Here is a 47,609-nt window from a genome sequence, read left to right on the forward strand (position 1 = left end):
CGTGCTGAGAGTGCGGAACCTCAGTCGAGGTAGTCGCGCAGCACCTGCGAGCGCGACGGGTGGCGCAGCTTGCTCATGGTCTTGGACTCGATCTGACGGATCCGCTCACGCGTGACGCCGTAGACCTTGCCGATCTCGTCGAGGGTCTTCGGCTGCCCGTCGGTCAGGCCGAAGCGCATCGAGACGACGCCGGACTCGCGCTCGCTGAGCGTGTCGAGCACCGCGTGCAACTGCTCCTGCAGCAGCGTGAACGAGACCGCGTCGGCCGGGACGATGGCTTCGGAGTCCTCGATCAGGTCGCCGAACTCGCTGTCGCCGTCCTCGCCCAGCGGCGTGTGGAGGCTGATGGGCTCGCGGCCGTACTTCTGGACCTCGACGACCTTCTCGGGCGTCATGTCGAGCTCCTTGGCCAGCTCCTCCGGCGTGGGCTCGCGGCCCAGGTCCTGGAGCATCTGGCGCTGGACGCGCGCGAGCTTGTTGATGACCTCGACCATGTGCACCGGGATGCGGATGGTGCGGGCCTGGTCGGCCATAGCGCGCGTGATGGCCTGACGGATCCACCAGGTCGCGTACGTGGAGAACTTGAAGCCCTTGGTGTAGTCGAACTTCTCGACCGCGCGGATCAGACCGAGGTTGCCCTCCTGGATCAGGTCCAGGAACAGCATGCCGCGGCCGGTGTAGCGCTTGGCGAGCGAGACGACGAGGCGCAGGTTGGCCTCGAGCAGGTGGTTCTTGGCGCGACGACCGTCCAGGACGATCCAGTCGAGCTCCTCACGGACCTTCTCGGAGATGCGGCCGCCTGCGGCGAGCTTCTCCTCGGAGAACAGGCCGGCCTCGATGCGCTTGGCGAGCTCGACCTCCTCGCCGGCGGTCAGCAGCGAGACCTTGCCGATCTGCTTCAGGTAGTCCTTGACCGGGTCGGCCGTGGCGCCGGCGACCATGACCTGCTGGACGGGCTCGTCGGACTCGTCGGCCGCGCTCAGCGTGAAGGCGGACTGCTCGTCCTCCTTGATCGTCGGGTCGTTCTTGACGTCCTTGACGAACTGGTCGTCCGAGATGTCCGGCAGGATCTTCTTGCCGTTCTCGTCGACCGCGACCGGCTGGCCGACCTCGACCACAACCTCGTCAGCGGTGATCTCGACCGAGATCTCCTGCTTCGTGGTGCTCTTCTTCGCCGGCGCCGCCTTCTTCGCAGCAGGTGCCTTCTTGGCGGGAGCCTTCTTGGCCGCGGTCTTCTTGGCGGGAGCCTTCGCCGAGGTGGAGGAATTCGTCACAGTGTCTTCCGGGGTCGAACGGGACGGGTCAGGTGCAGTGCTGACTTCTGGGCTGACTTCTGGGCTGGCAGCGGAGTCGTCCGCGGCCGACGTGGCCGCACCCGCCGCATCCTTGAGCGTCTTGGGGATGAGCCTGCCCACCGTCTTCATGGCTGAAGCAGCTGGATTCACCGGCATGTTTCCACCTCTCGAACGGTTCAAGGGCGCGACAAGGAGACCTCTGGTCAACCTCTGGACCTAGTCTGCCACGACCGCACAAGGTCCGTGACGCCGACTCGCGCTATCCGGTCGGCAGGGACCAGCTGTGCACCGGCTCGCCCTCGTGCATCCGCTCCCGGTACGCCCGCACGAGACGGCGCATCGCGGCCTGCGGGTCGCTGGCGCGGTCGAAGGCGTCGGCGGCGTCGATCTGCCAGGTCGCACCGTTCACGCCCAGCGCGCAGCGACGTTCGATGACCTCGAGCGAGCGGTCACGCACCGCGCCGTCCACCCCGAGCCGGTCCAGGCCCTCGGCCGCGAGCGGGAGCAGGTGGTGCAGCACGAGGTCGCGCACCCGCACCGTGCCGAGACCCGGCCAACGCTGCTCGGCCTCGATCCCCCGGCGCGCCGCCGCGTAGAAGTTGTCCGAGGCCACCGCGAACGGCATCCGCGACCACACGGGCCGGTCGGCCGACGCCATGGCCGAGACGAGGCCGTAGAACAGCGCGGCGTTGGCGACGGTGTCGACGACGGTCGGGCCGGCTGGCAGCAGGCGGTTCTCGACCCGCAGGTGCGGTCGGCCGTCGACGACGTCGTAGATCGGGCGGTTCCAGCGGTAGATCGTGCCGTTGTGGAGCCGCAGCTCGCCCAGCTGGGGCACACCGCCCGCCGCCATGACCTCGATCGGGTCCTCGTCGTCGACGATCGGCAGCAGCGCCGGGTAGTAGCGGACGTTCTCCTCGAACAGGTCGAAGACCGAGGTCACCCAGCGCTCGCCGAAGAAGACCCGCGGGCGCACCCCCTGCGCCTTGAGCTCCTCGCTGCGGGTGTCGGTGGACTGCTCGAACAGCGGGATGCGGGTCTCGTGCCAGAGCTGGCGCCCCAGCAGGAACGGCGAGTTGGCGGCCGTCGCAGCCTGCACCCCGGCGATGGCCTGCGCCGCGTTCCACACCGCGGCGAACCTCTCGGGCGCCACTTGCAGGTGCAGCTGCGTGCTGGTGCAGGCCGCCTCGGGCATGATCGTGTCGGTGCGCATGTCGAGCCGGTCGACGCCGTCGATCAGGATCTCGATGTCCTCGCCCCGTGCGGCCAGGATCTGCTCGCTCAGCAGGGTGTACCGCGGGTCCGGCGCGATGGCCTCGCGGGAGAAGTGCTCCTCCCCCACGGTCGGCAGGATCCCGACCATCACGAGGCCCGAGCCCGTGGCGGCCGCCTTGCGCTCGGCCTCGTTCAGGTCGTCGCGCAGCGTCTTCTCCAGGTCGGCGAACCCGCGGCCCGCGATGGGCCTAGGTGGCACGTTGATCTCGAGGTTGTAGCGCCCCAGCTCGGTCTGGAAGTCCTCGTCCGCGATCGCGGCGAGCGTCTCGCCGCTCGTCATCGCGGCATCGCCGTTCTCGTCGGCGAGGTTGAACTCGATCTCGATCCCGACCAGCGGTTCACCCACCGAGAAGTCGCGCTCGGTCAGCATGCGCGCGAGCACGTCGAGACACCGGCGCACCTTCGCCCGGTAGCGGCGGCGGTCCTCGCCCGAGAACTCCTGGTGGTCGACGTCCTGACCCATGCCGACAGCGTAGGGCCGGGTCAGGCAGAACGCTCCCGCTCGCGCTCGGGCGCCCTGGCCTCCGTCACCGCGAGCTGGTCGAACGCCGCGTACTCGTCGGGCGAGACGCCTGCCTGGATGATCTCCATCATCAGCAGCGACATCCGGTGCGCGGGGTCGGCCCCGAGCGCCCGCTCGAGCGCGATGACGGCCTGGGCGCCGTCGCCGACCATGTAGGCCGCGAAGCCCGTGAGGCCCAACACCGAGGGGACGAACGGGCGCGCGACCCGGCCCGAGACGTCGGTCAGCACCCGGAGCCAGTCACGGGCGTTCTCGAGGCCGATCCGCGACCACACCTCGTCGCGCACCGCGATCGACGAGCACCACAGCGACACCAGGGCGACGTCGTCGTCGGAGAGACGTTCCTGCTCGCGCAGGGCCCGGTCGAGGATCGGGTCGAGCTCGGCCGTGGCGGCGTTCACGAGACCCTCGGGGCTCGGGTTCTGACCGAACACACGCAGCACGCGGTCGAGGTGGAGCCCCGTGGCGTGGGCCATGCGTTCGGCCGTGGCGCCCGCGCACGGGGCGAACCGGGCCACGAGCTCCGCCCGGTCGGCGAGGATCTCCTGACCCGCGGCCACGGCCTGCACGACGGCGAGGTCGTGGGGCGAGGTCGTGTAGCGCACGCCGTGGTCGGGGAAGCGCGGCAGCGGCTGCCAGTACCGCTCGCCGTCGGCCCAGGCGACGACGATCGGCTCGATGTCGTCGTCGAGCCGCGCCAGAGCGGCTCGGACCATCTCCTCGGCCCGCTCGTGGTCGTCGGACAGGGCGAGGAGGATCGCCCCCTCGGCCCCCTGCCGGCGCAGGTGGCCCACGGCGACGTCGGCGGCGGCGTCGATGTGGTCGAGCTGGGGCAGGTCGATCCTGAGCCGGAACCCGAAGCGGTTGCGGGGGCGCGAGGTCGCGACGGCGATGAACGACTCCTGCGGGCTGAAGCCGAACAGGGTCGGCACCGCGGCCAGGAGGTCGCCGACGCTGCGGGCCCGGTAGACCGGGGTGGAGTCGGTGGGGGTGTGTCTGCTCATGCCTTCCACGGTGGGCCGCGCGGGCAGGCGGTGTCCGCACCGATCTCGGCCCTGTGGACGACCAGAGCCTGTGGACGAGGAGGACAATGGAGCCATGCGGTCCACGGCCTCGATCCTGCACCTGGATCTCGACGCCTTCTTCGCCTCGGTCGAGCAGCGCGACAAGCCGTCGCTGCGCGGCAAGCCCGTCGTCGTCGGCGGTGTCGGGGCCCGCGGCGTCGTGTCGACCGCCTCCTACGAGGCCCGGAAGTTCGGGGTGCGCTCGGCGATGAGCTCGGCCGAGGCCCGGGCCCGCTGTCCCCACGCCGCGTTCCTGGGCGGCCGGTTCGACGCGTACCGGGAGGCCAGCGGCATCGTCATGGCGCGCCTGCGCGAGCTCTCGCCCGTCGTGCAACCCCTGTCGCTCGACGAGGCGTTCGTCGACCTGGCGGCGGGCGACGACTTCGACCCGGAACGCGTGGAGGAGCTCGTCGAGGAGCTGCGCGCCGACGTGACGCGCCGGACGCACGGCCTCACCGCGTCGGTCGGCGTGGCCTCGAGCAAGCTCATGGCCAAGATCGCCAGCGAGATCAACAAGCCCGACGGGGCGTTCATCGTGCAGCCGGGCACCGAGGCCGACGTGCTCGGCCCCATGCAGGTCACGGCGATCCCCGGGGTCGGACCAGCCACGACCGAGCGCCTGCGCCGCCTGGGCGTCGCGACCGTCGAGGACCTGCGGCGGTTCACGGCCGACGACCTGGGCGCCCACGTCGGCCCCACGACCGCGACGTCGCTCTACCGGCTCGCGCGCGCCGACGACGACCGCCCGGTGGAGGCGTCCCGCGAGACCAAGTCGATCAGCGTCGAGGACACCTTCGAGACCAACCTCGTCGACCGCGTCCAGCTCACCGCGATCGCCGAGCAGATGGCGCGCCGCGTGGCCCAGCGCCTGCGCGCCAACGGTCTGTCGGGACGCACCGTCACGCTCAAGGTCCGCTACCACGACTTCGAGACGCACACCCGGTCCACGACGCTGACTGGCCCCACCGACCACGGCGGCGTGCTGGCCGCGACCGCCCGTCGGCTGCTCGACGCGGAGGACCTCGGGGGCGGCCTGCGGCTCCTGGGCGTCGGCGTGAGCGGGCTCGCCGACTGGGTCCAGGACGACCTGTTCAGCGAGCCGGAGCCGGAGGAGGACCTCGTGCCGCTCCCCTCGCGCGACGAGCGCGCCCGGCGGCGTGGCTGGTCGCCTGGCCAGGACGTCACGCACACCGAGCACGGGGACGGCTGGGTGTGGGGCTCCGGTCTCGGGCTCGTCACGGTCCGATTCGAGACGCGGGAGTCGCCCTCGGGTCCCGTCAAGACCTTCCCGGCCGACGACCCGGCCCTGTCGGCTCGGGCGTCCGTCAGTAGCGTCGAGCCATGACCGGTACTCCCGACGCACCCGTCGCCGACGTGCGCCCCGTCGTCCGCCGCCACCACGGTGACGAGTTCATCGACGACTACGAGTGGCTCCGCGACGTCGAGGACCCGGACGTGCTGGCCCTGCTGGAGGCCGAGAACGGCTACACCGAGGCACGCACGGCCCATCTCGCCGACCTGCGCGAGACGATCTTCGGCGAGATCAAGGCCCGCACCCGTGAGACCGACCTGTCGGTGCCGGTGCGCCACGGCGACTGGTGGTACTTCAGCCGCACGGTCGAGGGCCTGTCGTACGCGATTCGGAGCCGCTGCCCCGCCACCCCGGGCGACTGGACCCCGCCCGCGGTCGAGGCCGGGATCGAGGCCCCGGGCGAGCACGTGCTGCTCGACTCCAACGTGCTGGCCGAGGGTCACGAGTTCTTCGCGCTCGGCGCCTTCAGCCTGACCGACGACGACACCCTCCTGGCCTACTCGACCGACCTCACGGGCGACGAGCGCTACACGATCCGCTTCAAGGACCTGCGCACCGGCGAGGAGCTCGCCGACGAGATCCCCGGCACGAGCGGCGGCGCCACGTGGTCGGCCGGCGGCACCCACGTCTTCTACTCGACCGTCGACGACGCCTGGCGTCCGCATCGGGTGTGGCGCCACCGCCTCGGCACCCCCGTCGCCGACGACGTGCTGGTGCACGAGGAGACCGACGAGCGCTTCTTCACCGGCATCGGCCGCACCCAGTCCGAGAAGTTCCTCGTGATCGGCGCGTCGTCGAAGATCACCAGCGAGTCACGGCTCCTGCCGGCCGACGACCCCGAGGGCGAGTTCCGCGTCGTCCTGCCCCGCAGCACCGGCGTCGAGTACTCGGTGGAGCACGCGGTCGTCGGGGGCGACGACGTGCTCCTGCTGCTGCACAACGACGGCGCTCCCGACTTCGAGCTCGTGGCGGTCGACCTCGAGCCCGTCCTCACCTCTCCCCTGGCATCGGCGCGCGACGGCCGGGTCGTCGTCGCGGCCGACCCCGGCATGCGTCTCGAGGACGTCGACGTCTTCGCCCGGCACCTGTTCGTCTCGTACCGACGCGCCGCGCTCACGCGGCTCGGCGTCCTGGACATCGAGGCGACCGGCTTCGGTCCGATGCGCGAGGTCCCCTTCGAGGAGGAGCTGTTCTCCTGCGGGCTCGGCGCCAACGCCGAGTGGGACCAGCCCCTGATCCGCATCGGCGTCGGCTCGTTCGTCACGCCGTCCTCCGTGCTGGACCTCGATCCCGACACGTTCGAGACGCACCTGCGCAAGCAGGCCGAGGTCCTGGGCGGGTACGACCCGGCCGACTACGTGCAGCACCGCACCTGGGCCACCGCCGAGGACGGCACGCTCGTCCCGGTCTCGGTCGTCGCGCGGGCCGACACGCCGCAGGACGGCACCGCGCCCGCCCTGCTCTACGGGTACGGCGCGTACGAGATCAGCATCGACCCCGGCATGTCGGTGGCCCGCCTCTCGCTGCTCGACCGCGGCTTCGTCTTCGCCGTGGCGCACGTCCGGGGCGGGGGCGAGATGGGCCGCGCCTGGTACGACGACGGCAAGATGGCGCAGAAGCGCAACTCGTTCACCGACTTCGTCGCGGCCGCGCACCACCTGGTGGCCGAGGGCTGGACCAGCCACGAGCGCCTCGTCGCCGAGGGCGGCAGCGCCGGAGGCCTGCTGATGGGCGCCGTCGCGAACCTGGCGCCCGATGCGTTCCGCGGGGTCCTGGCCGCCGTGCCGTTCGTCGACGCCCTGACGACGATCCTGGACCCGTCGATGCCGCTGACGGTCATCGAGTGGGACGAGTGGGGCGATCCGCTGCACGACGCCGACGTCTACGCGTACATGAAGTCCTACTCCCCGTACGAGAACGTGCAGGAACGGCCCTATCCGGCGATCCTGGCGGTCACGAGCCTGCAGGACACCCGCGTGAGCGTCGTCGAGCCCGCCAAGTGGGTCGCCCGCATTCGCGCCACGACCACCGGCGACGCCCCGATCCTGCTCAAGACCGAGATGCACGCCGGCCACGGCGGCGTCAGCGGCCGGTACGACTCCTGGCGTGAGCGCGCCTTCGAGCTCGCCTGGATCATCGACACGGCCGCCGGCGCCCCCGCGAGCACGTCGTGAGCCGCGACACGCCTCGAATTCCGGCCTAAGAACCGCCTGAGAGGGGAATCCTCCAGGCGCCCCGTGCGTTGACCCCCCGTAGAGACACCACCGGGAGGCGAAGATGAGCACGAAGACCGACACCCGAGTCCGCGAGTCCGAGGGCAAGGACAGCGTCGGCATGTACCTGGCCGAGATCGCCAGGACGCCGCTGCTGGACGCCCAGCGCGAGGTCGAGCTGAGCCGCACGATCGAGGCCGGCCTGTTCGCGCGCCACCTGCTGGAGAGCGGCCGCATCGGCCGCGCCAAGGGCGGCGCCCCCAAGCGCGCCGACCGCGAGGAGCTGGAGTGGATCGCCGCCGAGGGCGACCGGGCCATGCAGGAGTTCGTCCAGGCGAACCTGCGGCTCGTCGTCTCGATCGCCCGCAAGTACGGGCGCTCGGCGATGCCGATGCTGGACCTGGTCCAGGAGGGCAACACCGGCCTGATCCGCGCGGTCGAGAAGTTCGACTACAGCAAGGGCTTCAAGTTCTCGACGTACGCCACGTGGTGGGTGCGTCAGGCCATCACGCGCGGCATCGCGCAGCAGGCGCGCGTCGTCCGGCTGCCCGTGCACGTCGTCGAGGAGCTCAACCAGGTCACGGCCGCGCGCCGCAACCTCGAGCGCGAGCTCGGGTACGACCCCGACCCCACCGAGGTCGCGATGGTCCTCGACATGGACGTCGACCGGGTCATCGACCTGATCTCCTGGGGACGCGACCACGTCAGCCTCGACACCCCCGTCGACGAGGACGGCGACACCTCGCTGGGCGACCTCATCGCCCGCGAGCAGGCCCCGGGCCCGGACGAGAGCGTCATGTCCGACGCGACCCGTCAGCTGCTCGGTGGTCTGATCGAGAACCTGGGCGACCGCGAGGCCGACATCGTGCGGTCGCGGTTCGGCCTGGTCGACGGACGTCAGCAGAAGCTGGCCGACATCGGCAAGCGCCACGGGATCAGCGCGGAGCGCGTGCGCCAGCTCGAGCGCGAGGCTCTCGCGACGCTGCGCCGCATCGCCGATCCGGACCTGGCGGCCTAACGGGCCGCGAGCTCCCGCCAGACGTCCCCCACCCTGGCAGTGAGCTCGTCCACGGAGCCACTGTTGTCGACGACCACGTCGGCGACAGCGGCTCTGTCGTCCCGGGAGGCCTGCGTCGCGATGCGCGCGTGGGCCTCCTGCTCCGTCATGCCGCGATCGCGCACCAGGCGCTCGACCTGGACCTCGACCGGCACGTCGACCACGACGACGACGTCGCACGCGGTGTGACCACCCATCTCGATCAGCAGCGGGTTGTCGTGCACCACGACGCGGTCCCCCGCCTCGGCCTCGCGGCGCACCGCGAGGTCGCGGATCGCCGGGTGGGTGATGGCCTCGAGGTCGCGGCGCGCCGACTCCTCGGAGAACACGACGGCCCCGAGCGCGGGACGGTCGAGCGTGCCGTCGGCGGCGATGACGCCGGCACCGAAGCGCTCGGCGATCTGCGCCAGCGCCGGAGCACCGGGCTCGACGACCTCACGGGCCAGGAGGTCGTAGTCGATCACCACGGCCCCGTGCTCGGTGAGCAGGCGACTGACGGTGCTCTTGCCCGAGCCGATGCCGCCGGTCAGGCCGACGCGCAGTGCGGGACGCGCCACGATCAGCTGGTGGCGGCGTCGCCGGAGGTCGTGACGTGGACGTGGTCCATGTGGTTCGCCGTGGCGCCGCCGCGGTTCTCCATGCCACGCCAGCCCGAACCCGGCTCCCAGATGCGCTGACGCCAGATGACCTGGGTCGCGCCGAGCTTGGTGTGGTTGTCGATCACGAACTGCGCGATCTGGTCGCCGAGGGCCTTGTCGGACGTCATGATGTCGAGCGCGCGACCCGTCGGGTGACCCGAGCTGTTCGAGCGCGCGGCGCGACCGCCGTAGGTCGAGATCTCGGGGAACTTCTCGCAGACCGCGCGGTAGACCTTGATCGTGTCCGGCTGCAGGCCGCGCTCGACGCCGGGCGTGCGGGGGCACGCGGCCGTGCCGAGGGGCTCCTCGGCGGTCAGGACGCCGGACGTGACCCAGCGGGGCACGTCGTTGTACAGGACCTGGGTCCAGTCGCCCTCGACGACACCCGTGACGAGCACCTGGGTGCCACGCTCGGCCTGGCCGAGGACCGCCGCGTCGGGCGCCGCGTCCGAGCGGATGTCGGTCGTGTCGACGACCCACAGGGCACCGGCGGCCTGCTGGGCCGTGGCGGCAGGTGCTGCGAGGACCGGACGCTCACCGCCGCGGCTGACCTCGCTGGCCGCGACCGTCACGCGGTCGGGCCCCACGGGCAGGTCGGCGCTGGGGCTGGTCGCGACGGCAGCGGTCGCGACCGCGAGGGCACCGACGCCGAGCGTCGGCAGCACCACGCGACGGATCTGCTGCTGCCAGAAGGTCGAGCCCCGACGATCCGGGGTCGCTCGCACGTCCGCCCGTCGCTTGCCGGGAGAACCCACTGTCGAACCACCTTCATACATCTGGGACATGGAACGAGGCGCGAGCCGATGTCTCAGCCGCCCCTCGACTGAACCATACTGCCATGGGTGTGGTGAGGGCTGGGCCCGTTTCAGGTGAAAGCCTGTGATGCACCTCACGCGAATCGAGCACCCAGGAGGGCCGTGAGCGACCAGATGCAGATCCACCACGCCGCCGAGAGCACCGATCGACAGCGACGGATGGCCGGCGCGCTGCACGGATCCGGCCTCACCCACGGCGACCGCGTGGTCCTGCTGACGCCCGGCACGACCGCGACGGTCGACCTCGTCCTCGCGGCGTCGCGCAGCGGGCTGGTGCCCGTCCCCCTGGACCCGCGCCTGACGCCCCGTGAGCGCGCCGTGGTGCTCGACCAGGTCGAGCCGGCGCTCGTGGTCGACGATCCCGGCGTCCTCGACCAGCTCGACGCGGGCCCCGAGCACGACCTCGATCCCTTCCCGCGCTGCCGCCCGATGCACTTCACGTCCGGCACGACCGGGCGCCCCAAGGGCGTGTGGTCGGGCTGGCTGTCCCCGGAGCACGCCGAGGCGGCCGCACTGGAGGAGCGCGCCCTGTGGGGCTTCCACGACAGCGACCTCAACCTCGCCGTGTCACCGCTGTACCACTCGGCACCGCTGCGATTCGCGATCGGGACCCTGCTGGCCGGCGGGGCCGTCGCCGTCGTGCCGTTCGAGCCCACAGCCGTGGCGGCGGCGTTCCGTGAGCTGAGACCCACCACGATGTTCTGCGTGCCGGCCCACCTCCAGCGGCTCTTCGCGCTCGAGGACGAGACCGGCGTGCCACTCGCGACGGACTCGTTCCGCCTGGTCGCCCACGCGGGCGCACCGTGCCCCACCCCGATCAGGGTGCGGACCCACGAGCGCTTCGGCACCGACGTCGTCTGGGAGTTCTACGGCTCGACCGAGGGACAGTTCACCGCGTGCTCCGCCGCGGAGTGGCAGGAGCGCCCGGGGACGCTCGGGCACGCGCGACCCGGTCGCGTCGTGTGGACCGACGACGAGGACCAGATCTGGTGCGCCGTCCCGCCCTGGTCCCGGTTCGAGTACTGGCGCGACCCGGAGAAGACCGCGTCCGCGTGGACCGACTCGCCGCACGGGCCGTCGTTCTCGGTCGGTGACCTCGGCCGGGTCGAGGACGGGCACGTGTTCCTCGACGCCCGCCGCACCGACCTCGTGATCACCGGTGGCGTCAACGTCTACCCCGCCGAGGTCGAGGACGTGCTCGGAGCCGTCCCCGGCGTGCGCGACGTCGCGGTGTTCGGCCGACCCGACGAGCAGTGGGGCCAGCGGGTGTGCGCCGCGTGGGTCGGTGACGCGTCCGAGGACGACCTGCGCCGCGTCGCGACCGAGCAGCTGTCGCCCGCCAAGCGGCCCAAGCAGTACGAGCTGCGCACCGAGCTCCCCCGCACCGCGACGGGCAAGGTCAGGCGCACCGAGCTGGCCTGAGCCCGGTCGCCGGGACCTAGGCGGTCTCGAGACAGCTGAACTGCTTGCGGTAGGCCAGCGGGGCCACACCGCGGGCCTGGGTGAAGTGGTGGCGCAGCGTCGCTGCGTTGCCGAAGCCCACGCGCGAGGCGATCTGCTCGACGCTCAGCGCGGTGTTCTCAAGCAGCTCCTCGGCGAGGGCGACCCGCTGGGTGGTGACCCACTGCAGCGGGGTCGTGCCGGTCTCGTCGCGGAAGCGGCGGGCGAACGTGCGGGCGGACATGTGACTGCGCCGCGCCAGCCGGTCGACGGTCCAGGACTCGTCGAGGTGCGCCACGACCCAGGCCAGGAGCGGCGAGAGGGTCTCGGCCTGCTCCGGACGCACGGGGGCTCGCACGAACTGCGCCTGTCCCCCGTCGCGGTGCGGCGGGACGACGATGCGGCGGGCGGCCGTCGCGGCGACGTGCGCCCCGTAGTGCCGGCGCAGCAGGTGCAGCGCCGCGTCGATGCCAGCGGCCGAGCCGGCGCCGGTCACGATGCGGTCGTCCTCGACGTACAGGACGTCGGGGTCGACCTTGGCCGCCGGGAACGCCTGCTGCAGCTTCTCGCCGTAGCGCCAGTGCGTCGTGCACCGACGCCCGTCCAGCAGGCCGGCCATGCCCAGCAGGAACGAGCTCGAGCAGTGCGCGAAGATCCAGGCCCCGCGAGCGTGCGCCCGGGCGATGGCCTCGGCGACGACCGGCGAGTGGTCGAGGTAGTCGTGCTTGGGGGCGATGCAGACCAGGTCGGCGTCCTCGAGCTCCTCCAGGCCGTGGTGGACCACGAGGTCGAAGCCGGCGCGACCCTTGACGACACCCGGCGTCTCGGCGCACACGACGAAGTCGAAGACCGGGTTGTCGTCGTCCGGGTGGTACGGCTCGGCCCACACCTCGCAGATCGATCCCAGGCCGAAGGGCTCGGCGCCGTCCTGCACGACGACGGCCACCTTGCGCAGCGGGCCGGACGGCGCGGGCACGCGCGACGGGTCTCCGTAGGGCTCGATCTCCATGTCCCTACAGTGCCACACTCATGGCAGGTTTTCGATGGACCCTGTCATTCCTGCCACTGGTGGCAGGAATGCGATGAGCGAAGAATTACTGCCATGATCCTTCTCGTCACGCTCCTGTTCCTGTCCTTCCTCGTCCTGCTGGAGGTCGTGCTGCTGCTCGTCCGCGGCGACGGCCTCGGCCACCGCACGCCGCCGCGCAGCCATGCCCCGGACGCGTTCGAGCCCGGCCACCGCGTGCGGTGACCGGGCTCGACCGGGGTGCTTCTCAGCCGTGAGTGACGATCACTCGCCGCCCGTGAGCTTCTCGCGCAGCGCCTGCAGCGCCTCGTCGGAGGCGAGCGAGCCGCCGTCCGCGGCCTCGGGGACCTCGGACGAGTAGTTGCTCGCCTCGCTGGCCTCGAGGTTCGCCTTCTCGGCGTCCGAGATCTGCTTCTTGTGGGCCTCCCAGCGCTCGTGCGCCTCGGCGTACTGCTTCTCCCACGTGGCGCGGGCCTCGTCGAAGCCCTCCTGCCACTCGCCGGTCTCCGGATCGAAGCCGTCGGGGTAGATGTAGTTGCCCTCCTCGTCGTACGAGGAGGTCATGCCGTAGAGGGTCGGGTCGAAGTCGTCCGCGACCGCAGCCTCGGTCTCGTTCGCCTGCTTGAGCGACAGCGAGATGCGGCGACGCTCGAGGTCGATGTCGATGATCTTGACCATGACCGAGTCGTTGATCTGCACGACCTGCTCGGGGATCTCGACGTGACGCTCGGCGAGCTCGGAGATGTGCACCAGGCCCTCGATGCCCTCCTCGACGCGCACGAACGCACCGAACGGGACGAGCTTGGTGACCTTGCCGGGCACGATCTGACCGATCTGGTGGACCCGGGCGAAGTGCTGCCAGGGATCCTCCTGCGTCGCCTTGAGCGACAGCGAGACGCGCTCGCGGTCCATGTCGACGTCGAGCACCTCGACCGTGACCTCGTCGCCCACGGCGACGACCTCGTTGGGGTGGTCGATGTGCTTCCAGGACAGCTCCGAGACGTGCACCAGGCCGTCGACGCCACCGAGGTCCACGAAGGCACCGAAGTTGACGATCGAGCTGATGACGCCCTTGCGGACCTGGCCCTTCTTGAGCTCGGTCAGGAAGTTCTGGCGGACCGCGGACTGCGTCTGCTCGAGCCAGGCACGGCGCGACAGGACCACGTTGTTGCGGTTCTTGTCGAGCTCGATGATCTTGGCCTCGAGCTTCTGGCCGATGTACGGGTCCAGGTCGCGGACGCGGCGCATCTCGACCAGCGACGCGGGCAGGAAGCCGCGCAGGCCGATGTCCATGATGAGGCCGCCCTTGACGACCTCGATGACGGTGCCCTCGACGACGCCGTCCTCTTCCTTGATCTTCTCGATGTCGCCCCAGGCGCGCTCGTACTGCGCGCGCTTCTTGGACAGAATCAGACGGCCTTCCTTGTCCTCCTTCTGGAGGACGAGGGCCTCGACCGCGTCGCCGACGGAGACGACCTCGTGGGGGTCGACGTCGTGCTTGATGCTCAGCTCGCGGGAGGGGATGACACCTTCGGTCTTGTAACCGATGTCGAGGAGGACCTCGTCACGGTCGACCTTGACGATGGTGCCGTCGACGATGTCGCCGTCGTTGAAGTACTTGATGGTCTTGTCGATCGCAGCGAGGAAGTCAGCCTCGTTGCCGATGTCGTTGACCGCAACCTGCGGTGCGGCAGCAGGTGTTGCGATACCAGAAGTCATAGCCGGTGGGCTCCGATGGATGGATGAATTGGGTGGACACGCCGAAAGCCCTGGATCATGGTGACCGCGAGGTCCCCAGAATCACGAGCGCACGTCTGCTCAGGTCCGAGACACACGCAGGCGATCAGCGCGTCTCCAGGGTACGCGACGCCCCGGCTTCCTGTGAATGCGGGGGGAGGCTCAGGTTTCCCGGAGTTCCGGGCGAGTTCAGGCCGGCGCGAGGAACGCGGTCAGCGCGGCGACGTACGGCGTCACGTCGGCGGCCGCCATCTGCTCGCGCGCCGAGTGCATCGCGAGCTGCGGGGCCCCCACGTCGACCGTCGTGATGCCGGTCCGGGCCGCGCTCATCGGGCCGATCGTCGACCCGCAGGGCAGGTCGGCGCGGTGCACGTAGCGCTGCAGCGGGACACCGGCCTGCTCGCACGCGAGGGCGAACGCCACGGTGCCCCGGGTGTCGGTCGCGTACCGCAGGTTCTGGTTGACCTTGAGGACCGGACCACCGCCCGCGACGATGCGATGCAGCGGCTCGTGCCGGTCGGCGTGGTTCGGGTGCGTCGCGTGCGCCATGTCGCCCGAGGCGCAGATCGAGGCGGCGACGGCGCGGTGCACGTCGTCGCGGGTGCCACCGGCTGCGAGCACCGTGCGCTCGACGACCGTCGCGAGCAGGTCCGACTGAGCGCCCCGCTCCGAGGTGCTGCCGACCTCCTCGTGGTCGAACATCACCAGGACCGGACGGACGCCCTCGGCGGCGGGAGCGGTGATCAGCGCCTGAACCCCCGCGAAGCACGTGGCCTGGTTGTCCAGGCGTGGTGCCGCGACGAACGAGCCGTCCGCGCCGACGCGGGCGCTCGGGAGGGTGTCGGTCGTCATGAGCTCGAAGCCGAGGACCTCGTCGGGCTCGAAACCCTCGCGCCGACCGAGCCACGTCAGGAACGGCTCGTCGCCGGTTCCCCAGACGGCGTCGAGGTGGCGCTGGCGGTCCGGCGCGTTCGCGGCGTCGCGGTCCAGGTGGATCGCGAGGTTGGGCACGCGCACGACCGGGTCGACGACGTGCACGAGCCGCTCGGAGCCGTCGCGCAGCCCGATGCGGCCTGCGATCCCGAGGTCGCGGTCGAGCCACGTCGTCAGGAGCGGGCCGCCGTACGGCTCCAGGGCCAGGACGGCGAGGTTCGCGAAGAGGCGGTCGTGGTGCTGCTTGAGCCGCAGGTTGGGACTGTCGGTGTGGGCGCCGACCACCCGGAACGCGTCGGCGGGGCCGGTCGCGGCGACCGTCGACCACGCGGCCAGCGAGCCGCCGCGTCGCACGAGGTAGCGGCCCGGTTCGGTCGGCCACGGATCGCGCTCGTCGACCTCGACCCAGCCGGCCTCCGTGAGCCACGCGGCCGCGGTGGCGACGACGTGGAACGGCGACGGCGAGGCGTCGATGAACTGCAGCATGCGGCCGACGGCGTCATCGCTCATGGCAGCCGAGCCTAGCGCCGCGAGACGCCCGGGGTGCTCCAGCGGTGTGCGACGATCTCCGCACCATGACGGAACAGTGGACCGGCGCGGCGCGCACCGTGCTGCGCGACCTCGACCTCGCCGACCGGGTCCGCCTCGCGAGCTGGCTCGCGATCGCGGCCCACGCGGCGATCACGGGGTGGGCCCTGGCCGGGAGCTGGTTCTACAGCGACGACTTCATCTTCCTGGCCGATGCCCACGACACGCCCCTGAGCCTGGACTTCCTGTTCACCCCGCACGACAGCCAGCTCATGCCGGTCGGCGTCCTGGTCTCGTGGGTCGTGGCCCAGGTCGGCCCGTTCTCGTGGACCGCCGCCGTCGTGTCCAGCGTGCTGCTGGCCGCCCTCGCCGCCTGGGCGTGCGCCCGGATGCTGCGGGTCCTGTTCGGCGAAGGTCCGCTGATCCTCGTCCCGCTCGTGTTCTACGCGATCTCCCCCATGGCCATCGAGGGCTGGGTGTGGTGGGCCGCGGCGCTGAACACGCTGCCGCTGCACCTCGCCTTCTTCCTCGCGATCACGGCCGTCGTGCAGTGGTGGCGCGACCGCCGGCTCGTGCACCTCCTCACGACGCTGGCAGCCGTGGCGCTCGGGGCCCTCAGCGGGCCACGGGGACTCGTCATGGTCGTGCCGCTCGGCCTGCTGGTCCTGCTCGTGCTCGTCCCGCCGCAGCGGTGGCGCACCCCCGGACGTCTCCTGCGCGACCTGTGGCCGCTCGTCGTGCCGGGCGCCGCGGTCGCCGTGGCGTACCTCGTGGTCTACCGGGCGACGACGCCGTCGCCCGTCAGCGCCGACGGCTCGGCACCGGCTGCGGGCATCACCCGGAACCTCCTCGTCGAGTCGTGGCTCCCCGCCCTCATCGGCGGTCCGCTGCGGTGGAACACCAACAACCCGCCGATGAACCAACCGCAGGCGCACCTCGTGGTGATCGCGCTCAGCGCGCTCGTCGTCGTGGCCTTCCTGGTCTGGAGCTGGCGCCGGCACCGGCGCGTCACGGTCGCGGGCACCGTCATCCTGCTCGCGCAGCTCACCGCGACGACCGTCGCGCTGGTCTACGGACGGGGCCTGCAGCTCGGCACCGACGCGGGCCTCATGACGCGTTACCTGACCGACACGCTCCCGGTCACCGCCCTGGTGATCGGCCTGCTGCTGATCCCGCTGGCGACCTCCGACGGTGCCGTGGCCGAGACTCCCGCCGTGCGCTGGCCCCGGTGGGCGACCGCCGCGACGGCCGTCGCCTTCACGGCGATGTGCCTGACCACGACGGTCACCTACATGAACAGCTGGCACGCCGACTACCCCGCTCGCGCATGGGTCGAGAACGCCCGCGACAGCCTCACCGCGGACCCCGGGCCGGTCGCCGACCTCACGGTCCCCGCCCTCGTGCAGTCGCCGCTGAGCTACCCGAACAACCTGCCGTCACACCTGCTCGCACCCCTGGGCGACACGGTCGAGGCGGTCACGATGGGCACCAACCTGCGCGTCCTGGACGACCAGGGGGAGCCCCGCACCGCGACCGTGTTCGCCTCGACCGCGGCCGAGCCCGGGCCCGAGCCGGGCTGCGGCTACGCCGTCACCGACCGCTGGACGCGTGTGACACTGGATCCGGAACGGACCAACTTCTTCTGGTGGGTGTCGGTGGGTTATCTGGCGTCGGGTGACGGCGAGGTCGAGGTGCGCGTCGACGACCGCGACCCGTTCACGATGCCGATCCTGCAGGGACTCAACACGGCCTTCTTCTCCGGCGAGGACCCGGTCACGACCGTCATGATGCGGTCCGCGACCCCGGACCTGACGGTCTGCGTCGACACCGTCTCCCTCGGCGACCTGGTGCCGCTGCCGTGACGACGCGTCCGACCTTCCCCGGTCTCGACACGATGCGCGCGATCGCGGCGATCGTCGTGGTCGCAACCCACACGTGCTTCTGGTCCGGCTTCTACTCCCGTGGCACGCTCGGCGTCGCGGCGCACCGGCTCGAGGTCGGTGTGCCGATCTTCTTCGTGCTGAGCGGCTTCCTCCTGGCCTACCCGTACCTGGCGCGGCTGCGGTCCGGGTCTTCGCACGACGGGATCGGCCAGTACGCGGTCAAGCGGGTCGCGCGCATCGTGCCGGTGTACCTCGTCACCGTCGTCCTGGCCCTGGCCCTCGTGCGCCAGGACCCGGGAGCCGTGCTCCCCCGCTGGTTCGCCAACCTGCTGATGTACGACTACTACCTCGACGAGAACCTGCCGCGTGGGCTCGCGCAGATGTGGAGCCTCTACATCGAGGTGGCCTTCTACGTCGCGCTGCCCGCGCTGATGTGGCTGGCGGTCGTCGTGTGCGGGCGACGCTGGCGGCCGCGGCGACTACTGCTCCTGCTGGGCGCGCTGACGCTGCTGAACCTCGGATGGCTCCTGGCCGACCTGTCGCTGCGCGCGCTGCCGGCCTACCTGCTGTGGTTCGGCGTGGGCATCACGATGGCCGTCGCCCACCTGGAGCTCTCCGGAGGCTCCGGACGCGGTCGGGCGCTGCGCGTGCTCACGACCTTGGCCGCCGCGCCCGGCATCTGCTGGCTCATGGCGGTCGCCGCGTTCGCGCTCGCCAGCACCCCGCTCACCGGGCCCGCGTCGCTCGCGCCCCGCTCGACCGGCGAGCTCGTCATGCGGCTCGTGCTGTACGCCGTGGTGGCGGGTCTCGTCGTGCTGCCGAGCGTCCTCGGCCCGACGGACTCCCGCTACGCGCGGGCCATGGCGACGCCGTGGGCCCGCCATCTCGGGCACATCTCGTACAGCCTGTTCTGCATCCACATCGTGGTGCTCGAGCTCGTGGCGCCGGCGCTGGGCTTCCAGCTGTTCAACAGCAATCCCCTGCTGCTGTTCGTCGTGGTGCTCGCGATCAGCCTGGCCGCCGCCGAGCTGCTCTACCGGCTGGTCGAGAAGCCGGTCATGGAGCTCGTCCACCGACGTCGTCGGCACCAGGGCGCGAGCAGGGCTCCGATCAGCACCAGCACGCACGCCTGAGGGAAGGCCTCCACACCGGCCCAGCCGGCGGGATCGCCCCACGGTCGGAGCAGGTACGCGAGTCCGCCGGCCACGACCGCGGCAGCGGCGACGGCCGGTCCGGCCGGAGTGCCCCGCCAGGACACGAACCCGGCCACGGCACCCGCGACGGCCAGGGCCACGCCGACGACTCCGCCGAGGAGGCCCGCGACCGCGACCAGCACGACCCAGCCGGCGAGTCCGGCCCGCTCCTGGGACTCGTCGCCGTCGGGGACCTCGACGGGCCTCTCCCGTCGGCGCCACACGGCAGCCAGCCCGACCAGGGCCAGCAGGGTCGCGGCACCGCCCATGAGCCCCGCCCGGAACGGCACCTGGGGTGCGAACGACGTCGCCACGGCGGTGTCGTCGTCGAGGACCCATCCCTGCTGCCAGCCGTTCAGCACGACCGGCGTCAGTGCCCGCCCGTCCTGGCTGCCGTCCCAGCCCGCGTTCGTGTTGTGGGTCGTCACGAGCGCCTGGGGCGAGGCTCCCGCCGACCCGGCCGCGGGGTCTCCGCCCGTGGCGTCGAGCAGCAGCGCGGTCGCCTCGACCGCCCCGGCGCCGGTGACCTGGACGCGGTTCTCGCCCTCGGACAGCTCGATCGGCTCGGTGTCGCACAGCTCGGTCGCCACGGGGTTGCCGGAGAGCAGGTCGGCCGGTGAGGTCACGAGCCGGCTCTGGACCAGCCGCTCGCCCGCGATGATCGTGGGTCCGGACCCGCACTCGTACGCACGCACCTCGGCCGACGGGCTGATCCCGGCGCCGGTGACCCCGGGGACCCCGACCTCGACGAGGCCGATCGGCAACGCCTCGATCGAGCCGTCGTGGTTCACCGAGGAGACCTGCGTGCCCGACCCGAGGGTGATGCGCATCCCGGTCGCGAGGGTCGCGGGGAAGGAGCCACGGCCGTCCTCCAGGTCGACGTCGTGCACCGACCCGTCGGACAGCTCGACGCGGGCAGTCTGCGGGGTCGAGGCCGCCAGCTCGCCGGTGTCGAGCACGACCGAGGACACGACCTGCGCCTCGGCCCACCGCAGCGTGACGGTCGGCGCCGGGTCGTCCGGGTCGGCGCTCCAGCCCGTGCCGTCGTCACCGTCGATCAGGGTCGGGGCGCCGGCCTGGGGCGCGTCGCTGGCCCGTGAGGACACCGACACCTCGATCGGGAGCCCGTCCTGCACCAGCTGGTCGAGGGCCGGACCGCCGACGGCGGCGACCTGCAGCTGCGCGTCGACCTGCTGGTCAGCGCGCAGGGTCACGACGCGGTCGAGCAGCGATCCCTCGTCACCTCGCACCAGCGAGGCTGCCCGGCACTGGGTCACGTCGGCGAACGTCAGGCACCCGGTGCTCGGCGGGACGTCACGGCTCAGCAGGATCGCTGCCGGGTCACCCAGGTCCTCCGGCACCGTCGGCAGCACGAGCGGTCGGCTGACGTCGAGCCCCGACGCGGTCACGTCGACCAAGTGCAGCGGACTCTCGGCGCTCGAGGGTCCCGACACGCGGATCCGGGCGACCGTGCCGACCTCGACCTGCACGGGCTGCCGTCCCTGCGCCGTGACCGTGCGGTCGCCGTCCTCCGTGGTCACGACCAGGTCGAGCCGCTCGTCCGGGGCGAGGTCGGCCGTGATGCTGACCGTGCCGACGTCCCGGCGCTGCCCGACCTCCAGCTCGACCCAGGCCGTGGTGTCGCGCGACCCCGGGTCGGCGCTCCACAGCGTCGTCGGGTCGCCGTCGAACGCGGCCCACGTCCCGCGATCCGATCGCGGAAACGGGAACGCGTCGACGTCCGACTGCGAGGACGACGACGAGATCCGGTCGGCACCCTCGAGGCGTGCGACGGTCTGGAAGGGCGAGCCCTCGTGGTAGCCGTGGATGCGGCGGTCCGCCTGGAACGGCTCGCCGTCGGTCAGCGTCGCGGACCGCTGGTGGAGGACCGCACCGATCTTGGTCTCCTGGCTGCGCTGGCCGTCGGTCAGGATCAGCGGCCCGGACAGGTCGGCCGTGGCGTCGTCGGGATCGGCCATGACGACGTCCAGGCCTCCGGGCAGCCCCAACGCCTCGAAGCCGAAGCGGTCGAGCGTCGCGAGCGTGCCGGCGTCACCGACGACCGTGGGGGTCGCGTCGAGGGCGATCCGGCGTTCCGCCGGCACGCTCGCGTCGAGCTGGAACACCTCGACGGCCGGTCGAGGTGCCTGCCAGCCCTGCTCGACGAAGACCTTCTCCCCTGCCGCGTCCTCCAAGGTCGGCGGCCCGCCGACGAGCGGACCGAACTCGGCGACCCGATCGATTCCCGGTGTCGTGGTCAGTGCGGCCCGCGCCAGCTCCGGGTTCGGCACGTCGGACGTCAGGGCGAGGTCGTTGCGCACCACGATCGTGCCGATGCCCGCGCGACGCAGGGAGTCGGCCAGCGCCGGGCTGCCCTGCCCGGTCAGGAACTGGTTCGAGAAGGCGTCGAGCTGCTCGATCGTGCCGGTCGGGGTCAGCGGCACGAGGTTGCGCACGATCCACGGCGCCTCGGCCAGGGGCTGCAGCGGCTCGTCGCCGGTCCTGCCCCAGAGGTAGTCACCGAACGGCGAGGCCGGGGCCAGCAGGGTCGAGCCGTGCGGGTGGTCGGCCAGCCAGTCCGTCGTCTCCTGCCAGTACGGCGGGATCTCGACGAACGACCGCTCGGGCGCCAGGGAGGCCGACCAGGCGGGGACCGTCGCGCCCCACACGGCGGCGATCGCCAGGACCGTGACCCCCACCAGACGGGCGGCGGCACCGGAGTCGGCGTTGTCGCGCTCACGGGCGTCCAGGAGGTGCTGCAGCAGCAGGCCCGCGCCGAGCACCAGCGGGAGCCGCAGGACCAGGTCGAACTTGTGGGTGTTGCGCAGGGGCGCCAGGACCCCGTCGAGGAGGTCGCCGATCGTGGCGGAACCCCAGCCGGTCAGCTCGCTGGCGTGGCCGGCCGTGACCGCGAGCAGTCCGATCAGCACGCCGCCCACGAGGAACCGCCGGTGCGGCGTGCCGCGACGGGCCAGGGCGACGACACCCAGCGCGAGCACGGCGACGCCGTTCGCGATCAGGACCGGCTCGGTGACCAGGCGGCGTCCGGCATCGGCGTTGGCGTCCACGTACGAGACCCAGTTCGACGTCCCCCGCAGGGCGTCGTAGGCGGTCGCGGCGAGGGAGGCGTTCGACGCGCTCTCGATGAGGTCGAGGAACGGTGGGCTGTACGCCCCGAGGAGCACGAGCGGCACGATCCACCACAGGGTCGCCATGAGCACGCAGACGGGCCACCACAGCATCAGCCCGCGCCGCACGCGTCCGGCAGGACGCGTCAGGATCCACCACGCCGCGAGCGGCACGACGGCGAACGTCGCGGCGGCGTTGACGCCGCCGACGCACGCGACCGCGAGAGCCGAGAGCGCAGCACCCGTGCGGACGCGCCCCGAGGTCGAGGCGACCACCAGTGGGATCAGCACCCACGGCGCGACGGCACTCGGCCACACCTCGATGGAGGACGCCCCGATGACGCTCATGATGCGGGGCGAGAGGGCGTACATCAGGCCGACCACGATGCGCACCCACGGCGCACGGACGCCGAGGAGCCCGGCCAGCTTCACGGCACCGAGGAACGCCACGACCATCACGAGGCTCCACCACAGGCGCTGCACGACCCACGGATCGAGCCCCAGCGAGTGCCCGACGCCGAAGAACGGTCCCATCGGGAAGAGATAGCCGTAGGCCTGGTTCTGGAGCTGGCCGAGCGCGCCGTTGGGGTCCCAGGCGCTCGTGGCGCGCCCGAGGAAGCCCCACGGGTCGACCACGAGGTCGAGCTTGGTGTCGGTCACGACCCGGCCGGGCGCCTGGACGAACGCCAGGGCCGTCAGCGCCACGCTCCACGCGACGAGGCGCAGGCGCCACGTCAACGTCGGATCGCGGTCGGTCGCGTCGCTCACCGCTTGCGCAGCACGATCGCGAGGTTCCATGTCACCGCCTCGCGCAGCAGCGGGATCCGCAGGACCCAGTGGGTCCACCGCGGGAGGTAGCGAGGCGCGATCGACACCACGTCGACGTCGGTGCGGCTCCGGGCCCAGCGGATGCCGGGGGCCGCCTTGGCCGCGAACATCGACTCGCCGTAGACGTTCTTCGGCGGGTGGCCGTGCTTGCGCTCGTAGCGCCGCCGGGCGCGGTGACCACCGAGGACCAGGTGCCACGGGGACGTCTCGTGGCCGCCCCACGGGCCGAACCACAGGGTGTAGGAGCAGAACACGAGCCCTCCGGGCTTCGCGACGCGCACCATCTCGTCGGCCATGACCCACGGCTCGGGCACGTGCTCGAGCACGTTGGAGGAGTACACGACGTCGAACGAGCCGTCGGCGAACGGCAGCTGCATCCCGCTGCCGATCACGGTGCCGGGCTGCAGGTCGCCGAGGCCGGAGAGCTCGCCGACGTCGGAGTCCAGCGGCGTGTAGCGCGCGCCGGCGCCCTCGAAGGCGTCCGCGAAGTAGCCCGGGCCCCCGCCGACGTCCAGCACCCACTGGCCGCGCAGGCCCTCACCGGGCAGGTGCGACGCGACGTGGCGGGCGGAGTCGCGCGCCAGCAGACCGTAGAACCGGGCCGGGTCGGACTGCTCGACACCGAACGCCCGCCACAGGCGCCAGGCCCGTGCCGTCGTGTGGCGGAACGGCGGGACGGTCCCCTCCCGAGGTCCGAGCACAGCGTCAGGTTCGGGCACCGCGACAGGTTAACGCGAGGTGGACCAGGCGGGTGTTAGGGTCGGTGACAGATCGTGACCTGCGTCACGATCGGAGCCGGGTTGAGGGACTCGGAGCTTCACAGTTCTTGAGGGAGAACGATCCGACATGCACGTGCTGTTCTGCAACTGGCGCGACACCGCCCACCCCGAGGGTGGCGGTTCCGAGTTCTACGTCGAGCAGATGGCTCGCGGCCTGGTCGAGCGCGGCCACCGCGTCACGATCGCCGCAGCCGCCTTCGAGGGCGCGGCCGCCGACGAGACCGTCGAGGGTGTGCGCTTCGTCCGCAGCGGCGCCAAGTTCGGCGTCTACCTCCACATCTTCGCCCGCCTGCTGACGGGGCGGTACGGCCGTGTCGACGTCGTCGTCGACGTGCAGAACGGACTCCCCTTCTTCACCCGCTGGGCCACGCGCAAGCCGGTCGTCGTGCTCCTGCACCACGTGCACCGCGAGCAGTGGCCCGTCGTGTACCCCGGCCTCGTCGGTCGGGTCGGCTGGTGGATCGAGAGTCGGCTCGCGCCGCGCCTGTACCGCCGGTCGCGCTACGTCACGGTCTCCCAGGCGACCCGCCTCGAGCTCGTCGACCTCGGCATCGACCGCGACCGCATCGCGATCGTCCACAACGGCTCCACCCCGGCCCCGCGCCTCGGCGGCCCCCGCAGCACGACCCCGCGCCTGTGCGTCCTGGGTCGTCTCGTGCCGCACAAGCAGGTCGAGCACGCGATCGACGCGCTCGCCGACCTCGTCGACCAGTACCCGGAGCTGACGCTCGACGTCGCCGGCGACGGCTGGTGGGACGCCGAGCTGCGCGAGCACGCCGCCGCCCGTGGGGTCGCCGACCGCGTCACGTTCCACGGTTTCGTCGACAACGCCACCAAGCACCGGCTGCTCGCCGAGGCCTGGGTCATGGCGATGCCGTCGCTCAAGGAGGGCTGGGGCCTGGTAGTGGCCGAGGCCGGCCAGCACGGCACGCCCACCGTGGCCTACGCGTCCGCCGGCGGCACGCAGGAGTCGATCGACCACAAGGACTCCGGCATCCTCGTCGACACGCCCGCCCAGCTCACGAAGGCGATCGACGAGATCCTCGCCGACCCCAGCTGGCGCCGCTTCCTCGGCGACGGCGCCCGCACCAAGGCCGCTTCCCTGTCCTGGGAGGCCTCGCAGTCCCGCTTCGCCGAGGAGATCGCCCGCGCGGCAGGTCGCTGAGGTCCACACCTGACCGCTCCCGTCGGATCCGACAAGCGGCACGGACCAGGAGCCGTGGCTCCGGCTCCCGATCAGCCGACCGTCCGGCCCGGCGGGACCGGAGATGATGCATCGCGGTAGCGATCGCAACCCCGAAGCATCACCGCTCCTCGGTCAGTGACCGGGCATGATGCTTTGAGGTAGCGGGAGCGACCGCAACGCATCATCGCCGGTCCACGACAGTGGTCAGGTGACCGCGGGCGGCACCCACCGGCGGACTACAGCGCGCGTCGGACCAGCCGTCGCGCGTCCCCCACGGTCTGGCGTACCTTCCGCCGACCCGCCGCCGGCGCCCGGCGCCACAGCGGCGCGCGGCGCGCAGGCACCGGAGCGCCGACGGCGTCGCGCGCCGCCCACACGCCGCGCACGTACGTGCTGGCCCACACGTCCCGCGAGGGCCGCTCCCCCGTGGCGAGCAGCTTCTCGACCCGGTCGGCGAGGACCTGGGCCGGCGGGAGGTCGCGGCCGCCGAAGTAACTCGTCCGGAAGCTGTCGGACATCTGGCCGACCTCGTCGGCCGTGACCTGCTCGAACGTGCGCAGGAGGCCGCTGTCCAGGAAGACCTGGTTGCCGTACCGCTCGTGGATCCCGAGGTCGGCCACGAGGGCGACGTCGAGCCCACGGTCGAGCGCCTCCAGGCACGCCGTCGAGGAGACGGTCAGCAGCAGGTCGGTGTCCTCGAGCAGCTGCGTGATCGGGTCGTAGACGATCGCGAAGTTCTCCGGCGTCTCCACCCCGTCGAGGACGTCCTCGGGGTGGTGCTTCATGCGGTGGAACGTGTCCTCGCCCGGGCGGTGGCGCGGCTTCAGCAGCACGGTCCGGTCGGGATGAGCCTCGGCGTACGCGATCAGCCGGTCGTAGACGTGGCGACGTTCGCGAGGCGCCGCCGGGACGGTCGGCTGGTCGGCCCACAGGACCGTGCGCGGCGGACGGTGCGCCCGCGGCGCGGCCGGCTGGCTCGACAGGAACGGCAGCCCCGTCAGGACGAGGTTCGCGCTGCCGATGCCCAGGGCCTCGCCCACCTCGGCGAAGTGACGCAGGTCCGCACCGGAGTTCACCGCGACGACGTCGGTGCACGCACGGTCGAGGTACCCAGCCGTGATCTTCTCGATGATGATGCCGACCCAGCCCGACACGAGCACCGGACCGAGCTCCCCGGACTCGTCCAGCCGCTCGGCCAGGTCGTGGCACAGGCGCTGCACCAGGGGTCCGGCGAGGGCGACCACGACGACGTCGCTCGTGGCGGCGTCGAGGACGATCTGGTCCCACGGCCGCAGGTCCACGTGGTCGAACCCGGCATCGGCGATCTGCGTGGGAGACAACGCCGACTTCAGGTCGGACGGCGCGACCGCCTCGCAGGCGAAGCCGCGCTCGGCCAGCTCGGTGCGCAACGACGAGCACCACTTCAGCTGGGAGTCGTAGGCGGCGATCAGCAGCGCACGCGGAGTCGTCATTCTCCCCACGGTACGGGCGGATCTGCCGTGGATGCACGGACGCCGTGAACCGTTCACCGAACGTTCCCCCGCCGCTGTCCGACACGCCGCCCGAGGGTCGAATCCTCCTGTCATACCAGGGATTTCAGCACCCGAGAAGGTCGTTCGCCGCAGGTTGCCGTGTCGTTCACCGCTACGACGCCAGGCATCCCTAGCGTCCCCCTTGCGTACCTGGACGCTTGCCGTCCCGACCCCACACGCCCCCGACGCACGGAGAACACATGAGCCACCTTGCCCCGGCGCCCTCGCCGGCATCACCCGTGGAGTCCACGGGCGGCGTGGTCGCGGTCATCCCGGCGCGGGGCGGGTCGAAGGGCGTGCCCCGCAAGAACTTGCGCGAGCTCGGCGGCGAGCCCCTGATCGGCCGCGCGGTCCGCACGCTCCGCGAGGTGCGCGGCATCAACGCGGTCATCGTCTCGACCGACGACGAGGAGATCGCCGACGCCGCCCGCGGCTACGGCGCCCTCGTGATCGACCGCCCCCGCCGCCTGGCCGGCGACCTGGCCTCGTCGGAGTCCGCCCTGCGCCACGCGCTCGACGAGCTCGGCAGCTACGGGTCGGTTCCCGAGGTCACGGTGTTCGTCCAGGCCACCAGCCCCTTCATCGAGCCGGCCGACGTCGATCGCGCGATCGCGGCCGTGCAGCAGGACGTCGCCGACGTCGCGTTCAGCGTCGCCCCGAGCCACGCGCACCTCTGGACCACGACCGAGGACGGACCGGTCGGGATCAACCACGACTCCTCGACCCGCCTGCGTCGCCAGGACCGCTCCCCCGAGTTCGTCGAGACCGGCGCGTTCTACGCGATGCGGACCCGCGGATTCCTCGAGCACGGCCACCGCTTCTTCGGGCGCCTGCACATGGTCGAGGTCGATCCCGCCGACGCGATGGAGATCGACACGACCGACGACTTCAGTCTCGCCGAGCTCGCCCTGGCGCACCGTGAGGCCAACCGTCCCACGCCGCTGCGCGTCAAGGCCGTCGTGACCGACTTCGACGGCGTCCACACGAGCGACCGCGTCACGGTCGACGAGAACGGCATCGAGTCCGTCACGGTCAACCGCTCCGACGGCATGGGCGTGTCGATGCTCAAGAAGGCCGGCATCGAGCTGCTGATCCTCTCGACCGAGACCAACGGCGTCGTCGCGGCTCGCGCCGCCAAGCTGGGCGTCGAGGTCATCCACGGCTGCGACGACAAGCCCACGGCCCTGCGCGCCTGGGCCGCCGAGCGCGGCATCGCGCTGACCGACATCGCCTATTTGGGCAACGACGTCAACGACATCGGCTGCCTGCGCCTCGTGGGCTTCCCGGTCGCCGTCGCCGACGCCCATCCCGCCGCGCTCCATGCGGCCCACATCGTGCTCCGACGCCATGGCGGCGACGGAGTCGTCCGCGAGCTCGCCGATCGCGTGCTCGCGGGGACCACGTCACACCATCGAGAGGGACGAGACCATGGCTGAATGGCAGCAGATCGGCAGCGAGATCGTCGGCCCCAAGCGCCCCACCTACGTCATCGGCGAGATCGGCATCAACCACAACGGTGACCTCGACGTCGCCAAGAAGCTGATCGACGTCGCGGCGCTGGCTGGCGCCCAGGCGGTCAAGTTCCAGAAGCGCACTCCGGAGATCTCCACGCCACCGGCGATGCGGGACACCATCCGCGAGACGCCGTGGGGCGAGATGACGTACCTCGACTACCGCTACAAGGTCGAGTTCGAGAAGGACCAGTACCTGGAGATCTCCGAGTACGCGCACGGCAAGGGCGTCGAGTGGTTCGCCTCCCCGTGGGACGTGCCCTCGGTCGACTTCCTCGAGGACCTCGGCGTCGTGACCCACAAGGTCGCCTCGGCGTCGGTCACCGACCTCGAGCTCCTGCACGCGCTCGCCGCCACCGGCAAGCCGATCATCCTGTCGACCGGCATGAGCACGCTGGAGCAGATCGACCGCGCCGTCGAGGTGCTCTCGACCGACCGCCTCGTGCTGATGCACGCCACGTCGACGTACCCGCTGCCCGCGCAGGAGGCCAACCTCCGCATGATCCACACGCTGCAGCAGCGCTACGGCGTGCCGGTCGGCTACTCGGGTCACGAGCCGGGTCTGCAGATCTCGCTCGCCGCGGTCGCGATGGGTGCCTGCTCGGTCGAGCGCCACATCACGCTCGACCGCACGATGTGGGGCTCCGACCAGGCCGCGAGCCTGGAGCCGCACGGCTTCATGAGCCTGGTGCGCGACATCCGCATCCTGGAGATGGCCTTCGGTGACGGCGTCAAGCGCATCATGCCGGGCGAGGAGGCCCCCATGAAGCGCCTGCGTCGCGAGCCCACGCCCGCGCCGACGGCGTAGTGCGCGTCCTGGTCCTCACGGACTCGGACTCCTACGTCAAGTGGGGGGCGGCACTCGCTGGTCGAGTGCCGCCCTCGTGGCACGTCCGCTTCGCGATCGCGCGAGGCTCGGCGGAGCCGTCCGCGCGACAGGTGGCCGAGGCCGTGGCTGGCACGGTGGTCGACCCGGACGCGGTCGAGCGCGTCGGCCTCGCCGACGTGCGGTCGATCCTGGAGTCGTGGCGTCCCGACGTGCTGGTGACGGCGATGCGTGGGCTCGCGGTGCAGACCGTGATCGAGCTCGCCGTCGCCAACCGGCCCGACCGGCCTGTGATCGTCAGCGGGCTGCCCGGTATCGCCCTGCCGGTGCTGCCCTACGGCCTCGGGTTCCGTCGCTCGGTCGACCTGTTCGTGCTGCACAGCCACCGCGAGCTGCGCGCGTTCGCCGAGGCGAGCCGCGCCCTCGACATCCCGCACCGCTACGCCCTCGCCCGACTGCCGTTCCTGGCCGCACCCGACCCCGCCGCCCCCGGCCCGGCGGCCCAGCCCCGTGATCGCCAGCCGCGGGATCGCATCGTCTTCGCGGCCCAGGCGCTCGTGCCCGAGACCCGAGAGGACCGCGTGCGCATGGTGGCGGCGCTCGTGCGCACGGCCCGGGCCCACCCCGACCTGGAGGTCGTGGTCAAGGTGCGCGGCACCGTGGGTGAGCCGCAGACGCACGCCGACCAGCACCCGTATCCCGCCCTGCTGGCGGAGGTCGACGTCCCGCCGAACCTCGTGGTCGAGTCGGGCCCGATGTCCGGCCACCTCGAGCGCGCGGTCGGCCTGGTCACGGTCAGCTCCACGGCCCTGCTCGAGGCGGTCGCATCCGGTGTTCCCGCCCTGGCGCTGACCGACTTCGGCGTGGAGGCGCGGCAGATCAACCTCGTCTTCGAGGGCAGCGGCCTGCTGCACGACTCCGCCGAGCTCGTCGCGGGGCACTTCCACCACCCCGACGCGGCCTGGCAGGCCGACAACTACTTCCACGACCCCCGCGAGGACACGTGGCTCGCCGAGCTCACGGCGCTGCTCGAGCTGCGCGAGCGTGAGGGCCTGCCGCCGTACCCGACCGCGCCGGACGGCGTGCGCAAGCGCGTCACGATGCTCTTCTACCGCCACCAGGCGTTCGCAGGTGACTCAGGACCCGTCATGCGACTGGTGGAGCGCGGCGTCGTGGCGATCGCGCTGCGCGTGTCGCGCAGTTCGTGGGTCGTCTCCCGACGCTTCAAACCGGCCCGGACCGCCCCGATGGGCGATGCCGAGCCGGTCGAGGCGGACGAGGTCAGTTCGACCCGTAGTTGACCGTCTGGACGGTGTCCGTGCCCGACCCTCCGTCGGAGCTGGACGCGGTCTGGACCGACTGACCGATGCCGTACGCCGTCGCGCCTGCCAGGAGCAGGCCGATGGCGAACGCCACGATGGCGATGGAACGCTTCGGAAGTGTCACGTTTTCTCCCTCTCTATGACACAGGTCACGATACCAGTTGGTAGGTCAGGTCCAGGTCGGCCGCGCGAGGGCCGCGGCGGCGTCCCGCACCCGGCGCGGGAGGCGCGCCAGGGCGACCAGGAGGGCGAGTCCCACGGTCAGCGCGGCCAGGGACCACGCCACCGTCACCGCGGTGACGACCTCGTCGGTCGCCGCCACCCGGCGGGCCCCGTCGATCTCGAAGACCCGCAGGTCAGCGTCGGGCGACCCGACCTCGCGGGCGCCCGAGAGCGCCGGCGGGAGGACGTTGCCGCCGGGGGCCTCGACGTCGACGAGCACGACCCCGAGACCGAGACGCGCGAGGTCGACCGAGGTCGACGCCGGGTCGTCGAGGACCGCGGCGACGTCCGCTGCTCGCGGGTCCTCCCCGGCGAGCGTCACGTCCGAGACGGTCAGGGCGTCGTCGACCACGGTGTCGCGGTCGAAGTACCGACCGGCGGGGTCCAGCACGGGACGACTCTCGTTCCACGACGGCGCCCGGTACGGCGCGAACGGCAGCACGAGCAGGTCGCCGCGCACGGTGCTGGACTCGATCGTGGCCGCGGCCGTCTCCCACGAGGCCGGGTACTCGACGGGCGTCAGCCGACCACCGACACCGTTGGCGAGGTCGGGCAGCGCGGCCAGCGGCAGGGCGAGGACCGCCACCACCCCGACGACCGACCAGCGCACGTCCTGCGCGAGCGAGCCGACCCGGGCGCCGAGGAAGCCGGCGCCGTGGGCCAGGGCCAGCGCATGGAACGGGACGGCGAGCGCCAGGTAGCGGGTGCCGTCACGCAGCACCCCGGTGGCGCCCTGCCAGGCGATGAGGTCCTCGAGCGTTCCCGGCGCGAGCCATCCCCAGGCGGCGATCGCATGCCCGACGACCGCAAGCACCGCGAGCGGCACCAGGAGACGACGGTCGCTGCGCGCCCAGTGGACGACGCCGAGCACCACGACGAGCAGCAGCACCACGACCAGCACGGCCGAGACCACCGTGGTGCGCGAGCTGGGGACGACCTCCGAGTTCCAGATGCCGCCGAGCGACAGCAGGGCGCCGAGACGACCGAGCGGTCCCTCTGACTGCGCGGCGAACGCCGTGACCCCGTCAGGATCGCTCGTGACCGGCTCGAAGCGCGTCACCGTGGCGACGATCCACGGAGCGTTCACGAGCAGAGCGAGCAGCACGATGCGCAGGACGCCCGACCGCCAGCCGGCGACCAGCGCCACGACCAGGCCCATGATCCCGGTCGCGACCGACAGCGCCGTCCCGGCCAGCGCCAGCGTCAGCACGACGCCGCGCACCGCCTTCGGATCGCGGACCGCGACGACGATCCACGGGAAGCAGGCCAGCGCCACCAGCACGGGCCACTGTCCGAGCACGAGCCGCTCGGCCACGAAGGGGTTCCAGAGCGCGTACGTCGCCGCCACGAGCCGCACGCCGAGCCCGCAGTGGTCGACCAGGCGCGCCGCACCCACGCCGCCGAGGGCGATCGCCCCGATCAGGACGGCGCGCTGCAGGACCACCGGGTCGACGACCTCCGACAGCAGCGCGATCACCCCGTCCGACGGGACGGCGCGCGGCACCGCGGTGCCGACGCCCCACAGGTCGTGCCGGTCGAGCGTCCAGCTCGGAATCCAGACCATGTCGTACGACAGCAGGAATCCGCTGCCACGCCAGGGCAGGGCGACGACGAGCGCCAGCAGCAACGACCACTGCACCACGATCAGGTCGCGCCACCGATGACTCACGGCGCTCACCCTAGACCTGACGTCACCTACGGTGGGCGCGTGAGACGCGCCGGAGGACTGCTGTCGGGGAGCACCGTCGTCGCAGCCGGCATGATCGGCGCGAACGCGGCCGCCTACGGCATGACGATCGTGGCGGCCCGGCTGCTCGTCCCGCGCGACCTCGGTGCCGTGACGGCCCTGCTCGGCATCCTCCAGATCGGCACCGTCGTCGCCCTGAGCCTGCAGGCCGTGACCGCACGACGGATCGCCGTCGCGCCCGACCAGCGCGAGGCGACGATCGGCACCGTCGCACGCGTCTCCGTGGCGATCGCGCTCGGCACGGGCCTGCTCACGGGCCTCGTGACCGTCGCGCTCGTCGGCGCGCTGGACCTCGGCTCGATCTGGCCGGCCCTGCTGACCGGTGCCACCCTCGTCCCCCTGACGATCATGGGCGCGATGGCCGGCGTCGCCCAGGGAGCGGAGCGCTGGGGCTCGCTCGCGGCGATCTACCTGGCCAACGGGTTCGGGCGCCTCGTGTTCGGTGGCGGCGCCATGGTGATCGACCCCTCCGTCACGTCCTGCCTGATCGGTCTCGCGATCGGCTCCTGGGCCCCCGTGCTCGCCGGTCTTCCGCAGCTGCGCCGCCGCTCCGCCGACGGTCCGCCCGAGAGCAGGCGCCCGTTCCTGCGCGAGGCCGTGCTCGGCTCGCACGCCCTTCTGGCGTTCTACGCCCTGGGCAACGCCGACGCGCTCCTCGCCCGGCTCCTCCTCAGCCCGCACGACTCCGGTCTGTACAGCGCCGGACTGATCCTGTCGAAGGCCGCGGTGTTCCTGCCGCAGTTCGTGTCGATCGTGTTCTTCCCCCTCCTGGCCCGCGACGAGACGTCACGGTCGCGCCATCGGGCCGTCCTCGGGGTGGCCGTCCTCGGGCTGCTCGCGACCGTCGCGACCGCCCTGCTCCCCCGCCTCGCGCTCGTCGCGGTCGGCGGCGACCAGTACGCCGAGATCGCCGACCGGCTGTGGATGTTCGTCCTGGCCGGGTCCCTGCTCTCGATCGTCAACCTGCTGGTCTGGGACGCACTCGCCCGGCACGCCCACGGCATCGTCACGTCGCTGTGGATCGCCCTGACCTCGCTCGTCGTCGCGACCGTCGTGCTGCAGGTCGGGATCGTCGGCCTGGTCGCCAGCGTCATCACCGTGGCGCTCGCACTGGTGGCCTTCGTGCTGGTCGCCCCCACCGCCCGGGCGAGGTCGATCACGACCGGGGCATGATGGAGCCATGCGCATCGCGAACCACGTGGTCGACCTCATCGGCGGCACCCCGCTGGTGCGCCTGAACCGGGTCGTCGCACCCGGTGCCGGCGTGCTCGCGGCCAAGATCGAGTACCTCAACCCGGGCGGCAGCGCGAAGGACCGCATCGCCGTCAAGATGATCGACGACGCCGAGAAGTCCGGCGCCCTGAAGCCCGGCGGCACGATCATCGAGCCCACGTCGGGCAACACGGGCGTGGGCCTGGCGATCGTCGCCCAGCAGCGGGGCTACAGCTGCATCTTCGTGTGCCCCGACAAGGTCAGCGAGGACAAGCGGAACACGATGATGGCGTACGGCGCCCAGGTCGTCGTGTGCCCCACGGCGGTGCCGCCCGAGCATCCCGACAGCTACTACAACGTCTCCGACCGGCTCGTCCGCGAGACCGAGGGCGGGTGGAAGCCCGACCAGTACTCCAACCCAGCCGGTCCCCAGTCGCACTACGAGACGACCGGTCCGGAGATCTGGGCCGACACCGACGGCACGGTCACGCACTTCGTCGCCGGCATCGGCACGGGCGGCACGATCAGCGGTGCCGGCAAGTACCTCAAGGAGGTCTCCGGCGGGCGCGTGAAGGTCATCGGCGTCGACCCCGTCGGCTCGGTCTACTCCGGCGGCACGGGACGCCCGTACCTCGTCGAGGGCGTCGGCGAGGACTTCTGGCCCAGCGCCTACGACCCGGCGATCCCGGACGAGATCATCGCCGTCACCGACGCCGACTCGTTCGACATGACGCGTCGCCTGGCCCGCGAGGAGGGTCTGCTGGTCGGTGGCTCGTGCGGCATGGCCGCCGTGGCGGCCCAGCAGGTCGCCGAGCGCGAGGGCCCCGACGCGGTCGTCGTGGTGCTGCTCCCGGACGGCGGCCGCGGATACCTGTCGAAGATCTTCAACGACGACTGGATGAGCTCGTACGGCTTCCTGCGCGAGCCGCTCGACCCGACGCGCACCGCAGTTCCCACGGTCGGCGAGGTGCTGCGACGCAAGTCGGGCGCGATGCCGGCCCTGGTGCACACGCACCCGCAGGAGACGATCCGCGACGCGATCAGCATCCTGCACGAGTACGGCGTCTCGCAGATGCCCGTCGTCGGCCCCGAGCCGCCGGTCGTGATCGGCGAGGTCGCGGGCAGCGTCAGCGAGCGCGCCCTGCTCAGCGCGGTCTACGAGGGCCGCGCGCAGCTGACCGACCCCGTGTCCCAGCACATGGAAGCCCCCCTGCCCCTCCTCGGTTCGGGTGAGAGGCTCGACACGGCCCAGGAGCTGCTCTCGGAGAACGACGCCGTCATGGTGATCGAGGACGGCAAGCCGCTCGGCGTCCTGACCCGCCACGACCTGCTGGGAGTGCACGTATGAGCGACCACGAGGAGCGACTCGAGGCCGAGGGCTTCGCGACCCGGGCGATCCACGCGGGCTACACGCCGGACCCGGGCCACGGCGCGGTCAACCCGCCGATCGTCGCCAGCTCCACGTTCGCGCAGGACGGCGTCGGCGGGCTGCGCGACGGCTACGAGTACGGCCGCACCGGCAACCCCACGCGCACCGCGCTCGAGGGTGCGCTGGCGTCGCTGGAGGGCGCCGCGCACGGCCGCGCGTTCGCCTCCGGCATGGCCGCCACCGACACGGCCCTGCGCACGTTGCTGCGTCCGGGCGACCACATCGTGATCCCCGACGACGCGTACGGCGGCACGTTCCGCCTGATCGACAAGGTCTTCTCGCAGTGGGGCATCACCTACACGCCGGCCGCTGTCGGCGACCTCGACGCGATCGCGGCCGCCGTCACGCCGGCGACGAAGGTCGTCTGGATCGAGACGCCCACCAACCCGCTGCTGTCGATCGGTGACATCGCGGCGATCTCCGGCATCGCGCAGTCGGCGGGTGCCCGGTTCGTCGTCGACAACACGTTCGCCTCGCCCTACCTGCAGCAGCCGCTCGCGCTGGGCGCCGACGTCGTGCTGCACTCGACGACGAAGTACATCGGTGGCCACTCCGACGTGGTGGGCGGCGCACTGCTGACCTCCGACGAGGAGCTCGACGCCGGCTTCGGCTTCCTGCAGAACGGCGCCGGCGCGGTCGCCGGACCGTTCGACGCCTACCTGACGCTGCGGGGCGCGAAGACCCTCGCGGTGCGGATGGAGCAGCACTGCACCAACGCCGAGGCGGTCGTGGACGACCTGACCCGGCACCCGGCGATCTCGCAGGTCCTGTACCCCGGTCTCCCGGACCACCCGGGTCACGAGGTCGCGGCGCGGCAGATGCGCCGCTTCGGCGGCATGATCTCGATCCGCCTGGCCGGCGGCCGCGAGGCGGCCCTCGACCTGTGCCGTCGCGTCGAGCTGTTCACGCTCGCCGAGAGCCTGGGCGGCATCGAGTCACTGATCGAGCACCCCGGTGCCATGACCCACGCCTCGACCGCCGGATCGGCGCTGGAGGTGCCCGACGACCTCGTGCGCCTCTCGGTCGGCATCGAGGACGTCGTCGACCTCCTCGCCGACCTCGACCAAGCCCTGCGCTAGGTCACCGAGCCACGCCACGGTTCGCGGCGGTGCCGGACACGCGGCATGGACCACGGTCCGGTGGCTCGGCACCCGCCGCGGTGACCGGAGACGATGCATCCGGGTAGCGCCCGCCACCGCAATGCATCGTCTCGGGTCCAGGGCGGTCAGGTGACCGGCGGCAGGGCCCCACGCGTGGTCCGTGCCGCGTGTCGGTCACCACGGCGCGCGCGAGCTCTACCTCTCCGCGGGCTCCCCTGGCACGAGCTCGGGCTGGACGAGGGCCTTCGGCTCGACATCGACCAGGCCGGGGGTGCCGATGACGGTGGACTCGTCGAGCACGTCGAGCTTGCGCGCCGTGACGAGCACCCGGGACTCCAGCGAGCTCGCGAAGCGGTTGTAGCTCTCGACCGTGGTCGTGAGCGAGCGACGCAGCTTGTCGGCGTGGTCGCTCATCGTGGAGAGCCGGCCGTAGAGCTCCTTGCCGACCATGAGCAGCTGGCGGGCATCGTCGCTGAGCGCCTGCTGCTGCCAGGTGAGCGCGACGGTCTTGAGCACCGCCCACAGGCTGACCGGCGAGGCCAGCACGATGCGGCGCGCGAACGCGTGCTCGAGCAGCGACGGGTCGCGCTCGAGCGCCGCGGCCAGCACGGGCTCGCTGGGGATGAACGCGATCGTGAACTCGGGGCTGGACTCCAGGCCCGTCCAGTACTGCTTGGCCGCGAGGGCGTCGACGTGCGCGCGCACGGCCTTGGCGTGCTCGGTGAGCAGCGCGTCACGGTCGACCGCTCCCCCGGCCCCGGCCTGGAGGAAGGCGGTGAGCGGGGCCTTGGCGTCGACCGCCATGCACTTGCCGCCGGGAAGGTGCAGCACCATGTCGGGTCGGCGCATGCCGCTCTCGGCGGAGATCGTGGCCTGGGTGTCGAAGTCGACCCGGTGCAGGAGACCCGCCGACTCGACCAGCGTGCGGAGCTGGGTCTCGCCCCACACGCCGCGGGCGCTGTTGTTGCTCATGGCCGAGGCGAGCGCCTCGGCGGCCTCGCGGGAGCGCTCGGCGGTGGCCTGCGTGTGGCGCAGCTGCTCGGCGAGCTGGCCGTGCTGGGCGTGTCGCTGCTGCTCGAGGTCGCTGACGGTCTTCTGCATCGTGCGCAGCGTCTCGTGCACGGGGGCCAGCGCCTGCAGCACGAGCCCCTCGTCGGCATCGGTGCGGGCCGTGGCCTGGGCCTGGGCGCGCAGCACCTCGACCTGCTCGCGCAGCCCGGCCGCCGTGGCCGCCGTGGCCGCCGAGGCCGACGCCCGCGCCATGACTGCGAGCGCACCGAGGGCGACGCCCAGCACGAGTCCGACGACGAGTCCGATCAGGAGGTCCATGCCGTCAGTCTGGTCGTGGCCACCGACAGTTCGGCCGAGCACCACGGGCCCGACACGCTGGGAACAACCACGGTTGCATGATGGTTGGACGGGTCGAACCCCGCACAGCGCCTCGGAAGGAGGAGCACCATGACCATCTACATGAAGCCCACCATCACCGAGGAGACGATCGCCTCACTGGAGGTCTACGAGGCCTTCCGGTACGGCGAGGAGCTGTTGTCGTCGCGCTTCCCGCGGGAGGCCGCTCGGGTCCTGGCGAAGGTCGTCGACGCCGAGCCGGACCACGCCGGTGCGTGGGAGCTCGTGGGCCGCGCCCACTTCGCCGCGGCGCACCTCGAGCCCGCTGAGGAGGCCTTCCGCCGCCTGGTCGAGCTCGAGCCCACCAGCGCCTGGGCACGCTCCGCGCTCGGCCTGTGCCTCGACCGGCAGAGCCGCCACCGCGAGGGTGCTGCGCAGCACCGCATTGCCGCGGGGCTCGGCGTCAGCGCCAGCGACGCCCACCGGATCGAGCTGGTCGACCCTGCTTGAGTCCGTCTGGATCCCGCCCGCCGTGGGCGCGGCCCTCGTGGCCGTGCCCACGGCGTGGCGTCTCACCCGCCACGCCGTGACGCTGGTGCACGAGCTCGGGCACGCCGGGGTCGCGGTGCTGACCGGGCGACGGCTGAACGGCATCCGCCTCCACGCCGACACCTCCGGCCTCACCGTCTCGCGCGGGAAGCCGCGGGGACCGGGCATGGTCGCGACGGCGGCGGCGGGCTACCTCGCCCCGTCGGTCGTCGGGCTCGCCCTGATCGGCGCGGTCCACGCCGGCTGGGTGCAGGAGGCGCTCTGGGTCGCCCTCGGCCTGCTCGCCCTGACGCTCGTCTTCATCCGCAACGGCTTCGGCCTGCTGGTCGTGCTGCTCGCCGGCGCCGCCGTCGGTCTGACGGCGTACCGGGCCGATCCCCTGTGGCAGGTCCGGGTCGTCGAGGCGGCGGCGTGGTTCTGGCTGCTCGCCGGACCCCGCACCGTCGTCGAGCTGTTCTCGCACCGCCGGCGCAGCCGTGCCGCGACGAGCGACGCCGACGTGCTGGCGCGCCTGACCCACGTTCCGGCCGTGGTCTGGAACCTGGTGCTGCTCGGCCTCACGCTCGCTGCCGTGTGGCCCGCGGTGGACCGACTGCTTGACTGACCTCATGTTCGAGATCACGAGCCAGGCCCAGGACTCCCGCGCCCGCACCGGCGTGATCTCGACCCCGCACGGGCCGATCGCGACGCCCGCGTTCATCCCGGTCGGCACGCGCGCGACGGTCAAGGCCGTGCTGCCCGAGACGATGACCGAGCTCGGCGCGCAGGCCCTGCTCGCGAACGCCTACCACCTGTACCTGCAGCCCGGCGCCGACGTGGTCGACGAGGCCGGCGGTCTCGGCCGCTTCATGAACTGGCCGGGCCCCACGTTCACCGACTCCGGCGGGTTCCAGGTGCTGAGCCTGGGCGCCGGCTTCAAGAAGACCCTCGCGATGGACGCGAAGGGCGTCACGTCCGACGACGTCATCGCCGAGGGCAAGGACCGCCTCGCGGTCGTCGACGACGACGGGGTGACCTTCAAGAGCCACCTGGACGGCTCGCGCCACCGCTTCACCCCCGAGGTGTCGATGCAGATCCAGCACCAGCTGGGCGCGGACATCATCTTCGCGTTCGACGAGCTGACGACGTTGATGAACACCCGCGGGTACCAGGAGCTCTCGCTGGACCGCACCCAGGCGTGGGCGCGCCGCTGCGTCGTCGAGCACCAGCGGCTGACCGCCGAGCGGGCGGGCAAGCCGTACCAGGCGCTGTTCGGCGTGGTGCAGGGCGCGCAGCACGAGGACCTGCGCCGCAAGGCGGCACGCGACCTGGCGGAGCTGGAGGTCGACGGGCACGGCTTCGACGGCTACGGGATCGGCGGCGCGATCGAGAAGGAGAACCTCGGCACCATCACGGCCTGGGTCACCGACGAGCTCCCCGACGAGAAGCCGCGCCACCTGCTCGGCATCGGCGAGCCGGAGGACTTCTTCACCGCGATCGAGTCGGGCTGCGACACGTTCGACTGCGTCAACCCGTCGCGCGTCGCCCGCAAGTCGCGCCTCTACGCCGCCGACGGCTGGTTCAACCTCAAGGTCGCCGCCAACAAGCGGAGCTTCGACCCGATCGACGCCGACTGCACCTGCTACACGTGCCAGAACTACTCGCGCGCCTATCTGCACCACCTCTACAAGACCGGCGAGTACCTCGGCGCGACACTCGGCACGATCCACAACGAGCACTTCGTCGTGACCCTCGTCGACCGCATCCGCGCGAGCATCACCGACGGGACGTACACCGACGTCCGCGACGACTTCCTGGCGCGCTACGCGCGGGGGTGAGGGTTCCGGTCCGGCCTGGGGTTGATGCATTGCGGTCGCCATGGCAGCCGCAAGGCATCAGACCTGCCCGCGCCCCCGCTGCGTCGTCCTTGCCCGCGTGTCAGCAACCGCGCACGGCCGTCAGCGACCGGCGAACCCTCAGTACGTCGGCTCGCGGCGCTTGAGCCAGGCGATGACCGCGACGGTCAGCGGCATGACGATCAGCTCGACCGCGACCTTGTAGATCACGCCGACCACGAAGTAGTTCCAGAACACGCCCATCGACGTGATGCCGATGGCGCTCGCGGCGATGGCGCAGAACAGGAACGTGTCGGCCATCTCGCCGACCCCGGTCGAGGCGGCCAGGCGGCCGACCAGGCCCTTCTCCTGCGTGCGCGCCTTCATCTTCACGAGGACCCAGGAGTTCAGGAGCTGGCCGACGACGTAGCCCGTGACGCTGGCGAGGACGATCTGCGCGACCGGTCCCGCGACGCTCTCGAAGGCGTCCTGGTTCTCGTAGAAGCTCGCGCCCGGCGCGATCTGCACGAGCCAGAACGTGAACGCCGCCAGGATCGCCGCACCGAAGCCCGTCAGCACGGCCCGGCGAGCCGCCTTGAAGCCGTACACCTCGCTGATGACGTCGCCGACGATGTAGGCGAGCGGGAACAGGAACGCCCCGCCGTCGGTCACGATCGGCCACAGCTGCAGCGACCCGATGCTCCACGAGCCCGAGCCGAACTCGATGCTCTTGGTCGCGGCGATGTTGGAGACGACCAGGACCACGACGAACAGGGCCAGCAGGACGTCGTAGTGCGACGACCCCCGCGAGGCGAACCGGACGTCGGAGGGAGCTGAGGTCTGCGGGGCGGTCGGGGTTGTCACCGTCACATCTTCGCAGGCTCTGGAACAATCGCTCCCATGTCCCTGCCGAGTCGTACCGACGTCCTCGTGATCGGCGCCGGCCCCGCTGGGTCCGCCGCAGCAGCCTGGGCCGCGCGGGCCGGGCTCGACGTCGTCCTGGTCGACGCGGCGGCGTTCCCGCGCGACAAGACCTGCGGCGACGGCCTCACGCCCCGGGCCATCGCCGAGCTCGACCGGCTCGGTCTCGGCGACTGGGTCCGCACCCACACCCGCAACCGCGGCCTGCGCGCGGCCGGCTTCGGCGTCGAGCTGCTGCTCCCCTGGCCCGGCGGCTCCCTGCCCGACCACGGCTCGGCCGTGCCGCGCACCGAGCTCGACGACCGCATCCGCCAGGTCGCCCTCGACTCCGGCGCCACCGGCATCGGCCAGGCCCGCGAGGTCGACGTCGACCGCGACAGTCGCGGACGCGTCACCGCGGTGCACCTGCTCCTGGGCAAGGAGCGCACGCCCCACACGATCTTCTGCGACCGGCTCGTCGTCGCCGACGGGGTCAAGTCCTCGCTTGGCAAGGCCCTCGGCCGCGAGTGGCACCGCGAGACGGCCTACGGCATCGCCGGCCGCTCCTACGTGAAGTCGACGCGCGCCGACGACCCGTGGATCAGCTCGCACCTCGAGCTGCGCGGCCCGGACGACGACCTCCTGCCCGGGTACGGCTGGATCTTCCCGCTGGGCAGTGCGCAGGGCGAGGTCAACCTCGGGGTCGGCGCCCTCGCCACCGCCAAGCGTCCGGCGGACCTGCAGATCCGCCCGCTGATGGAGTACTACGCGACGCTGCGACGCGAGGAGTGGGACCTCGCCGGCGAGCTGCGGGCCCCCACGAGCGCGCTGCTTCCGATGGGCGGAGCGGTCTCCGGGGTCGCCGGACCCAACTGGATCCTGGTCGGCGACGCCGCCGGCTGCGTCAACCCGCTCAACGGCGAGGGCATCGACTACGGCCTCGAGACCGGACGCGTCGGGGCCGAGCTGCTCCTGCACGAGGACCGGCTCGACGTCGCGTGGCCGCACCTGCTGACGACCCACTACGGCGAGGCGTTCTCGATCGCGCGGCGCCTGGCAGGGCTGCTCACGGTCCCCCGCCTGCTCCCCGTCGCCGGACCCGTCGGCATGCGGTCGCACCGCCTGATGACGGTGGCCCTGCGCGTCATGGGCAACCTCGTGACCGAGGAGGACCGCGACCTCACGGCCCGCCTGTGGCGCTGGGCCGGACGTCAGTCCCTGCGCATGGACGAGCGCCCGCCCTTCACGGCGTGAAGGGCGGGCGCTCGGTCAGCGGCTAGCTGCGACCTGGCTCAGGGAGCCGGGGGCGCGGGCGGCGTGGGGCCGGCCGGCGGGGCGGGCGGCGTCGGGCCCGAGGTCGGCGGCGCCGGAGGCGTCGGACCCGCGGGCGGCTGACCGCCACCGTTGTTGAAGTCCGGGACCTTCTCGCCCGACTCCTTGAAGCCCAGGGCGGCCAGGACCGTCAGGGCGATCGCGGTGATGAAGATGACGAAGGCCGACCAGCCGGGGCCGACGTCGACGCCGAAGCCACCCGAGTAGGTGAAGGCGCGCAGGATCAGCAGCAGCGTGCCGAGACCCGCCGCAGCGGCCGCGATCAGGCTGATCGGGACTCCGGCCGGGATCACCTGCGGAGCGAAGACCTTGACGGCGATCGCGGCGGTGGCGACGACGATCAGCAGCACGGCGAGCACGCCGAAGCCGTCCCACGCGTTCGTGCCGCTGGAGTAGTCGATGCCGGCCAGGTCGGAGTCGACCGAGGCCGTCACGAAGGACGGGATGAACGAGAGAATGATCGTGAGCACACCGGCGACGAGGGCGCCAAGGCTGAGCGGGTTGATCTTCGAGAGATCCACTGCGGGTACCTGATTTCTTCCTAAGAGGAGTCGGTCGGGTCCTGACAGTACCGCCCGGGCGGGCCCACGTCACGGGTGTTCACCCCTCGAACTCCGCGTGTCGGACCGGGTCGTTACGGTGGTGCGCGTGCTCCGTCTCGCCACTGTGAACGTCAACGGCATCCGCGCTGCGTGGAACAAGAACCGGGGCCAGTCCTCCGGGCTCGCCGAGTTCCTCGCCGACCGCGACTGCGACATCGTGACCCTGCAGGAGGTGCGGGCTCCCGACGACCTCGTGCGCGAACTGCTCGCCGAGACCGGCTACCACGTCGCGCACACCGAGGCCGCGGCCAAGGGTCGCGCCGGCGTGGCCGTGCTGAGCCGCGCCGAGCCCACCGCGGTGCGGGTCGGCGTCGGTGAGGGGTTCGACGACGCCGGGCGCTGGATCGAGGCCGACGTGCCCCACGGCGACACCACCGTCACGGTCGTCTCGGCGTACGTGCACTCGGGCGAGGCCGGCACGCCCCGCCAGGAGGAGAAGTACCGCTTCCTCCAGAACATGACCACGCGCATGGCCGAGCTGCGTGCGGCGGGTCACGCCGTCGTCACGGGTGACCTCAACGTCGCCCACACCCCGCTCGACATCCGCAACGCCAAGGGCAACGTCAAGAAGGCCGGCTTCCTGCCCGAGGAGCGCGAGTACTTCGACCGCTTCTTCGGCGAGCTCGAGTGGGTCGACGTCGCCCGCCGCCTCGCCGGCGAGGTCGACGGCCCCTACACCTGGTGGTCCATGCGCGGGCAGGCGTTCGACAACGACACGGGCTGGCGCATCGACTACCAGATGGCCACCCCCGAGCTCGGAGCCTCCGCCACCTCGGCCGTCGTCGACCGTGCGGTCAGCTGGGCCGAGCGCTGGTCCGACCACGCCCCGCTCGTGGTCGAGTACGACCTCTGAGGTGATCGACGCCACGCCCTGACCACCCGGTCCGGGCGTGCCCCGCGATCCTTGCCGTGGTTAAGTAGTTGCGTAAAGCAACCTATTCACCTCCCAAGGAGTCGCATGTCCGAGCGGTCCTCCCTCACCTCACAACCGGCGGCGGTCTACGCCGTCGCGTTCGCCTGCGTCGTGTCCTTCATGGGCATCGGCCTGGTCGACCCGATCCTGCCCGCCCTGCGCGACTCGCTCGAGGCGAGCGAGAGCCAGGTGACGCTGCTCTTCACGAGCTACCTGGTCGTCACCGCCGTCGCGATGCTGGTCACCAACGCCGTGTCGAGCCGCTTCGGCGCCAAGCGCACCCTGATCATCGGCCTGGTCCTGATCATCGTGTTCGCGGCCGCCGCCGGCTCGTCCGGCTCGATCGAGGGCATCGTCGCCTTCCGCGCGGGCTGGGGGCTCGGCAACGCCCTGTTCATCGCGACCTCGCTGTCGGCCATCGTCTCCAGCGCCCGAGGCGGGTTCGCCGGCGCGATCATCCTGTACGAGGCCGCCCTCGGCCTCGGCATCGCCGCCGGCCCGCTGCTGGGCGGCGTGCTGGGCAACATCAGCTGGCGCGGGCCGTTCTACGGCGTCGCCGTGCTCATGACGATCGCCCTCGTCGCGATCGCCTGGCGCCTGCCCGACACCGGACGTCCGCCGGAGCGCACCTCCCTCGCCGCGCCGCTGAAGGCGCTGCGGCACCGCGGCCTGCTGACGCTCAGCATCGCGGCCCTGCTCTACAACTGGGGCTTCTTCACGATGCTCGGCTACGCCCCGTTCCCCATGGACCTCGGCATCACCCAGCTCGGCCTCGTCTTCTTCTGCTGGGGACTCCTGGTGGCCTTCTTCTCGGTCGTCGGAGCGCCCTGGCTCCAAGACCGCCTGGGCACGGCCGTCACGCTCTACATCGCCTTCAGCGCGTTCGCGCTCGACCTCGCGGCCATGGCCATCTGGACGACGCACGCCGGCATCATGGCGGGCTGCGTCATCGCGGCCGGCATCGCGATCGGCATCAACAACACCCTGACGACCCAGGCCGTCATGTCGGTCTCCCCCGTCGAGCGCCCCGTGGCCTCGGCCGCCTACGGCTTCGTGCGCTTCATCGGCGGCGGCCTCGCCCCCTTCGCGGCCGGCCGCATCGTGGAGCACAGCTCGGTCCACGTGCCGTTCGCGATCGCCGCGGTCGCGGTGCTGCTGGCCGCTGCCGTGCTGAGCACGGTCCACCGCACGCTCGCCGTGGCCGACGAGCAGCTGCGCCACCCGCACACCGAGGCCGACGACGACGTCAGGGGCGAGGTCGCCGACGAGTTCGGTGGCGCGTCCGGGGCGATCGACGAGGTCGTCCACTCCCGCTGACCTGCGTCCCGACGCGGCTCGGCGCCGACCTCCCCGAGGAGGCCGGCGCCGAGTCGTCCTGGCTGCCCTACTGGTTGAACTTCACCGTCATGTTGGTGCCGTTCTGCTTGGTCACGGTGACCGAGAACCCGGTGGCCGGGAGCTTGACGCCGTGGTTGGGCAGCGAGTCGTAGAAGTACTTCGCGGTGTCGTCGAAGGTGGGCGCCGCGGCGTCACCACGGATCTTCGACTCCTTGCCGTTCCAGTGCAGCGACAACGTGTCCGCCTTCTTCTTGGAGAACGGCGCGTCGTACACCTGGATCCGAGCCCGCCAGGGGGCACCCGTCCAGAGGTTGATGTCCGGGACCGGACGGGAGTCGATGATCAGGTTGCGCCCCTGACCCGGGTGCTGACTCGTGTTGTTGTCGAGCTGGGACGTGTCCCAGTACGAGATCAGCAGACCCTCCTGGTACGGGTAGTGCTCGACCCAGTCAGGCTTGGTGTCGGCGAACCCGAAGTTGTACGGACCCGTCTTCAGGTACTGGTCGTAGTCGACGTACGACCGGTTTCCCATGATGTAGAAGTGGTCGTACAGCTGGGTCGTCTCGGCACCCACGGCAGTGAAGCCGTCACCGGCCCACGCTCCGCCCTCGACCTCGGCGCCGTCCTTCGACAGCTCCTCTCCGTCGGCCGTGACCGTCAGGTCGTCGGCGAAGAAGCCCGGCAGCGCCAGGCCACCGTCGGTCTTGTAGAGGAACTGCACCTGCACCGACTGGCCGGCGTAGGCGTCGAGCGGAACCTCGAGCGGAGCCCATTCGGCCTGCTCGCCGTCGATGCCCGGACGACCTGAGGTGTCCTCGCCGATGGGCTCGCCACCGATCGTGCCGCCGAGCGACGTCCAGTTCGCGCCACCGTCCGTGGAGGCCTGGATGTACAGGTAGTCGTAGCCCTCCTCGATCTCGTAGCGCACCTGGCCCGACAGCGTTGCGGCCGTCTTGCCGGTCAGGTCGATCGTGGTCGTCAGGGTGTTGGACAGATCGTCGCCGGAGCCGGAGAAGAACTGCTTCTCCCCCGCGAACGGAGCCCCGTTGTCGGTCGTGACCTCCTTGTCGGGCAGGGGCACCACCGCAGCCTGGGCACGGTTGGTGTTGTACTCCTGCGGCCCGAGGTCCAGCGTCCGGGTGTCGTCGTGCGCGACGACCTCGTAGTCGAGCCAGCCGAGCTGCAGCTTCTCCCACGCCCCGAAGTCACCGGGTCGCGTGCCGAGCGGTTCACCCTCGGCGTTGAGGCGGCTCTGGGCCATCAGGGTCCAGTGCTCGTTGTTGTTGTCGCCGCCTCCGGAGGTGTCGTAGGCGTCGGGCAGGCCGAGGTCGTGACCGTACTCGTGGACGAAGACCGACAGGCCACCGTTCTCGGGCTGGATCGTGTAGTCGCCGACCCACACGCCGGTCGAGCCGATCTGCGTGCCGCCGAGCTTGTTCTGCTCCGGGCCCGTCAGGCCAGCATCGGTCAGGAAGGCGTACCAGCGGTGCGACCAGATGGCGTCCTCGCCGTACGACGAGTCGCCGTCCTCCTCGCCGGGGCCGGCGTGGACGATCTGGAAGTGGTCGATGTAGCCGTCGGGCTCGTTGAAGTCACCGTCGCCGTCGAAGTCGTAGCGGTCGTAGACGTCGTACTCGGCGATCGTCGCGGCGATCTGCGCGTCGGTCTGACCCTGCGCCTTCTGGTCGGCGACCCACGCCTCGAGCGCGTCGGCGACGAGCTGCCAGGTGTCGGCGTCCTCGCGGCCGTAACGGGCGGTGTTGTAGGGAACCTTGACCCAGTCCGAGACCACGCCGTCGACCGTGTAACGACCCGAGGACTGCTTCTCGTAGTACGTCTTGACCGACTCGACACCGTCGCCGGTGCCGAAGTACAGGCTCTCGTAGTGCTCACGGTTGTAGTCCGCCTGCCAGACGGTCGTGTTGTCCTTCGTGCGGTCGGGCTCGGCGATCGTGTTGTGCAGCGGGCCCTCGAAGCGCTCCGGGCCGGGCGTGGCCGGATCGGTGTCGGCGTCCGGGTAGTCGGGGTGCCGCTCGTCACCGAACTCGGCGAGGATCACGAACACCTTGTCGGCGCGCTCCTGGCTGAGCTCGACGTACTGGGCCTGCTTCGGCTTCTTCTGGGCCTCCGCCTGCTTCGCCTGGGGCGCGTCCTCGTTCTGGACCAGAGCGGCGTCCTGCGGCGCGGCACCCTCGCCGACCTGCACGACCTCGGTGCCGGCGACGGTCTCGGGCTGCAGCTTCCCGTCGACGACCGCCGACACGGCCTGCTCACGCAGGGCCGTGCGCTTGTCCTCCAACGGGTGCGGCAGGTCGGGCTCGCTGGCCTTCTCGACCGGAGCGGTGGCTGGCACGCCGCCACCGCTGCTGGGCGTTGCGCTGACAGACGTGGAGCCCATGACGGCCATGGATGCCGTCATCGCCACGCCGGCCGTCGCGATGATGAGTCGCTTCACGAACGGTTCCCCCTCGGGATCTACGGCGGGGACCGGGTCGCCCCACCCGGCTGTCCGCCGGAGTGGGGCGGGACAGCACTGACGTCAAGGTAGGTATTTCATGAGAGGAACAACAGTCTTGACTTTGGTGCGATGTGACTATAAACAACTAGTTCTTTAGGACTACGTCAGGTGTGGTCCACGTGTTACCCAACTTTCATCTCGCGTGGCAGTTTCGGGCTCCCCGAGGGGGCCGTCTGTGCTCTAGGCTGTTCGCCAGTTGCAAGGTTTTGACTGTTTGGCCACGATCTCGGGAATGCCCCTTCGGTCGGTTCGGTGGAACGTGAAAGCTGCGACCACCGGGCGGAAGTGCCGCTCGGAACTCGCTGAAGGAGAAAGACCATGGCCACCGGAACCGTCAAGTGGTTCAACGCCGACAAGGGCTTCGGCTTCATCGCCCCCGATGACGGCGGAGCCGACGTCTTCGCGCACTACAGCGCGATCCAGACGTCCGGCTTCCGCACGCTGAACGAGGACCAGAAGGTCGAGTTCGACGTCGAGGAGGGCCCGAAGGGCCTGCAGGCCGCGAACGTCCGCGTTCTCTGAGCCACCGCACCACGACGAA

Annotated in this window: 38 protein-coding genes; 21 read left to right on the plus strand and 17 right to left on the minus strand. The window is 71.5% G+C overall.

Going from position 1 to position 47,609, the window contains the following annotated elements; genetic code table 11:
* Positions 1-20 precede the first annotated feature (20 nt).
* From ABD127_RS05755 to ABD127_RS05765, 3 genes are all read right to left on the minus strand, one after another.
* Positions 21-1,451 (minus strand): RNA polymerase sigma factor, encoded by a 1,431-nt coding sequence (locus ABD127_RS05755; protein WP_344198656.1) that lies wholly within the window; start codon positions 1,449-1,451, stop codon positions 21-23.
* A 103-nt stretch (positions 1,452-1,554) separates the two neighbouring features.
* A complete protein-coding gene (locus tag ABD127_RS05760) occupies positions 1,555-3,033 on the minus strand; it encodes a glutamate-cysteine ligase family protein (RefSeq protein WP_344198659.1) in 1,479 nt (492 codons plus the stop codon).
* Positions 3,034-3,053: 20 nt separating this feature from the next.
* Positions 3,054-4,097: a DUF4192 domain-containing protein gene (locus ABD127_RS05765; protein ID WP_344198661.1), complete on the minus strand. Its 1,044-nt coding sequence runs from the start codon at positions 4,095-4,097 to the stop codon at positions 3,054-3,056.
* A 94-nt stretch (positions 4,098-4,191) separates the two neighbouring features.
* On the opposite strand from ABD127_RS05765, the gene ABD127_RS05770 reads away from it, so the two are divergent.
* The 3 genes from ABD127_RS05770 to ABD127_RS05780 all read left to right on the plus strand — a co-directional run bounded on the left by ABD127_RS05770 (position 4,192) and on the right by ABD127_RS05780 (position 8,700).
* Entirely contained in the window at positions 4,192-5,502 is a 1,311-nt protein-coding gene (locus tag ABD127_RS05770; RefSeq protein ID WP_344198663.1) for a DNA polymerase IV, read from the plus strand.
* Positions 5,499-7,643 (plus strand): S9 family peptidase, encoded by a 2,145-nt coding sequence (locus ABD127_RS05775; RefSeq protein WP_344198665.1) that lies wholly within the window; start codon positions 5,499-5,501, stop codon positions 7,641-7,643. The genes ABD127_RS05770 and ABD127_RS05775 overlap by 4 nt, the downstream gene beginning before the upstream one ends.
* Positions 7,644-7,746: 103 nt before the next feature.
* The gene (locus tag ABD127_RS05780; RefSeq protein WP_344198667.1) at positions 7,747-8,700 is read left to right on the plus strand and encodes a sigma-70 family RNA polymerase sigma factor; all 954 of its coding nucleotides are present in this window, start codon (positions 7,747-7,749) and stop codon (positions 8,698-8,700) included.
* Here ABD127_RS05780 and coaE read toward each other — a convergent pair.
* Together coaE and ABD127_RS05790 are read right to left on the minus strand one after the other, a co-directional pair.
* Positions 8,697-9,296: a dephospho-CoA kinase gene (gene coaE, locus ABD127_RS05785; RefSeq protein ID WP_344198669.1), complete on the minus strand. Its 600-nt coding sequence runs from the start codon at positions 9,294-9,296 to the stop codon at positions 8,697-8,699. The genes ABD127_RS05780 and coaE overlap by 4 nt on opposite strands.
* Before the next feature lie 2 nt (positions 9,297-9,298).
* Positions 9,299-10,102 carry an SH3 domain-containing protein gene (locus ABD127_RS05790; protein WP_344198671.1) on the minus strand — a complete coding sequence of 268 codons (804 nt, stop codon included), beginning with the start codon at positions 10,100-10,102 and terminating at the stop codon, positions 9,299-9,301.
* A 192-nt stretch (positions 10,103-10,294) separates the two neighbouring features.
* Here ABD127_RS05790 and ABD127_RS05795 point away from each other — a divergent pair, with 192 nt between their 5' ends.
* Positions 10,295-11,614 carry a class I adenylate-forming enzyme family protein gene (locus tag ABD127_RS05795; RefSeq protein WP_344198673.1) on the plus strand — a complete coding sequence of 440 codons (1,320 nt, stop codon included), beginning with the start codon at positions 10,295-10,297 and terminating at the stop codon, positions 11,612-11,614.
* Between the two features lie 16 nt (positions 11,615-11,630).
* Here ABD127_RS05795 and ABD127_RS05800 read toward each other — a convergent pair whose 3' ends face one another.
* Positions 11,631-12,641 (minus strand): GlxA family transcriptional regulator, encoded by a 1,011-nt coding sequence (locus tag ABD127_RS05800; protein WP_344198675.1) that lies wholly within the window; start codon positions 12,639-12,641, stop codon positions 11,631-11,633.
* Between the two features lie 93 nt (positions 12,642-12,734).
* Between ABD127_RS05800 and ABD127_RS05805 the strand changes: the two genes are divergently transcribed.
* Entirely contained in the window at positions 12,735-12,884 is a 150-nt protein-coding gene (locus ABD127_RS05805; RefSeq protein WP_344198677.1) for a hypothetical protein, read from the plus strand.
* Positions 12,885-12,923: 39 nt separating this feature from the next.
* On the opposite strand, the gene rpsA is transcribed toward ABD127_RS05805, so the two are convergent.
* Positions 12,924-14,378, minus strand: coding sequence for a 30S ribosomal protein S1 (gene rpsA, locus ABD127_RS05810; RefSeq protein ID WP_344198679.1), 1,455 nt, complete (start codon positions 14,376-14,378; stop codon positions 12,924-12,926).
* Positions 14,379-14,585: 207 nt separating this feature from the next.
* A complete protein-coding gene (locus ABD127_RS05815) occupies positions 14,586-15,839 on the minus strand; it encodes a M18 family aminopeptidase (protein ID WP_344198681.1) in 1,254 nt (417 codons plus the stop codon).
* Between the two features lie 65 nt (positions 15,840-15,904).
* On the opposite strand from ABD127_RS05815, the gene ABD127_RS05820 reads away from it, so the two are divergent.
* Both ABD127_RS05820 and ABD127_RS05825 read left to right on the plus strand, forming a co-directional pair.
* Positions 15,905-17,719: a hypothetical protein gene (locus tag ABD127_RS05820; RefSeq protein ID WP_344198684.1), complete on the plus strand. Its 1,815-nt coding sequence runs from the start codon at positions 15,905-15,907 to the stop codon at positions 17,717-17,719.
* A complete protein-coding gene (locus tag ABD127_RS05825; RefSeq protein WP_344198686.1) occupies positions 17,716-18,873 on the plus strand; it encodes an acyltransferase family protein in 1,158 nt (385 codons plus the stop codon). The genes ABD127_RS05820 and ABD127_RS05825 overlap by 4 nt, the downstream gene beginning before the upstream one ends.
* Here ABD127_RS05825 and ABD127_RS05830 read toward each other — a convergent pair.
* Positions 18,774-22,859: a DUF3367 domain-containing protein gene (locus ABD127_RS05830; protein WP_344198688.1), complete on the minus strand. Its 4,086-nt coding sequence runs from the start codon at positions 22,857-22,859 to the stop codon at positions 18,774-18,776. The genes ABD127_RS05825 and ABD127_RS05830 overlap by 100 nt on opposite strands.
* Positions 22,826-23,608, minus strand: coding sequence for a class I SAM-dependent methyltransferase (locus tag ABD127_RS05835; RefSeq protein ID WP_344198690.1), 783 nt, complete (start codon positions 23,606-23,608; stop codon positions 22,826-22,828). The genes ABD127_RS05830 and ABD127_RS05835 overlap by 34 nt, the downstream gene beginning before the upstream one ends.
* Positions 23,609-23,735: 127 nt before the next feature.
* Here ABD127_RS05835 and ABD127_RS05840 point away from each other — a divergent pair, with 127 nt between their 5' ends.
* Complete coding sequence (locus tag ABD127_RS05840; protein ID WP_344198692.1) at positions 23,736-24,833, plus strand: glycosyltransferase family 4 protein; 1,098 nt, start codon at positions 23,736-23,738, stop codon at positions 24,831-24,833.
* 257 nt (positions 24,834-25,090) lie between these two features.
* Here ABD127_RS05840 and ABD127_RS05845 read toward each other — a convergent pair whose 3' ends face one another.
* The gene (locus ABD127_RS05845) at positions 25,091-26,326 is read right to left on the minus strand and encodes a DUF6716 putative glycosyltransferase (RefSeq protein ID WP_344198695.1); all 1,236 of its coding nucleotides are present in this window, start codon (positions 26,324-26,326) and stop codon (positions 25,091-25,093) included.
* Between the two features lie 260 nt (positions 26,327-26,586).
* Here ABD127_RS05845 and ABD127_RS05850 point away from each other — a divergent pair, with 260 nt between their 5' ends.
* Genes ABD127_RS05850 through ABD127_RS05860 form a run of 3 tightly spaced genes read left to right on the plus strand, consistent with a single transcriptional unit; the run spans position 26,587 to position 30,024 of the window.
* A complete protein-coding gene (locus ABD127_RS05850; protein ID WP_344198698.1) occupies positions 26,587-27,822 on the plus strand; it encodes a cytidylyltransferase domain-containing protein in 1,236 nt (411 codons plus the stop codon).
* Positions 27,815-28,705 (plus strand): N-acetylneuraminate synthase family protein, encoded by an 891-nt coding sequence (locus tag ABD127_RS05855; protein ID WP_344198700.1) that lies wholly within the window; start codon positions 27,815-27,817, stop codon positions 28,703-28,705. The genes ABD127_RS05850 and ABD127_RS05855 overlap by 8 nt, the downstream gene beginning before the upstream one ends.
* Entirely contained in the window at positions 28,705-30,024 is a 1,320-nt protein-coding gene (locus ABD127_RS05860; RefSeq protein WP_344198702.1) for a DUF6716 putative glycosyltransferase, read from the plus strand. Before ABD127_RS05855 ends, ABD127_RS05860 begins: the two co-directional genes overlap by 1 nt.
* Here ABD127_RS05860 and ABD127_RS05865 read toward each other — a convergent pair.
* A complete protein-coding gene (locus tag ABD127_RS05865; protein WP_344198705.1) occupies positions 30,005-30,169 on the minus strand; it encodes a hypothetical protein in 165 nt (54 codons plus the stop codon). The two genes, ABD127_RS05860 and ABD127_RS05865, sit on opposite strands and share 20 nt — an antisense overlap.
* A 45-nt stretch (positions 30,170-30,214) precedes the next feature.
* Complete coding sequence (locus ABD127_RS05870; protein ID WP_344198708.1) at positions 30,215-31,936, minus strand: MmpA family trehalose lipid delivery protein; 1,722 nt, start codon at positions 31,934-31,936, stop codon at positions 30,215-30,217.
* A 39-nt stretch (positions 31,937-31,975) separates the two neighbouring features.
* Between ABD127_RS05870 and ABD127_RS05875 the strand changes: the two genes are divergently transcribed.
* The 3 genes from ABD127_RS05875 to ABD127_RS05885 are packed head-to-tail and all read left to right on the plus strand — an operon-like array spanning position 31,976 to position 35,734.
* A complete protein-coding gene (locus tag ABD127_RS05875) occupies positions 31,976-33,187 on the plus strand; it encodes a lipopolysaccharide biosynthesis protein (RefSeq protein WP_344198711.1) in 1,212 nt (403 codons plus the stop codon).
* A 7-nt stretch (positions 33,188-33,194) separates the two neighbouring features.
* Positions 33,195-34,574 carry a cystathionine beta-synthase gene (locus ABD127_RS05880; protein WP_344198713.1) on the plus strand — a complete coding sequence of 460 codons (1,380 nt, stop codon included), beginning with the start codon at positions 33,195-33,197 and terminating at the stop codon, positions 34,572-34,574.
* Positions 34,571-35,734: a cystathionine gamma-synthase gene (locus ABD127_RS05885; protein ID WP_344198715.1), complete on the plus strand. Its 1,164-nt coding sequence runs from the start codon at positions 34,571-34,573 to the stop codon at positions 35,732-35,734. The genes ABD127_RS05880 and ABD127_RS05885 overlap by 4 nt, the downstream gene beginning before the upstream one ends.
* A 216-nt stretch (positions 35,735-35,950) precedes the next feature.
* On the opposite strand, the gene ABD127_RS05890 is transcribed toward ABD127_RS05885, so the two are convergent.
* Positions 35,951-37,084: a DNA recombination protein RmuC gene (locus ABD127_RS05890; RefSeq protein ID WP_344198717.1), complete on the minus strand. Its 1,134-nt coding sequence runs from the start codon at positions 37,082-37,084 to the stop codon at positions 35,951-35,953.
* A gap of 129 nt (positions 37,085-37,213) precedes the next feature.
* Here ABD127_RS05890 and ABD127_RS05895 point away from each other — a divergent pair, with 129 nt between their 5' ends.
* Genes ABD127_RS05895 through tgt form a run of 3 tightly spaced genes read left to right on the plus strand, consistent with a single transcriptional unit; the run spans position 37,214 to position 39,468 of the window.
* Positions 37,214-37,612, plus strand: a complete 399-nt coding sequence (locus tag ABD127_RS05895; protein WP_344198719.1) for a tetratricopeptide repeat protein — start codon at positions 37,214-37,216, stop codon at positions 37,610-37,612.
* A gap of 22 nt (positions 37,613-37,634) precedes the next feature.
* Entirely contained in the window at positions 37,635-38,255 is a 621-nt protein-coding gene (locus ABD127_RS05900; RefSeq protein ID WP_344198721.1) for a M50 family metallopeptidase, read from the plus strand.
* A 4-nt stretch (positions 38,256-38,259) separates the two neighbouring features.
* Positions 38,260-39,468 (plus strand): tRNA guanosine(34) transglycosylase Tgt, encoded by a 1,209-nt coding sequence (tgt, locus tag ABD127_RS05905; RefSeq protein ID WP_344198723.1) that lies wholly within the window; start codon positions 38,260-38,262, stop codon positions 39,466-39,468.
* Between the two features lie 138 nt (positions 39,469-39,606).
* Here tgt and ABD127_RS05910 read toward each other — a convergent pair whose 3' ends face one another.
* Positions 39,607-40,329, minus strand: a complete 723-nt coding sequence (locus ABD127_RS05910) for a queuosine precursor transporter (RefSeq protein ID WP_344198725.1) — start codon at positions 40,327-40,329, stop codon at positions 39,607-39,609.
* 36 nt (positions 40,330-40,365) lie between these two features.
* Between ABD127_RS05910 and ABD127_RS05915 the strand changes: the two genes are divergently transcribed.
* Positions 40,366-41,619, plus strand: a complete 1,254-nt coding sequence (locus ABD127_RS05915) for a geranylgeranyl reductase family protein (protein ID WP_344198727.1) — start codon at positions 40,366-40,368, stop codon at positions 41,617-41,619.
* Positions 41,620-41,657: 38 nt separating this feature from the next.
* Here the strand turns inward: ABD127_RS05915 and ABD127_RS05920 are convergent, their stop codons facing one another.
* Positions 41,658-42,218, minus strand: a complete 561-nt coding sequence (locus ABD127_RS05920; RefSeq protein WP_344198729.1) for a hypothetical protein — start codon at positions 42,216-42,218, stop codon at positions 41,658-41,660.
* 127 nt (positions 42,219-42,345) lie between these two features.
* Between ABD127_RS05920 and ABD127_RS05925 the strand changes: the two genes are divergently transcribed.
* Both ABD127_RS05925 and ABD127_RS05930 read left to right on the plus strand, forming a co-directional pair.
* The gene (locus ABD127_RS05925) at positions 42,346-43,152 is read left to right on the plus strand and encodes an exodeoxyribonuclease III (protein WP_344198731.1); all 807 of its coding nucleotides are present in this window, start codon (positions 42,346-42,348) and stop codon (positions 43,150-43,152) included.
* A 105-nt stretch (positions 43,153-43,257) separates the two neighbouring features.
* Positions 43,258-44,529: an MFS transporter gene (locus ABD127_RS05930; protein ID WP_344198733.1), complete on the plus strand. Its 1,272-nt coding sequence runs from the start codon at positions 43,258-43,260 to the stop codon at positions 44,527-44,529.
* Between the two features lie 67 nt (positions 44,530-44,596).
* Here ABD127_RS05930 and ABD127_RS05935 read toward each other — a convergent pair whose 3' ends face one another.
* Positions 44,597-47,005, minus strand: a complete 2,409-nt coding sequence (locus ABD127_RS05935; protein WP_344198735.1) for an immune inhibitor A domain-containing protein — start codon at positions 47,003-47,005, stop codon at positions 44,597-44,599.
* 381 nt (positions 47,006-47,386) lie between these two features.
* On the opposite strand from ABD127_RS05935, the gene ABD127_RS05940 reads away from it, so the two are divergent.
* Positions 47,387-47,590 (plus strand): cold-shock protein, encoded by a 204-nt coding sequence (locus ABD127_RS05940; protein WP_229053657.1) that lies wholly within the window; start codon positions 47,387-47,389, stop codon positions 47,588-47,590.
* Positions 47,591-47,609 lie beyond the last annotated feature (19 nt).

This window comes from Aeromicrobium alkaliterrae (assembly GCF_039529015.1).
Lineage (GTDB): Bacteria > Actinomycetota > Actinomycetes > Propionibacteriales > Nocardioidaceae > Aeromicrobium > Aeromicrobium alkaliterrae.

Bases quoted from the DNA above. Each gene is read 5' to 3' on its own strand.
- ABD127_RS05895 (WP_344198719.1), top strand. From the start codon at position 37,214: ATGACCATCTACATGAAGCCCACCATCACCGAGGAGACGATCGCCTCA.
- ABD127_RS05890 (WP_344198717.1), bottom strand. From the start codon at position 37,084: ATGGACCTCCTGATCGGACTCGTCGTCGGACTCGTGCTGGGCGTCGCC.
- ABD127_RS05915 (WP_344198727.1), top strand. From the start codon at position 40,366: ATGTCCCTGCCGAGTCGTACCGACGTCCTCGTGATCGGCGCCGGCCCC.
- ABD127_RS05850 (WP_344198698.1), top strand. From the start codon at position 26,587: ATGAGCCACCTTGCCCCGGCGCCCTCGCCGGCATCACCCGTGGAGTCC.
- ABD127_RS05940 (WP_229053657.1), top strand. From the start codon at position 47,387: ATGGCCACCGGAACCGTCAAGTGGTTCAACGCCGACAAGGGCTTCGGC.
- ABD127_RS05840 (WP_344198692.1), top strand. From the start codon at position 23,736: ATGCACGTGCTGTTCTGCAACTGGCGCGACACCGCCCACCCCGAGGGT.
- ABD127_RS05830 (WP_344198688.1), bottom strand. From the start codon at position 22,859: ATGGAACCTCGCGATCGTGCTGCGCAAGCGGTGAGCGACGCGACCGAC.
- ABD127_RS05755 (WP_344198656.1), bottom strand. From the start codon at position 1,451: ATGCCGGTGAATCCAGCTGCTTCAGCCATGAAGACGGTGGGCAGGCTC.
- ABD127_RS05800 (WP_344198675.1), bottom strand. From the start codon at position 12,641: ATGGAGATCGAGCCCTACGGAGACCCGTCGCGCGTGCCCGCGCCGTCC.
- ABD127_RS05805 (WP_344198677.1), top strand. From the start codon at position 12,735: ATGATCCTTCTCGTCACGCTCCTGTTCCTGTCCTTCCTCGTCCTGCTG.
- ABD127_RS05760 (WP_344198659.1), bottom strand. From the start codon at position 3,033: ATGGGTCAGGACGTCGACCACCAGGAGTTCTCGGGCGAGGACCGCCGC.
- ABD127_RS05765 (WP_344198661.1), bottom strand. From the start codon at position 4,097: ATGAGCAGACACACCCCCACCGACTCCACCCCGGTCTACCGGGCCCGC.
- ABD127_RS05845 (WP_344198695.1), bottom strand. From the start codon at position 26,326: ATGACGACTCCGCGTGCGCTGCTGATCGCCGCCTACGACTCCCAGCTG.
- ABD127_RS05820 (WP_344198684.1), top strand. From the start codon at position 15,905: ATGACGGAACAGTGGACCGGCGCGGCGCGCACCGTGCTGCGCGACCTC.
- ABD127_RS05880 (WP_344198713.1), top strand. From the start codon at position 33,195: ATGCGCATCGCGAACCACGTGGTCGACCTCATCGGCGGCACCCCGCTG.
- ABD127_RS05930 (WP_344198733.1), top strand. From the start codon at position 43,258: ATGTCCGAGCGGTCCTCCCTCACCTCACAACCGGCGGCGGTCTACGCC.
- ABD127_RS05855 (WP_344198700.1), top strand. From the start codon at position 27,815: ATGGCTGAATGGCAGCAGATCGGCAGCGAGATCGTCGGCCCCAAGCGC.
- ABD127_RS05780 (WP_344198667.1), top strand. From the start codon at position 7,747: ATGAGCACGAAGACCGACACCCGAGTCCGCGAGTCCGAGGGCAAGGAC.
- tgt (WP_344198723.1), top strand. From the start codon at position 38,260: ATGTTCGAGATCACGAGCCAGGCCCAGGACTCCCGCGCCCGCACCGGC.
- ABD127_RS05770 (WP_344198663.1), top strand. From the start codon at position 4,192: ATGCGGTCCACGGCCTCGATCCTGCACCTGGATCTCGACGCCTTCTTC.
- ABD127_RS05775 (WP_344198665.1), top strand. From the start codon at position 5,499: ATGACCGGTACTCCCGACGCACCCGTCGCCGACGTGCGCCCCGTCGTC.
- ABD127_RS05885 (WP_344198715.1), top strand. From the start codon at position 34,571: ATGAGCGACCACGAGGAGCGACTCGAGGCCGAGGGCTTCGCGACCCGG.
- rpsA (WP_344198679.1), bottom strand. From the start codon at position 14,378: ATGACTTCTGGTATCGCAACACCTGCTGCCGCACCGCAGGTTGCGGTC.
- ABD127_RS05815 (WP_344198681.1), bottom strand. From the start codon at position 15,839: ATGAGCGATGACGCCGTCGGCCGCATGCTGCAGTTCATCGACGCCTCG.